Consider the following 54693-nt stretch of genomic DNA (forward strand, 5'->3'; position numbering starts at 1 on the left):
TTGAGCTGGTGCGCGGCATCCGCCAGAAAGCGCTTCTGGGTTGCGATCGAATCCTTCAGCCGCGTCAACAGATCGTTGATCGATGAGACCAGCGGCGCCACTTCCAGTGGCACAGCCCCGTCGTCCAGCGGGCTCAGGTCGTCCGGCTTGCGGGCACGGATGCGCTCTTCCAGCTGCGACAGCGGTTTGATGCCGCGCACCAGCGCCAGCCACACCAGCAGCACGGCCAGTGGAAGGATGACGAACTGCGGCAGCATCACGCCCTTGATGATCTCGGTTGCCAGCACCGAACGCTTCTCGCGCGTTTCGGCCACCTGCACGAGAGACGGCTGCGCACCGGGAATGTCGACCTTGACCCAGGTGTAGGCCACCCGCACGTCCAGACCGCGCATCTCGTCATTGCGCAGGCGCACGTCGCCCACCAACGGCGCCTCCTCTTCCGGCGGGTGTGGAAAGTCGCGCTCGCCCGACAGGAACTCGTTTTGCGGGCCCAGCACCTGGTAGTAGACGAGGTCGGAGTCATCGGCGCGCAGCAGTTCGCGCGCGGGCTGCGGCAGGTTGAACACGGCACGCTGGTTCTGCACCGTGACCAGCTGCGCCAGCGCCTGCACGTTGTATTCCAATGCGCGGTCGAACGGCTTGCCCGCGATGCTCTGCGCGACGAGCCAGGTGATGGCAAGGCTGACCGGCCAGAGCAGCAGGAGCGGCGTGAGCATCCAGTCGAGGATCTCGCCGAAGAGGGACCGCTGCTCGCGCTGGAAGATCTTCATGACGAAACGGCGCAATGCCCTCGCGGCTGCGCCGCATCGATGACCACGCTACGCGCATGACCCGTCATGCCGTCATTGAAACGCCGCAAAGTCATTTCGTCATGCCGCGATTTTCTCCAGGCAGTAGCCCAGCCCGCGCACGGTCGCGATGCGGATCGGCCCTTTTTCGATCTTCTTGCGCAGGCGGTGGACGTAGACCTCGATCGCGTTGGTGCTGACTTCCTCGCCCCATTCGCAGAGCCGCTCGACCAGCTGGTCCTTGCTCACCAAGCGGCCCGCGCGCTGCAGCAGTACCTCGAGCAGGCCAAGCTCCCGGGCAGACAGTTCGACCATCTTGCCGTCGATGGTCGCCACGCGCCCGGCCTGGTCGTACACCAGCGGGCCGTGCTTGATGGTGCTGCTGGTGGCACCCATGCCGCGGCGGGTCAGCGCACGCACGCGCGCCTCAAGCTCCGACAGCGCGAAAGGCTTCGCCATGTAATCGTCGGCGCCGAGATCCAGGCCCTTCACGCGCTCGTCGATCGCGTCGGCGGCGGTGAGGATCAACACCGGCATCGAGGAGCCCCGGGCACGCAGCTTGCGCAGCACTTCCAGGCCATGCATCCTGGGCAGGCCGAGGTCGAGGATCAGCAGGTCGAATTCGTTGTTCGTCATCTGCGCCGCGACGGCCTCGCTGCCGCTGGCGACGTGGTCGGCGGCGGCGCCCGATGCGCGCAGGCTGCGCAGCAATCCGTCGGCCAGCACCTGGTCGTCTTCCGCGATGAGGATCCGCATGCGCTTGTCTCCTGGGGGGCGTCTCTGGGCGGGCGCTTGTTGGCTTGGATTCTAGGCTTGGCCGGCCGACCGGTGACGGACCGGTGACGGACTCGGATCATCTTGCCGGTGAGCCGAGGTGGTGCCAACCCGGCCGACGCTGGCTGCGGGTCGCGAAATTACGAGGAGCCGCCGGCGTAGGCTTCCAGCCCGATCTTGACCACCGTGGAGACATCGGCGCCGACTTCGGCGCGGAACTCCTGCTCCGCCTGCGCCACCGCGTCGCGGAAAGCCTGCAGCCACGCCAGGCCGGTGGCCGTGAACCTGACAATGCGGGCGCGGGCGTCGCGCGGGTCGGGTTCGCGCGTGACCAGACCCCAGGCTTCGCACTGGTCCACCAGGTCGCCCATCGCCTGCTTGCTCATGCCGGCGCGCACCGCCAGGTCGGTCAGGCGCGTGCCCTGCAACTCCAGGTGCCGCGTGATGTGCACGTGCGCGGCGCTCACCTGCGCGCGGGCCGCCAGGTTCGACAGCGCCAGAGGTACCTCGACGTCGTGCGCCATCAGGTGCAGCACGCGGTCGTCGAAGCGCCGCAGCGCGTGGCCGAGCAGGCGCCCGAGGTGGGTGAGGCGCCACCCGTCCTGTGCCATCGGAGGAGTCATCTTTAGATGGTAAGGCAAACTGACCAAAAAACCTGTTGTCCGCAGGCAGGCTGGCTCGTTACATTACTGGCCATGCATCCAGCCTGTTGTTGTTACCAGTGGATGCCCCCAACCAGTACCTCATGAATCGCACCAAGGAGAAACCGATGGACGCCCAAGTCAAAGGAACCAGGATCGCCGGCCCCGACACGGAAAAGGCCAAGGCCCTCGCCGCGGCGCTGGCGCAGATCGAAAAGCAGTTCGGCAAGGGCACGATCATGCGCCTTGGCGAAGGCGAGGTGATCGAAGACATCGAGGTGGTTTCCACCGGCTCGCCGACGCCCAGCGCCATGTCCAGACCCAGCGAGCCGGTGGAAACCACCTCGATGTCTTCGATCACCTCGCCCTCGCCGAGCTTCATGATCGAGCCCTTGCCGAACTGCTTTTCGATCTGGGCCAGTGCGGCTTGCAGGGCTTTGGCCTTTTCGGTGTTCAGTGCCTTGACGGGTGCGTCCACGAGAATCTCCTTGAAAATCAACAAGTTGTAGCCTGTCTTTAGAAACAGGCTGGATGAATGAACAGCATTCTGCAAGCGGAGTAGATCGAAGTAAACCCGTTTTTTAGTCAGTTTGCCTTACTATTAAACAATGACCCAGGATTGGCGCCAAACCCACCTCGGCCGCTTGCTGGGCCACGCCATGCGGCGCTTCGACGAGCGCGTGTTGGCGCTGATGGCGCGCAACGTGGACGTGCCACTCGCTCTGTCCAACTTGGCAGCGCGCGCGCAGGTGAGCGCCGCCCACATCCACATCACTCGCCACCTGGCGCTCGAAGGCTCGCGCCTCACCGATCTCGCCGCGCGCGCCGGCATGAGCAAACAGGCCATGGGTGACGTGGTCGACCAGTGCGAGGCTTGGGGCTTGGTGCAGCGCGAGGCCGACAGCCGCGACAAGCGCGCGCGGCTCGTGGCGTTCACGCCCACCGGGCTCGCGTGGTTGGCGGCTTTCGAGCAAGCGGTGGCACAGGCCGACCGCGAGTTCCGCGCCGAAGTGGGCGACGACGTGGCCACGGTCGTGGCGCTCGGGCTAGAGGCGTACGCGGCCACCGCAGTTCAGTAGCGCAATTCAGTAGCGCAGTTCAATAGAATTCCGGCAACAACCAGGAGACACAGCCATGCGGATACTGATTGCTGAAGACGATCAGGTCCTGGCCGACGGCCTGTTGCGCTCCTTGCGCAACTCGGGCTACGCGGTGGACGCCGTGGCCAGTGGCTCCGAGGCCGATGCGGCCCTGTGCTCGCACGAGTTTGACCTGCTCATACTCGACCTGGGCCTGCCCAAGCTGCACGGCCTGGAAGTGCTGCGCAAGCTGCGCGCCCGCGGCGCAAGCGTGCCGGTGCTCATCCTCACTGCGGCCGACAGCGTCGAGCAGCGCGTGAAGGGCCTGGACCTCGGCGCCGACGACTACATGGCCAAGCCTTTCTCGCTGCAAGAGCTTGAAGCCCGCGTGCGCGCGCTGACGCGGCGTGGGCTGGGCACGGCGTCGAGCATCATCAAGCACGGCCCGCTCACCTTCGACGCCACTGGCCGCGTGGCCTACATCAACGACCAGATGATCGAGCTGTCGGCACGCGAGCTGAGCCTGCTGGAAGCGCTGCTGCAGCGGGCTGGCCGGCTGGTCAGCAAAGACCACCTCGTGGAGCGCCTGTGCGAGTGGGGTGAAGAGGTCAGCAACAACGCCATCGAGGTCTACATCCATCGGTTGCGCAAGAAGATCGAGCAAGGGCCGGTGCGCATCGCCACCGTGCGCGGCCTTGGTTATTGCCTTGAGAAGATCCCGGGTTGATGTGCGCCCCTCAGTCGCTGCGCTGCGGCCTGCAAGGGGCGCCGTCCGGTTTGGGGCGGCTTGGCGCCGGACACTAGCCCCGTGGCCTTACCCAGAGAGCAGCGTTCACTGTTTGGCGAGATCCTCGATTGGATGCTCGCCCCGCTGCTGCTGCTGTGGCCGATGAGCGTGGTGCTCACCTGGCTGGTGGCGCAGGGCATCGCCAACAAGCCCTTTGACCGCCAACTCGGCGAGATGGCGCGCCTGCTTTCGCAGCAGGTCAGCGTGCAAGCCCAGGCTGACGGCAGCTCGCGCGCCGCCTTCGCCCTCAACCGAAACACCTCGGAGCTGCTGCGCACCGACGAGGCCGACACGCTGTACTACCAAGTGCTGGGCCTGCGTGGCGAGTTATTGAGCGGCGAGCGCAACCTGCCCTCGCCGGCGCCTGCAGAAGAAGACCGAAACGCGCAGGGCCAGCTGCGCTTTCGCGACGCTGAGGTCGGCGGCGAGCCGGTGCGCGTGGCCTACCTGTGGGTCATGTCGCCCGACGCGCCGGCCGGCACGCCCGCGCTGGTGCAGGTGGCTGAAACCCTGGGCAAGCGCTCGCGCTTGGCCACCGAGATCATCAAGGGCGTGATGCTGCCGCAGTTCGTCATCTTGCCGCTGGCGGTGCTGCTGGTATGGCTGGCGCTGGTGCGCGGCATCAAACCGCTGAATGAACTGCAACAGCGCATACGCCGTCGCGAGAGCCATGACCTGAGCCCGATCGACGAGCGTGAAGTGCCCGAAGAGGTCTCGCCGCTGGTGCGCGCCATCAACGACCTGCTGATGCGGCTCGACCGCAGCATCGGCAACCAGAAGCACTTTCTCGCCGACGCGGCGCACCAACTCAAGACGCCACTGGCCGGCCTGCGCACCCAAGCCGAGCTGGCGCAGCGCGAGATCGACGCCGGCCAGCGCGACCCCCAGGCGCTGAAAAAATCGCTGCAGCAGATCTCGCGCTCCAGCCAGCGCGCCACGCGCATGGTGAATCAACTCTTGTCGATGGCGCGCGCCGAAGACGCCTCGCAAACGCTGAGCCACCAGCCCATCAACCTCGCGCGCGTGGCCACCGAAGCCGTGCGCGACTTCGTGCCGCGTGCACTCGACAAGCGCATCGACCTCGGCTACGAAGGCCCCAACACCGGCGAGCGCCACCCGCAAGGGCTGATGGTGCAGGGCCAGCCGGTGCTGCTGCGCGAGCTGGTGCGCAACCTGGTCGACAACGCGCTGCACTACACGCCCGACGGCGGCACGGTCACGGTTCGCGTCGTCGACGACCCGTTCGGCCAGGTGGTGGTGCTGCAAGTGGAAGACTCGGGGCCGGGCATTCCAGCGGCCGAACGCGAGAAGGTGTTCCAGCCCTTCTACCGGTCACTGGGCACCAACGTCGACGGGTCAGGCCTGGGCCTGGCCATCGTGCGTGAGATCGCTCAGCAGCACCACGCCGAGATCGCGCTGGAAGACGCCAACCTGCGCCACCGCGTGGGCATGCTGTCCGACCATGGCGAAGCGGCCTTCGGGCCGGGGGTGCGTTTCACCGTGCGCTTTCCTGCGGCATCGATCCAGGCGGGTACGCCCCCACCCGAACCCGCATAGACTGACTCGGGTAAACCCGAAAGGCGCTCCCGCATGTCAGCCCAGCAGCAAGCCCTGTTTCCCCTGCCCGAGACGCGCCCGCTGGACCTGGCCTTGCAGGGCGGGGGCTCCCACGGCGCCTTCACCTGGGGCGTACTCGACCGGCTGCTGGAGGACGAGCACCTGGTCTTCAAGGGCATTTCGGGCACCAGTGCCGGGGCGTTGAACGCCGCCGTGATGGCGACCGGTTTTCAGCAAGGCAACCGTGCCGGCGCGCGCGCCGCGCTCACCGCGTTCTGGCACGACGTAAGCCGCTCAGGCTCGATCTTCTCGCCCTTCTCGGCCAGCCAGACGAGCGCCATCAGCAGCGGCTTGAAGCTCGACAAGATGCCGGGCTACCAGTGGGTCAGCTCCTTCTTCCGCTCGTTCAGCCCCTACGAGTTCAACCCACTCAACCTCAACCCCCTGCGCGACGTGCTGAAGCGCCATGTCGACGTGGCCGCGCTGCACGGCAACGGCCTCACCCTCTTCATCACCGCCACCAGCGTCACCACCGGCCAGGCGCGGGTGTTCACTGGCAAAGAGCTGTCAATAGACGCGCTGCTGGCGTCGGCATGTCTGCCCTTCCTCTTTCAAGCGGTGACGATCGATGACGAGCCCTACTGGGACGGCGGCTACACCGGCAACCCCGCGCTGTACCCACTGATCTACAACACCGAGGCGCTCGACATCCTGCTGGTGCGCATCAACCCGCTGGTGCGCGTAGGCACGCCCACCCGCAGCGAAGAAATCATCGACCGCCTGAGCGAAATCACCTTCAACGCGAGCCTGATGGCGGAGATGCGCGCCATCGCTTTCGTCTCGAAGCTGATGCGCGAAGGCAAGCTCGACCCCGGCAAGTACAAAGACCTGCGGCTGCACATGGTGGCCGACGATGCCAACATGAGCCCGCTGGGCGCCAGCTCCAAGTTCAACACCGACCGCGCGTTCCTGGAGAGCTTGTTCGGCCTGGGGCGCACTGCAGCAGACCAGTGGCTCTTCAAGCACCGCCAAGACATCGGCCTGCGTGGCACGGTCGATGTGGAGCGTGAGTTTCTGGCGCGCAAGCCTCGTCGCAAGGTGGAATGATTGCCGGATGTCTGCCGCCCGTTCTGCCCCGCTCCCTGCCCCACCCCGCCACAGCCTGATCGCCCTCACCTGGCCGCTCTTCGCCGAGCTGGTGCTCGGCTTGTTGGTGGGCCTCGTAGGCCTGTGGCTCGCGTCGCGCATGTCCGACACCGCATCGGGTGCGTTTGCACTGTCCAACCACGTGCAGGCCACGTTCTTCCTGCTGTTTCGCATCATCAGCATGGGCGTGAGCGTGGTGATCACGCAAAACCTGGGCGCCGGCAACCGCGCCGGTGCTGACGAGACCGCACGCGCCGCGCTGGGCGCGAGCACCTGGTTGGGGCTGAGTGCGGCCTTGGTGGTCATCGTGTTCGCGACGCCCATGCTGCAGCTGCTGAACGCGCCCGCCAAGGTGATGCCGCTGGCCGAACCTTACTTGCGCGTGCTGGCGGTGGCGCTCGCGCTCGACGCCTTCAACGCCAGCATGGGCGCGGTGATGCGCGCCCACATGCACACCCGCGACACGCTGCTCAACATGATCGCCATGCACGGCCTGCACCTGGCGATCTGCCTGCCGCTGATGCGCGGCTTCGGGCCGGTGCCGCCGCTCGGGCTGGCGGGCTTTGCGGTGGCCGCCGCCATCAGCCGCGCCTTTGGCATCGCCTTCCACCTGCTGCTGTGGCGCTGGCGCCTGCAGCTGGTGCCCATGGCACACGACTGGTGGCGCATGCGCTGGAAGCAACTCGGCCCGGTGATGCACATAGGCCTGCCGGGCGCCGCCGAAAACATCACCTATCGGCTGGCGTTGCTGGTGACGGTGGCGCTGGTTGCCCGCATGGGCGCCGACGCACTCGCCATCCACAGCTACACCATGCAGGTGATGTATTTCATCTTGGTGTTCGGCCTCGCGGTGGGCTTTGCCAGCGAGATCTTGGTGGGCCACCTGGTGGGAGCGCGCCAGCTGCACGAAGCACATCGCCTGGTGCGCAAGAGCCTGCGCTGGGGCCTGCTCGTCTCCACCGGCGTGTCGCTCACGGCCGCCCTCACCGCGCCGTGGACGCTGACGCTCTTCACACACGACCCGCACATCATCGAGCAAGCCACCACCTTGCTGTGGATCACGGTGCTGCTGGAGCCGGGCCGCACCTTCAACCTGGTGGTGATCAACGCCCTGCGCGCCACCGGTGATGCGCGCTTCCCGGTGGCCGCGGGCGCAGCCTCTATGGTCTTCGTGATGGCCGGTGGCGCCTGGTTGCTGGGGGTCGTGTTTGACCTTGGCCTGGTCGGCGTGTGGATCGCCTATGCCGCTGACGAGTGGTTGCGCGGGCTGATCATGTGCGCGCGCTGGTGGCGCCGCGGCTGGGTGCCGGCGGCGCGCGCCACGCATCGGCGGGTGAGGCGCCAGCGCCTGGCGTTGTCAGCGCCGCGCTGACACGCGCTCAGCGCCGGCGCAGCAGCTCGAACACGCTGGCGTCGTCCATCGTCGCCAAGCCGTTTTCGCAAGCGCGCGCAAAGAGCGCAGCCGCCTGCTCACCCAGCGGCGTGCCGAAACTGGCTTCTTTCGCCATGCCGAGCGCAAGCTGTGTGTCTTTCTTCAGCAGACTGGTGTGCGCGCGTGGCAGGTAATCGCCATGCATGGCGCGGCGCATGCGGTCGCTGCCGATCCAGCTTTGCCCGCTGCTCTGCTCCATGACAGCCAACGTGCGAGGCACGTTCAGGCCCAGACGCTCGGCCAGCGCCAGCGCTTCGGCTGCACCGGCGAGATTGATGCCGGCCAGCAGGTTGTTGACGAGCTTGGTGCGAGCGCCATCACCCGGCCGCTCGCTGATGTGGAACACCTTGGACGACAGCACTTCGACCAAGGCGCGTTGCTTGTCGAGCGTGGCATTCGGGCAGGCCAGCATCAGGCTCATGCTGCCGTCACGCGCCCGCTCGGGGCCGCCCGACATGGGCGCGTCTAGCCAGTCGATGCCGCGCCGCACCAGGCCGTCGACCAGGCGCTCGGTGTCGGCCGGCGCAATGGTGGGGCACAGCATGACGGTGGCGCCAGGTGCGAGCGCCTGCACTGCGCCGTGCGGGCCAAACAACACTGATTGCGTCTGCGCCGCATCGACCACCGCCACGATCACCACGTCACTGGAAGACGCCAAACCCGTGGCTGTGGCGCACGCCATGGCGCCGAGGCCAACCGCCTGCGCTTCGCGCTGCGCGTCGATGTCGTGCACCGCCACCAGGTAGCCTTGCGACAGCAGCCGCGCCGCCATCGCGCCACCCATGTTGCCCACGCCGATGATGCCGACGCGAGGGATGGGCCAAACGGCAGGAATGGAAGTCATGTGCCCTTGCTAGCGCTGCATGTAGCGCCGGCTCTTGGAAATCGACATCAGGATGCCCAGCCCCAAGCCCAGCGTGACCATGGCCGTGCCGCCGTAGCTGATGAAGGGCAGCGGCACACCCACCACCGGCAAGATGCCGCTCACCATGCCCATGTTGACGAAGGCATAGGTGAAGAAGCTGAGGGTGATGGCGCCTGCCAGCAGGCGCGAAAACAAGGTGGGCGCATCGGCCGCGATCATCAGCCCGCGAAAGATCAGGAAGATGAAGCCGAACACCAGCAGTGCACAACCCATCAAGCCGAACTCTTCGGAAAACGCCGCGAAGATGAAATCGGTGGTGCGCTCAGGGATGAACTCGAGGTGGGTCTGCGTGCCCTTCATGAAGCCTTTGCCCGACACGCCACCCGAGCCGATGGCGATCATGCCCTGGATGATGTGAAAGCCTTTTCCCAGCGGGTCGGTGGTCGGGTCGAGCAGGGTGCACACGCGGTTCTTCTGGTAGTCGCGCATCATCGGCCACACCACGTCGGGCTGGCAGATGCGGTCTTCGGTCAGCACCACGGCGGTGATGGCCACGGCGCCGACCACCAGCACCGGCACGATCAGCTTCCACGACAGGCCCGCGAAGAAGATCACGTACAGGCCGGCCGACAGCACCAAGATGGCCGTGCCCAGGTCGGGCTGCTTGACGATCAGGCCCACCGGCACACCCACCAGCAGCAACGCCACCGCGAAATCGAGCACACGCAGCTGGCCTTCGCGGCGCTGGAACCACCAGGCCAGCATCAGCGGCATGGCGATCTTCAAGATCTCGCTTGGCTGGATCACCACCCCCACGTTGAGCCAGCGCGTGGCGCCCTTCTTGGTCACGCCGAACAGGGCCACCGCGATCAGCAAAGCCACACCCACCGCATACAAGGGCACCGCCAGGCGCATGAGCTTTTGCGGTGGTATCTGCGCCACGACGAACAAGATGCCCACTGCCAGCAGCATGTTGCGGCCGTGGTCGACGAAGCGGGTGCCGTGGTCGAACCCGGCCGAGTACATGGTGACGAGGCCCAGGCCGGCGAGCAGCAGTATGGCCAGCACCAAGGGCACGTCGAAGCCGATGAACACCGGCTTCAGGCGCTGCCAATACGAGGGCTTCTCGAAAACAATGCTCATGGCAAGCGCGCCACCACATTCGCCGGGGCCGAGGCCGCCGCCGCGCCATTGATCGACACCCCCGGCAGCGGCACCGAGTTCACCGGCCGCGGCGTGCCGATCGGTGCGGTCGACTGGCCGAGGCGGGTGGCGGCGATGTCTTCCAGGCTCGGGTACTGCCCCTGCAGCACGAAGTCGAACACGCGGCGCGCAATGGGTGCGGCAGCCCCAGCGCCGAAGCCCGCGTTCTCGACCACCAGCGCCAGCGCAATGCGTGGCTCTTCGAGCGGGGCAAAGGAGATGTAGAGCGCATGGTCACGGTGACGCTCGTCGATCTTGCTGGCGTCGTACTTCTCGTTCTGCTTGATCTGGATCACCTGCGCCGTGCCGGTCTTGCCTCCCGTCTGGTACGGCGCGTTGGCGAACGAGCGCGCCGAGGTGCCTTCTTGCGTCACGCCAAACATCGCCTGGTGGATCACGGCCACGTGCTCGGGCTTCCACGCCAGGGTTTCGAGCGCATCGCCCGAGAGCTTCTGCTGCGAGCGCGTTTCCACGTTTTCAACTGCCTTGACCAAGTGCGGCTTGAAGCGCTTGCCCCCCGCCGCCACAGCGGTGGTGGCCTGTGCCAGCTGCAGCATGGTGAAGGCGTTGTAGCCCTGACCTATGCCCAGTGAGATGGTCTCGCCGGGGTACCACTTCTGCGCCTCCTTGCGCTTGTACGAGGTGCGCTTCCACTCGGTGGACGGCAGGGTGCCGCGCAGCTCGCCCTGCATGTCGATGCCCGTCAGTTGCCCGAGGCCCAGCGGTGCCATGAAGTCGTGGATGGCGTCGACGCCGAGGTCGTTGGCCAGCACGTAGTAGTAGGTGTCGCACGACTGCACGATCGACTTGTACATGTCGACGTAGCCGTGACCGCCTTCCTTGTCGTCACGGAAGCGGTGGTTGCCGAACTGGAAATAGCCGGGGTCGTTGATGGCCTGCTGCGGCGTGCGCTTGCCCAGCGTGAGCGCGGCCAGCGCCATCAGCGGCTTGTAGGTCGAACCCGGCGGGTAGCTGCCGCGCAGTGCGCGGTTGAGCAGCGGTTTGTCTTCCGACTCGTTGAGCGCCTTCCAGTTCTCGACGTCGATGCCGTCGACGAAGAGGTTGGGGTCGAAGTTGGGTTTGCTGACGAAGGCCAGCACTTCGCCGTTGCGCGGGTCAATGGCGACGAGCGCACCACGGCGATCGCCGAACATTTCTTCCACCAGCGCCTGCAGCCGGATGTCGATCGACAGCACCAGGGTGTTGCCCGGCGTGGCAGGGTTGCTCTTGAGGCGGCGCACGGCGCGGCCGCCCGCGCTGGTCTCTACCTCTTCGAAGCCGGTGGCACCGTGCAACTGCTCTTCGTAGCTCTGCTCGATGCCGAGCTTGCCGATGTACTCGGTGCCGCGGTAGTTCGACTCGTCTTCCGAGTCGTCAATCTTGTCTTTTTCCGCTTGGTTGATGCGGCCGATGTAGCCAATGAGGTGGCTGCCCACCTCACCGAGCGGGTAGTTGCGAAAGAGCCGCGCCTTGATGTCGACACCGGGGAAGCGAAAGCGCTGCGCGGTGAAGCGCGCCACCTCTTCGTCGGAGAGCTTGGTGCGGATGGGCAGCGACTCGAAGCTCTTGCTTTCTTCCATCAAGCGCTTGAAGCGCTTGCGGTCGCGCGCACTCACGTCGACGATGGCCTCTAGCGCGGTGATGGTGGCGTCTAGGTCTTCCACCTTCGACGGCATGATCTCCAGCGTGTAGGCCGAGTAGTTGTTGGCCAGCACCACGCCGTTGCGGTCGACGATCAGCCCCCGGTTGGGCACGATGGGCACGACGGCGATGCGATTGTTCTCGGCCTGTGTCGACAACTCGTCGTGGCGCGACACCTGCAGCACCAGCAGGCGCGCGGTCAGCAGACCGAAGGCCAGCAGCACGAAAACCGCAGCCGCCACCAGCCGGGTGCGAAATTTACCCAGCTCCTGTTCGACGTTGCGCAGCTCAGTCATGTCGCTGACTCTGTCACAGCGGGCGGTTCTTGTCGGCGTCGGGGGGGCGGCGCTGCGGAGCCAATAGCAGCAGCGAGACCACCGGCCACAGCAGGCTTTCGACCACCGGCGCGAGCATCAGCTGCCAACCCGGCAGCATGCCGCCCACCAGCATGCGCACCACCATCGACACCGCGTGGGCCGCCACGAAGAGCGGCAAGATCTGCAATGCCTGCGACAACACGCCGAACCACAGCAGACGGCGGTGGATGGTGATCGCAAAGAAGCTGAGCAGCGTGTAGGCCAGGGCGTGCTGGCCCAGCACCGCGCTGTCGTGCACGTCCATCATCAAGCCGAAGACAAACGCTGCGCCGAGACCGACGCGGCGCGGCTGGTGCACGTTCCAAAACACCAGCACCAGTGCCAACAAGTCGGGCAGATAGGCCGTGCGGCCCAGCGGCACCAGGTTGAAGGCGAACGCGAGCATCAGCGTCGTCCACATGAAAAGCGGGTTGACCGGCAGCAGCAGCTGGTCGGAGCCGCGCGGCATCATGGGGCGACCTCCATGGAGCGGCGCATCGTCATTTGCGCGACCCTTTCTTGGCCGGCTTGACGGGCTCGGGCACCGGCTCGGGCCGTGGCGGCATTTGAATGCCCACGGGCTCCAGCACCAGCACGTGGCGCACGCTGTCAGGCTCGGCCACAGGCAAGAGCGCGATGCGCGCAAAGCCCGAGTCGATGCGCCGGTCCACGCTCACCACTTTGGCCACCGGCACCCCGGCAGGGTAGATGCCATCAACGCCCGAGGTCGACAACACGTCGCCCACTTGCACGTCGGCATTGCCAGCCATGAAGCGCAGTTCCAGGCCCGCACCGGCCGAGTTGCCGAAGGCCGCACTGCGCGCTTGCGTGCGGCTGTTGAGCACGGGGATGGCGGCTTCTTTGTCGGTGAGCAACGTGACCTCGGCGCTGTACGGATAGACGCGTGTCACCTGCCCCAAAACGCCCACTTCATTGATGACCGGCGACGAGACCACCAGCCCATCACGGTTGCCGCGGTCGATGATGACCTTGCGCGAGTACGGGTCGGGCGCGTCGTACAGCACCTCGGCGGTCTGCGAGCGCACCTTCAGCGCGCTGCGCAAGTCGAGCAGAGCGCGCAGGCGCGTATTTTCCTGCAGCAGCTGCTCGACTCGCGCGGAGCGCTCGGCTTGCTTGGCCAGCTCGCGCCGCGCCTTGCCCTCGGCGGCCTGGGCGTGCTGCACGCCCATCAGGTAGTCGGAGGCGACATCCCAGGCGTCGACCGGGGCCCGCAGCACCCGCTCGACCGGGTTGAGCACGGTGGCCACCACGGCGCGCAGCGGCTGCGTCACCTTGAAGCGGGTGTCGGCCACCATCAGGAACAGCGCCAACGCCGAGAAGAACATCATCCGCGTGAACGCCGACGGCCCCTGGCGAAAGAAGGGCGGCGGGCTGCGGTCGAGTGTCCCGAGAGGCATGAGGGCGCTGACTCAGAAATGGGGGCTGCGTTTGAAGCGAAAAAGCCGGCCACGTTGGCAACGTGCCGGCCTTGTGATGTTGTTCACGATCACTCTGAAGTGAAGATGGAGCCGAGGCGTTCCATCCGCTCCAGTGCCATACCGCAGCCGCGCACCACGCAGGTCAGCGGGTCTTCGGCCACCAGCACCGGCAGGCCGGTTTCTTCGGCCAGCAGGCGGTCGAGGTCGCGCAACAGGGCGCCACCACCGGTGAGCATCATGCCGCGCTCGGCGATGTCGGCGCCCAGCTCGGGCGGGGTCTGCTCCAGCGCGTTCTTCACGCTGGAGACGATCTGGTTGAGCGGGTCGGTGAGCGCTTCCAGGATCTCATTGCTGCTGATGGTGAAGCTGCGCGGCACACCTTCGCTCAGGTTGCGGCCTTTCACTTCCATCTCTTTGACTTCGGAGCCGGGGAAAGCCGAGCCGATGTTCTTCTTGATGGCTTCAGCGGTGGGCTCACCGATCAGCATGCCGTAGTTGCGGCGGATGTAGTTGATGATGGCTTCGTCGAACTTGTCGCCGCCCACGCGAACCGAACCTTTGTAGACCATGCCGCCCAGGCTGATCACGCCCACCTCGGTGGTGCCACCACCGATGTCGACCACCATCGAGCCGCTGGCCTCGGACACCGGCAGGCCGGCACCGATGGCCGCGGCCATGGGCTCTTCGATCAGGTAGACCTCGCTCGCGCCCGCGCCCAGCGCCGACTCGCGGATAGCGCGGCGCTCCACCTGGGTGGAGCCGCAGGGCACGCAGATGATGATGCGCGGGCTAGGGCGGAACATCTTAGAGTCGTGCACCATCTTGATGAACTGCTTGAGCATCTGCTCGGTGACCGTGAAGTCGGCGATCACGCCGTCTTTCATCGGGCGTATGGCTTCGATGTTGCCGGGCACCTTGCCCAGCATGGCCTTGGCTTCGGCGCCCACGGCCTGAATGGTCTTCTTGCCGTTGGGCCCGCCTTCGTGTCGGATGGCGACGACCGAGGGCTCATCAAGCACGATGCCTTTGCCACGCACGTAAATCAGCGTGTTGGCAGTGCCGAGGTCAATGGCCAGGTCGGTGGAGAAATAGCGGCGCAGGGATGCGAACATGTTTTTCTTTGGCAGATCGGCGGGCGTGCGCGCCAACGGTGGCACAGAACACGCGGGGCGATGTGAGTGGAAGTGTGAGTGGCCGGGCTTTCAAGCCCACGCCATCGACCGTGGTCGAGCGCATGGGCGCAATATGGTTCCAAGAGGCCCGGAAATGCGGCAAACCCTTGGTATTCATTGGGTTTTAAGCGCATCAAAAGGCTTGTGGATAACCGGGGATAATACTGCATCACCCCTGGTTTTCGACCCCTCGGACACCCTTCCCAGACTGCATTTCCTATGGCCCTGACACCCCAAGACGTCAGCCGCATCGCCCACCTCGCCCGCCTCGAATTGCAGGCCCCGGAACAGGCGGCCATGCTGCAACAGCTGAACGGCTTTTTCTCCATCGTCGAGCGCATGAGTGCGGTCGACACCAGCGGCGTCGAGCCGCTCTACACCCCGCTGTCAGCGGTGCAAAACGTGGTGCTGCGCCTGCGCGACGACGTGGTCACCGAGACCAACCAGCGTGAGCTCAACCAGCGCAGCGCACCTTCGGTGGAAGATGGCTTGTTTCTGGTTCCCAAGGTCATCGAATGAAGGATTTGCAGCTATTGAGCGCGGCCGACATGGGCCGCGCACTCGATGAAAAGGCCACCTCCAGCGTCGAGTTGACGAAACATCTGCTCGCACGCGTTGCCGCTCACGAACATCTCGGCGCCTTTCTCTGTGTCGACGAGCTTGCAGCACTGCAGCAAGCCCAGGCAGCCGACCAGCGGCGCGCGGGCGGCGAGCGCGGCGCCTTGCTGGGCGTGCCGCTGGCGCACAAAGACATCTTCGTGACCCAGGCACTGCCCACCACCGCCGGCTCCAAGATGCTCGGCGGCTACCAGAGCCCCTTCGATGCCACCGTGGTGAGCAAGCTCAGCCAGGCCGGGCTGGTGACCCTGGGCAAGCTCAACTGCGACGAGTTCGCCATGGGTTCGAGCAATGAGAACTCGGCCTTCAAGCCGGTGAAGAACCCCTGGGACGCGAGCCGCGTGCCCGGTGGTTCGTCTGGCGGCTCAGCCGCCGCCGTGGCCGCACGCCTGGTGCCTGCAGCCACTGGCACCGACACCGGCGGCTCGATCCGCCAGCCGGCAAGCTTCACCGGCATCACCGGCATCAAGCCGACCTACGGGCGCTGCTCGCGCTACGGAATGATCGCCTTCGCCTCCAGCCTCGACCAGGCCGGGCCGCTCGCACGCAACGCCGAAGACTGCGCCTTGCTGCTCAACACCATGTGCGGCTTCGACGAGCGCGACGCCACCAGCGCGCAAGAGCCGGTACCTGATTTCGCCGCCGCCCTGGGCAAGCCGCGCGAAGGCGCCACAGCCGCGCAGCCGCTGAAGGGCTTGCGCATCGGTCTGCCCGGCGAGTTCTTCCCCGCCGCCCTGGCGACCGACGTCAACGGCGCCGTGCGTGCCGCATTGGCCGAGTTCGAGAAGCTGGGCGCGACGCTGGTCGACGTGAGCCTGCCGCGCACCGAGTTGTCGATCCCCGTGTACTACATCATTGCGCCGGCCGAAGCGTCGTCGAACCTGTCACGCTTCGACGGCGTGCGGTTCGGACACAGAGCGGCCACCTACAGCGACCTGCTCGACATGTACAAGAAGAGCCGCGCCGAAGGCTTCGGCCCCGAGGTGAAGCGCCGCATCATGATCGGCACCTACGTGCTCTCGCATGGTTACTACGACGCCTACTACCTGCAGGCGCAAAAGCTGCGCCGCATGATTGCCGACGACTTCCAGGCCTGCTTCACGCAGTGCGACATGATCGCCGGCCCGGTGGCGCCCACGGTGGCGTGGAAGCTGGGCGACAAGAGCGATGACCCGGTCGCCAACTACCTGGCCGACATCTTCACGCTGCCGGCCAGCCTGGCCGGCCTGCCCGGCATGAGCCTGCCCGCGGGCTTTGGTGAGGCTTCGATGCCGGTGGGCCTGCAGCTCATAGGCAACTACTTCCAGGAAGCACAGCTGCTGCACGCGGCTCACGCCTTCCAGCAAGCAACCGACTGGCACGCCCGTATGCCGGGAGGGTTTTGAACATGCCGAGCACGCCCAAACTGATCCGCGGATACGAAGTCGTCATCGGCCTCGAAACTCACGCGCAGCTCTCCACCCGCAGCAAGATCTTCAGCGGCTCGTCAACCCAGTTTGGCGCGGCCCCCAACACGCAGGCCTCGCCGGTCGATCTGGCCCTGCCCGGCACGCTGCCGGTGATGAACAAGGGCGCGGTCGAGCGCGCCATACGCTTCGGCCTGGCGGTGGGCGCCAAGGTGGCGCCGCTGTCGATCTTCGCGCGCAAGAACTACTTCTACCCCGACCTGCCCAAGGGCTATCAGATCAGCCAGTACGAGACCCCGGTGGTGCAAGGTGGTGTGGTCGAGTTCTTCGTGGGTGGGTCAGATGGCGAGAAGGTCAAGCACAAGGTCAACCTGACGCGAGCCCACCTCGAAGAAGACGCCGGCAAGTCACTGCACGAAGACTATGCGGGGCAAACCGGCATCGACCTCAACCGCGCCGGCACGCCACTGCTGGAGATCGTGACCGAGCCAGACATGCGCGGCAGCGCCGAAGCCGTGGAGTACGCCCGCGCTTTGCACGCGCTGGTGGTCTGGCTCGACATCTGCGACGGCAACATGCAAGAAGGCAGCTTCCGCTGTGATGCCAACGTGTCGGTGCGCAAGCCCGGTGCCGACTTCGGCACCCGCCGCGAGATCAAGAACCTGAACAGCTTCAAGTTCATGCAACAGGCGATCGACTACGAGATCCAGTGGCAGATCGACCTGATCGAAGACGGCGGCACTGTGCAGCAGGCCACCGTGCTCTTCAACCCCGACAACGGTGAAACGCGCGCCATGCGCAGCAAGGAAGACGCGGCCGACTACCGCTACTTCCCCGACCCCGACCTGCCACCGCTGGTGATTGCCCCCGAATGGATCGAGCGCGTGCGCGGTGAAATGCCCGAGCTGCCCCGCCTGATGGCCGAGCGCTTCCAGAACGACTACAGGCTGGCAGCGTATGACGCGTCGACGATGACGCAGAACAAGGCGTTCGCCGCGTACTTCGAGACCGCAGCGAAGGCCTGCGGTCAACCCAAGCTGGTGGCCAACTGGCTGATGGGCGAGGTGTCGATGCGCCTGAACGCGGGTCAGATCGCGATCGATCAGTTCCCCGTTTCAGCACAACAGCTGGCGGGGTTGATTTCACGAATCGCCGACGGGACCCTTTCAAACAAGGGTGCGAAAGACGTACTTGATCGCCTTTGCATGTTCCCCGCAGACGACATCGACACCGTCATCGAGACCCAAGGCCTCAGGCAGATGAGCGACACCGGTGAGCTGGAGCGCATCCTCGACGAGGTGCTGGCGGCCAATGCCAAGTCGGTGGAAGAGTTCCGCGCTGGGAAGGAAAAGGCCTTCAACGCCCTCATCGGTCAAGCCATGAAGGCCACCAAGGGCAAGGCCAACCCGGCCGCGGTGAATGAGCTCTTGAAGAAGAAGCTCGGCTGATCCACGCGTTCCGTGCGCTACTTGCTCGCCGGCTTGCGCGGCACGGGTGGCGAAGAAGCCGCCGGCAGCACACCCATCGAGCCCGCGGCCGCACCGCTCCACAGCTTTTTCAGGCGCTCGAGCTCCACGTCATAGAGTGAGTCGATGCGCCTGATCTCGTCTTTCTGGTTCTGCGCCAGCGAACGCTGGGCCGCGGCGGCGGCATCGTTGGCGTCAAGCGCCTGCTTCAGCTTGGCTGGCAGCTTCTTACCCTTGTAGAACTCGGTCTCGCTTTTCAGCGGCTTGCGCTCGCGCTCCAGCTCATCGAGTCGATCTTCCGAAAACTTCACACCCTTGCGCACGTCGTCGAGCGCGGCCTCGCGTGCCTTGCTGTGCGCGGCCTCATTGGGGAAGCGGCTCAAGAGATTGCGATCGCGGCGCACCGCGTCTTGCATTGCCACGCGGTCGACCTCGGCCTGGCGCTTCTTGGCCTCAGCCTCGGCCATTTCGTCGACCGTCATGGTCGGGGGCACCACCTGCTTGATCGAGCCATCGGCATTGAGCAAGCGCTGCTCGCGGGCCAGGCATTCGGCAATGGGGCGGTCGGACGTGAGGCGGCGGCCGTTGGCGTCGACGCAGCTGTAGATGGCAGCAGAGCTGGTCGCAGCCATGCCAAGCAACGCGGAACCCAGGGCCAGCCTGGCAACTCGGGAAGGGCTCAACAGATCAGACTCCATAGCGCTCACGGTAGGCGGCCACACCAGCCAGATGCTGGCCCAGGGCCGGATCATGGTTCGACTTCAGATACTGCAGCAGGTCGGTCAATGAGGCAATCGAGAGAACCGGCATACCGTACTCCGACTCAAACTCTTCAACGGATGAACGCACCGTAAGGTTGTCATCCGGGCCCTTTCTTTCCATGCGATCCATGGCAATTAGCACGGAAACGGGCTGCGCGCCGGCTGCACGGATCATGTCGACCGATTCGCGCTTGGAAGCGCCGTCGGTGATGACGTCGTCGATGATGACCACTCGGCCCTTAAGGGGGGCCCCCACCATCAAGCCGCCCTCGCCGTGACTCTTGGCTTCTTTGCGATTGTGGCAAAAAGGCACGCTGCGCCCCATGCGCGCCAATTCAACCGCTGTCGCAGCAGCCAGCGTGATGCCCTTGTACGCGGGGCCAAAGATCATGTCGAACTCAGAGCCAGATGCGAGCAAACGACGCGCATAGAATTCCGCGAGCCGGCCCAGTTTGGCGCCGTCATCGAACAGGCCTGAGTTGAAAAAGTAGGGCGACAGCCGCCCGGCCTTGGTCTTGAATTCCCCAAACCGCAGCACCCCGGCGTCGACTGAGAACTTCACAAAGTCCTGCGCCAGGGAGTCTTGTTCCAGAGACTTGTTTCGCGCGCTGGGGCTCATCGGGGGTGTCTCGTGTTTCGTCTGGTGTCTTTGAATCTGAACGGCATTCGATCTGCCGCCACCAAGGGCCTGTTGCCCTGGGCCGAAGCCCTGGGCGCCGATTGTATGGGGGTGCAAGAGATCAAGGCGCAGGCCGCCGACATCGCCGAGCGCTTCGACACGGTGCACGACATGACGGGCTACTTCCACTTCGCCGAGAAGAAAGGCTACTCGGGCGTGGGGGTGTACACCCGCAAGACGCCTAGCGAGGTGATCGTGGGCATAGGCTCACCCGAGTTCGATGCCGAAGGGCGCTACGTGGAGGCCCGCTTCGACACACCCACCCGCCGCCTCAGCATCATCAGCTGCTATTTCCCGAGTGGGTCGAGCGGCGAAGAGAGGCAGCTCGCCAAGTTCCGCTTCCTGGCACTGATGACACCTTGGCTGCAAAAGCTCAAGACCGAGCGCGAGTTCATTCTGGTGGGTGACGTCAACATCGCGCACAAGGAGATCGACCTCAAGAATTGGAAGGGAAACAAGAAGAACAGCGGCTTCACCCCCGAAGAGCGCGCCTGGATGACCCACGCGCTAGACGAGATCGGCCTGGTCGACGTGTTTCGCACGCTCAACCAAAAGGCAGACCAATACACCTGGTGGAGCAACCGCGGCCAGGCCTATGCCAAGAACGTGGGCTGGCGCATTGACTACCACCTGGCCACACCCGGCATCGCGGCGCTGGCGCGCAAGGAACAGATCTTCATGGAACAACGCTTCTCCGACCATGCGCCCTTGATCATCGACTACGACTTCACGCTGTAACCCATCCGCCCTACCATGCGGCCCTGACCACTCACCAGGAGCGCACCATGGGTTTCTTCAGCAACATCCTCACCAAGCTCGGCATGAAAGACGCCGCGGCCGCGCCCGTGACGCCCACCACAGCAGCGCCGCCCGCCGCTGCATCCGTGCCCCTGCCGAGCGCGCCCGCAGCCGAGGTGGTCAACCCGATCGCCATGGTCGACGTGGTGACCCTGTTGGAGCAGAAGGCCGCGGCCAACTCACAGAAGCTCAACTGGAAGACCTCCATCGTCGACCTGCTCAAGCTGCTCGACATCGACAGCAGCCTCACCGCGCGCAAGGCCCTGGCCGTTGAGCTGGGTTGCCCAGACGACAAGATGGGCGACTCCGCCCAGATGAACATGTGGCTGCACAAGAACGTGCTGGCCCACATCGCGGCCAATGGCGGCAACGTACCCAAAGAGCTGTTCAGCTGAAGAGAGCGGCCAATGGCCAAGCAGCACGGCTCTGGCACGTCATCGCCCGACCAGCCGGCGGCCAGCGGCGGGCGGCGGCGGCCTGGCCTCCATGCTCGACATGAGCGGCGATGGCAACACGCTCGACGACATCATGCGCATGGCCGGCAAGGCCCTGCGTTGATCGACTGAAAAGCACCGCAACGCATCGCCACTTTGGTGGATTCACCACCCACCCTGCGTTCCTAGAATGAAATTCGCCCGCACTGTGCGGTGCCCAATTTCCGAAGGATCGCAATGAAACACCCCCTGATCGCCCTGGCGGCACTGACCCTGGCCGCCGGCGCCCATGCCGGCGAGGTGTACACCGGCATAGGCACCCACGGCGTGATGCTCGGCTATGCACATGCCGTGTCGCCCGACTTCACCGTGCGCGGTGATTTCGGCACCTTCGGCAGCCGCGAGCGCAACGGCCGAGAAGAGGGCATCGACTACGAAGGCAAGGCCACCTACAACCGCGCTGGCTTCTTCGGCGACTGGTTCCCCGTCAGCGGCGGTGGCTTCCGATTGACCGGCGGCGTGACCTTCAACAACATGAAGCTCGACCTTGTAGCCAAGGGCAACGGCAGCCCGGTCACCATCGGCAACACCAGCTACCCGACCGACTCGACCGACCGCCTCAACGTGAAGATCGAGTTCCCCAAGACCACGCCTTACCTCGGCATCGGTTACGGCCACCAGCTGAGCAGCGGCTGGGGCTTCGTGTTCGACCTCGGCGCCTCCATCGGCAAGGCACGGGTGACCGAATCGCACTCAGGCAACAACTTCAGCATGGCTTCGCAGGCCGACGTCGACGCCGAGCTGGCCGAAATACGCGACGGCGCCGGCAAGGTCAAGGCGATTCCGCTGATCGCCATCGGGTTCAACTACCGCTTCTGAGCGGTCTGAGTTTCAGCCCGGTCTGAGCTAAAGCCCCCTTGGGAGACGGGGCCACCTCTATTGGCGAGAAGAGCCATCGGATTTGCATTTTGCGCCAATCGACGTGTGCCGGGCAAGAACGCAGCACCATGGGCATGCAGGCTTCCACCAGTCCCGCTACCGGGTAACACGTGCTACTTTCACAGAACGCCACACGCCCGGCGGATCGCCGTTGGCGCTTCTAGGCTTGTTGCAAATCCTGCCACCTCGCTTGGGACTGCCAACGCACGCTGCATGAAAGTCACCGCCGCACCCGCGACCCTTTCCATGGGGTACCTGGCCGCTTTGCTGCAGGCCTCGGGCACGTCGCGGCCAGACGCCATGGAGCTGTTCAAGCAAACCGGCCTGGCCCTTGCGCTGATGGACGAGCCCACCGCACGCATCACAGAGCAAGAGTTTTCCACGCTGTACCGCCGGCTTGCCATCCAGCTCGATGACGAGATGCTGCAGCTTTTCTCGCGCGCCTTTCGCCACGGCTCACTGAAGTTCACCTGCCTGGCGTTGTTAGACGCCAAGAACCTGATGGTGGCGATTCACCGCTGGTCACAGGTGTCGCGTCTGCTGGGCGCCGAATTTCATATTGACTTGCAAAGCGATGACAGCACGATGCGCGTGGCGCTCGTCCCCACCTCACCTGCATCGCCATGTCAACCCATGGCCTCCGACATGATGCTCAAAGTCATACACGGCGTGGCCTCGTGGATGGTCGGCCGGCGCATCCCGCTGCTGCGCGTCGATTTCCCTTTTGCCAGGCCGTCGTTCGCTGCCGACTACGAGGTGCTGTACCCCGGCCCCGTGTTCTTCAACCAGGCCCTGGCCACTTTGCACTTCGACGCCGAGCTGATGCAGCTGCCCATACGCCGCACCAAGCACGACCTGAATGAATTTTTGCTGCGCGCCCCTGAAGACTGGATCTTCGTAGGCCTGCACGAAGAGCGCCTGAGCCTGCGCATGCGCAGCTACCTGGCCGAGCGGCTGCCGCTGCCGGCCACCGCCGAGAGCGCGGCCGAGGCCCTGCACGTGTCCACCCGCACACTGCACCGCCGCCTGGCCGACGAAGGCACCAGCTTCCAGCGCGTGAAAGACGAGTTCCGGCGAGACATGGCCGTGCAGATGCTGACCAAGAGCCACGCCCCCATCAACACCATCAGCGCGCAGCTGGGGTTCGACAGCACGGCCTCGTTCCACCGCGCTTTTCGCGGCTGGACGGGTGACACGCCGGGGGCTTTTCGCGGGGCCAGCACCCCCACTCGCTGAGGCCCGTACGATTCAGCTCAACATTTCTCTGTGGAGCTTCTTCGTCATGTCACTCACGCCCCTAGACGCCATCGAAATTGAAACCGGCCCAGCGCCCACACGCACTGTCATCGTGCTGCACGGCCTGGGCGACAGCGGCCACGGCTTTGCGCCGGTCGCCGAAGAGCTCGACCTGAGCCCGCTAGGAAACGTGCGCTTCGTGCTGCCGCACGCGCCCGAGCGCGCCGTCACCATCAACGGCGGCTATGTGATGCGCGCCTGGTACGACATCCTCGGCACCGACCTCGCGCGGCGCGAAGACGAAGCCGGGCTGCGCCAATCGCAGGCCCAGATTGAAGCCCTGATTGCCCGTGAAAACACACGCGGCGTGCCGGCGTCACGCATCGTGCTGGCCGGCTTCTCACAAGGCTGCGCAATGAGCCTGCTCACCGGGCTGCGCTACCGCGAGCGGCTGGCCGGGGTGGTGGGCATGTCGGGCTACCTGCCGCTGGCCGCCAGTACGGCGGCAGAGCGCAGCGAGGCCAACCGCGACGTGCCCCTATTCCTGGCCCACGGCACGCAAGACCCGGTGGTGACCTATCCGCGCGGCGTGGCTTCACGCGACGCACTGACTGCGCTGGGTTACGCCGTCGAGTGGCACGAGTACCCCATGCCGCACTCGGTGTGTGCGCAAGAGATTGCAGATTTGAACCGGTGGTTGCTGCGCGTGCTGGCATAGGAGGCTCACCCTCGGCGCTCATCAATACGTTTGACGCGTTGCGCATGGCCCCGCCTTAGGCTGGGCCACCACAACCCCGGAGAGCCGCATGGCCAGCCTTGCAGACCGAGTCCCCCTTCCACCTAAGGATCAGATGAACGCCGGGCTCTCTTCGGCTACAGAGAAGTCGATGCTGGCGAAGTTCGGCGTGCCAGGCCAGTTGACCCGAGATTGCTCAGCCCCTTCAGGCGCATTCGAGACGCGTGTGAAGCACAGTGTTGACGTCGGGCCCTTCAAGGTCAGCGGGCTCGACTATGCCGTCGAGTCGCTGCGCCAGCTTTTTGCACAGATCAAGCTGGCCCACCCGGCGGTGTGATCCAGTTGCGCTACCACATGCTGCGACGGCAGCTACAAGGATTCGACGACACGCTACAACTGACGGTGATCAGAAAGCGAGCGATCGGGGCCCATGGGGTGCCCCTTTTTTTCGCGACCTCAGCCCTCGTCAGCTAGACGACTTAGCCGGCGGCTCGAAGCGCTGCTCGGGTTTGGGCGCCCGTGCGTAAAGGCCGGTCACCTTCGGCAAGTTTGCTTGCATGTCTTGAATGCGCATGGGCCCCGAGGGGTGGGTCGACAGGAACTGCGGCGGCGCGCCCTTGCTGGCGACCGCCATCTTGTTCCACAGGCTGATGCCAGCACGCGGGTCGTAGCCGGCGCGGGCGGCGAGCTCCATGCCCACCAGGTCGGCCTCTGATTCGTCTTCACGGCCGAACTTGAGTGTGAGCAACTGGCCGCCCATGCCGGCCACCGTGCGGGCCACGTCGCCCAGACCAAACAGGGCCGACACGATCTCGATGCCGCCGCGCGTGGCCATGGTCTTGCCCATCTGCTCGCGTGCGTGCTCGCGCAGCGCATGCGCCATCTCGTGGCCCATCACCATGGCCACTTCGTTGTCATCCAGCTGCAGCTGCTCCAAGATGCCGTAGTAGAAGGCGATCTTGCCGCCGGGCATGCAAAAGGCGTTGATCTGCTTGGCGCCGAGCAGGTTGATCTCCCACTTCCAGTCGCGGGCGCGCGGGTTCCATTCGTAGGTGTAGGGAATGATGCGCTGCGCAATGGCGCGCAAGCGCACCACCTGCGGGTGGTTGCTGGGCGCGAGCGCTTTCTTCTGGGCCGCTTCCTGCTTCATGGTCGAGTACTGCGCCTGCGCCGCCTCTTCGATCTGCTGGGCTGAGACGAACTTGGAAAACTGCGAGCTGCGCCCCACCTCCACCCCTTCGCGCGCCAGCGCCAGCGCCGGCACGGCCAACAGGCTGCCCACACCGACACCCAGCAGCGCTCCGGTGAACAGACGGCGCGCATGCAGGCCGCAGCCGCAACCTCGAGCGTGCAGCGTGGGCGCGGGGGTCAAGGTGGCGTCGAAGTTGAAACGTGTGCTCATGGCGACTCTGATCTGTTGGAAGGGGTAATGTTCCGGGGGCAATCGGCGCTCCCGTCAATCGTCGTGCAGCGGTGTGTCAGGGTCCACTTCCAGCGCACGCACCGGCTGGCGTAGCCACCACAGCATGACGAGCGCCGGCAGGGCCAGCACGGTCGACACGATGAAGAAGTATGGCCAGCCGATCGTCTCGGCCATCACGCCCGCCAGCGGCCCCACCCACACGCGGCCCACCGAGGCAAAAGCCGACAGCAAGGCGTACTGAGTGGCAGTGAAGCGCTGGTTGCACAGGCTCATCAGAAAAGCCACGAACGCGGCCGTGCCCATGCCACCCGACAGGTTCTCGAAAGCGATCACCATCAGCAGGCCACCGTCCACCGGTGTCTCGTGGGCGAGCTTCACGAAGCCCCAATCGAAAGCCGGGATCACCAGGCCTGGCATCAGCCCCTTGCCTTCGACGGCCAGCCACCAGAAGCCGAGGTTGCTGACCATCTGCAACACGCCGAACAACATCAGCGAGCGCCACAGGCCGAGCCTGAGCATCAACGCACCACCGATCAGCGCGCCACCGATGGTGAGCCACAGGCCGATGAGCTTGTTGACCACGCCCACCTCGGCGGTGCTGAAGAGCATCGTCTTCAGCAAGAAGGGCGTCATCAGCGAGCCGGCGAACGCATCGCCCAGCTTGTAGAGCACGATGAACGCAAGAAAGGCGCCGGCACCCGTCTGGCTGAAATAGCTGCGCAGGCCGCCCAGCAGTGTCTCGAAGCGCGCCAGCTTTGCCACCCACGCCGCCAGCGGCAGGGTGAAGGCCACGCCCAACAGCAAGGCCAGCAGAGACGTCCACTTGCCTTGCAGGTCGGGCGACAGCGCGCTGCCAGCCCACAGCGGCGCCAGCAGCGCCTGCGCGATGGGCGGGCCCAGGCGGTCGCTCAGCACCACGCCCAGAGCCACCGCCAGCAGCACGGCCACGAAGCCCAGCAGGTCGCGCCGCGCCACACTGGAAGGCTTCTCGATCTCGGGCAGGCGCGGCAGCAGCAGCGCCGAAAGCACGGCCGCGGCTACCATCAGGCCCGCCATGACGCGGTAAACCTCGGGCCATGTCCAGCCACCACCTTGCGTGGGGTCGACCCAAATCAGCGCCACGCCGCCCGACAGGATCATGGCCAGCCGGTAGCCCAGCACATACAAGGACGAGCCCAGGCCGCGCTCCTTGGCGTGCAGCAGGTCGGTGCGGTAGGCGTCGACCACCACGTCTTGTGAGGCCGAGACAAACGCCACCAGCACCGCAAGCAGCGCGAAGCTGCGCGTGGCAGCGGTGGGCGAGGTGCCCGCCATCAGCAGCAGCGCGCCGGCAAGCGCCAGCTGCGTCAACACCATCCAGCCACGGCGCCGGCCGAGCCAGGGCAGCTCAAAGCGGTCCATCAGCGGCGCCCACAAGAACTTGAAGGTGTAGGGCAGGCCGACCAGGCTCAGGAAGCCGATGGTCGCGATGTCAACGCCTTCCACGCTGAGCCAGGCCTGCATGGCCTGGCCCGTGAGGGCGAGCGGCAGGCCCGAGGCAAAGCCCAGCACGGTGACAACCGCCAAGCGATGCAAGGCCCACAAACGGGCATGCGCAGAGTGGGGCGGCGCTGAAACGGACATGCGCCCGATTCTAGGGACGCCCCGTGCGCGCTTTTGTGTGGCCTCTACCTTGCCGTCACTTTGCCCCAGGCTGCTGGTGGTAGATGCTTTCGGCCAGCGCCAGCAGTTGCTCGCGCGGCAAGCTGCCGGCGATGGCGTAGCCCACGCCCTCGTCGACGCAATAGAACAGGCTCAGCTCGCCCTGGCGCTCGTAGCGGAAGGCGAAATCGGTGCCGCTCTCGGGCTTGCGCAGATAGATGGTGATGCGCGCCGGCGCCTTGCCCTGAGCGGCAGGCTGCTGGGCTTGGTACATGAGCTGTGCGCTCGGCCCGGCGGCATCGGGCAGCAGGCGGCCACCCACCAGCTCAAAGCCATGTGCGCGCAAGTCAAACAAGCGCACCGGGAAGCCCAGCCGGCGCGTCAGCCAGCGTGCCAGATGCTCTTCCTGCACGCGGTTTTCTTCAGCCGACGGGCCTGCCACCGACACCTCGACCGGGTGGCGCTGCTCGGGCACATAGACCGCGTGCGCCACGGCGGCGCGCTGCACCCAGCCTGTTGACGACAGTGCGGCGGCTTGCGCCGAGCGCTCGGCCCGCAGCTGCCACACGCTGGCCGCGCCGGACAGCCCGCCGAGCGCGAACACCGCCACCATGGCGGCCCAGCGCCACGCCGTGGGGTAGGCGGGCGAGGCCCGCCACACCGCCTCAGCCAAGGTTTCAGGCACGGGCTCTTCAGCCATGGGCGCAAGGCGCGCGCGCAAGGCATCGCGGTCGGCCGCCCAGAGGCGCACGCGTGCCGCTTCTTCGGGGTGGTGGCCTAGCCAGGCGTCTACTTCAGCGGCCTGTGCCGGCGTCAGCTCGCCATCGAGCCAGGCGCTCAGGCGCTCGTCAGAAGGGTGGGTCGAAGGGGGGTTGTTCATGAGGTCACGCAATTTTCAGCTCACGCGGTGCAGCGTGTGCACCGTGGCCACCGGCTTGCCGTCGAGCAGCACGCGCAGCGCGGCGCGCGCCCGCGAGATGCGCGACATCACGGTGCCGATGGGAATGTGCAGCACTTCGGCGCATTCGGCGTACGACAGGTCTTCGACCGTCACCAACAGCAGCGGCTCGCGCTGTTCGGGGCTCAGGCGGTGCAGCGCGGCCAACAGGTCCATGCGCAGGCCGACATCAGCGCCCGGGTCGCTGCGCTGGTGGTCTTGCTCGACCTGCAACAGCTGCGGGTCGACGATGACCAGCCGCATGCTGCGCCGCTGCGTGTCGCGATAAGCGTTGTGCGCAATGCTAAGCAGCCACACCACCATGTCGCGCCGCTGGTCAAACTGGTGCCAGTGCGAGAGCGCGCGCTCCAGTGTGGTCTGCACCACGTCGTCAGCCGAGCTCGAATCCATCACCAGCGAATGCGCATAGCGGCGCACGCGCGGAATCGCGCTCAACAGCTGTTGGCGAAAGCACGGCGGGGCTTGCATGCTTGGTTTACGCCAGCTGAGGCGCGTCTATTCCCCGTTTCAGCCGTCTTGCCAGATGGCCGCTTCTGAAAAGCCCAGGGCGCGGAAATCTTCCACACGCCGCGAGGCATCGTCTGCGCAATAGAAATCGTCGAGCTGCGGTGGCGGCACGCTCGTGCCGGAAAGCATGGCGTGCACCTGGCCGCGGTGGTGAGTCTGGTGCTCGAACACATGGGCCAGCAGGCGGTGCAGGGGCTCGTGGTCGACCTTGACGACGCGTGGCACCTTCACCATGTGCTCGAGCAAGGTTTCGTTGGCGGCCACTTTTTGGCACAGCGCGATCAGCCTGCGGTCAGAGGCGCGCTGGGCTTCGGCCAACGCGCCGTACTGCCCATACGGCTCTTCGGGGTCGAAGAAACTCTGCGAATTCGGGTGCGGCGCATCGCCACTCAGGCTGCGTTGCATGGCGTCGAGGTAGTACGCGTCGACGGTAACGATGTGGTTCAGCGTCGCCCTGATCGATGGGAAGAAGCTCACGCGCGGGGCCACCAAGTCCTGGTGTGTGAGCTGGCCGCAGGCGCTCAGCAGCCGGTGGTTGGCCCAGGCGTTGTTGTGGGCGGCGGCAATGAGGTGGCGCGTGATCAGTTGCATGGGCCTTCTCTCCTTTCAGCGTTAGCGTTCCCCGAATGTCATGCGCTCGCCCACCCAGCGCAAGAGGTCGCGCCACATCTGGCGCATCTCGGCGTCGGTGGGCGTGCGGATGTCGCTCGGCAGCTCGATGGTCACCACCGGCAGCGCGAACACTCGGCGCAATGGCCAGGCGCCGCCTGGGCCAGGCCCAGCGCCGAAAGGGTCGCCCAGCCGGCGGCCAAGCGCATCAGCCCGTGAATAAGTCTCATGCGGCGCGAGTGTAGAGTGGCCGTTTGCGCCCTCCCTGCACCCCCTATATGGGAGTTGGCCCTTACCGCCGCTCTCCTTCACAATAAACGGATGAACGCGTTGCTGCGCCCGGTCACCCCCAGCTTTTCCTCACCCGAGTTCCGCGCCGCGCTGGGCAGCTTTGCCACGGGCGTGACCATCGTGACCGCGCTTGACGCCAGCGGCCGGCCGGTGGGCCTGACAGCCAACTCGTTCAACTCGGTGTCGCTGTCGCCGCCTCTGGTGCTGTGGAGCCTGTCCAAGCGCGCGGGCTCCATGCCGGCCTTCACCAACGGCTCGCACTACGCCATCAACATCCTCGCCGCCGACCAGCGCCTGCTGGCCGAGCGCTTCGCCTCCAAAGACGTCGACCGTTTTGCCGGCGTGGGTGTGCGCCGCGGTGCCGGCGGCGTGCCCGTGCTGGAAGGCAGCGCCGCGGTGTTCGAGTGCTTCAACCGCAGCCAGTACGAAGAAGGCGACCACATCATCTTCGTCGGCGAGGTTGAGCACTGCGAAAGGCGCGAAGGCGCGCTGCCGCTGATCTACCACGGTGGCCGCTACTTCACCGAGCTGCCGCTCTAGGCGACGCGAACTCCGCAACGCAAAAAGGCGCGACCAGGTCGCGCCTTTTTGCTGGTCGAAGCGCTCAAGGCTTGCGGTTGCTGTCCTTCAGCACTTCTTCAGCATCACCCAGTTTTTTCTGGGTCTTGCCTTCGGCTTGCTTGGCCAGGCCCTTGGCCTGCTGTTCGGTGCTACCGGTCAGCTTGCCCGCCTCGCGTTGCACTTTGCCTGCGGCGTCTTTGACACTGCCTTTGACTTGGTCCTTGTTCATGTCGATTCCTTGGTTGGTTGACAGACCCGAGCGGTGGGGTCATCCGCCGCTCGCCATGACAACAAGAATAGAACCGAAGGCTCGCGCCGCATGAAAGAGCTGGCCCCGAATCCAAGTGGGCATGCTCCTACAACGGTGCTTAAGCGGCCTGCTCCAGCGGCGGCGCCAGCCTGCCCAGGTAGTGCCGCACGCGGGCATCGCGGGCCAACTGCGCAAGTGAGCCGGCCTGCATGATGCGGCTCACGCGTGTTTCGTCTTTGTGCACGAAGAGGTAGCGGTCGCAGACCTCCGACAAGATGTCCAGGTGCACCGGCTCGTTGGGGTGCAGGCACAGAAACACCAGCCGGCCTTCGCTGCGCAGCTTGCGAAAGAAGTCGAGCATGAAGCCGATGTAGCCGTCTTGGGTGTTGAACTGCGGCTCGTCGAACAGGTGCACCTGCGCGCGGGGGCTGGCCGCATGCTCGAGCATGAAGGCCGGGTGGGTGCGGGTGAACGAGCGCACCTGGTACGACTGGTGGTAGTGCAGGGCCAGGCGGTCGCGCTCGCGGTAGCGCACGCGGTGGATGTCTTGCCCGGCCACGAGCACGCGCCCGCCAGTGGGCAGGTTGCTGCCGGTGATCAGCTCGAACATCGTGGTCTTGCCGGCGCCGTTGGCACCCATCACGCCGACGATGGCCGGGCCGTCGATCTGGAAGTCGGCCTCCAGCGAGAAGGTGGTTTCGCGCTGCGGCCAGCCGCGCTGGTAGCGCTTGGTGAGGCCCTGTACTTGCAGCAAAGGTGTCGTGGTGGTGGCGGTCATGGCATCAAATTCCCAGCAGGCGGCGTTGCAGGTCGGCGTCTTGGCGCAGTGCTTCAGCGGGGCCCTCGTGCACCACCTTGCCTTGGCGCATCACCACCACACGGTCGGCCACGCCCAGGGCGCAAGCCACGTTCTGCTCCACCAGCAGCACCGACACGCCTTCGCGCTTCAGGCGCAGCACGGTCGACATCACGTCTTGCACGACCTTGGGCGCCAGGCCCTGGCTGGGCTCGTCGAACAGCACCAGGCCGGGCGCGCCCATCAGTGCGCGCGAGATGGCCACCATCTGCATCTCACCGCCCGAGAGGTTTTCACATTCGCGCGCCATCAGGTACTCAAGCGCGCTGAAGATCTCGAAGCACTCTTTCTCGCTCCAGGCGCGAAAGCGCGTCTTCTTGCGGGCGATGGCCAGGTTGCGCGCCACCGTGAGCGTGGGGAAGATGCGCCGGTCATCGGGCACCCAGCCTATGCCCATGCCGGCGATCTCGTGCGTGGGGCGGCGCGTCACGTCCTGGCCATCGAAGTGAATGCGGCCACGCCGCGGCGGCGTGAGGCCGAGGATGGAGCGCAGCGTGGTGGTCTTGCCCGCCCCGTTGGGTCCCAGCAATGCCACGACCTCGCCGGGGGCGATGGTCAATGACACGCCGAACAGCGCCTGCGTTTCGCCATAGAAGGTCTCGATGCCGTCGATGGACAACACCGCCTGCGACGCACTCGGCTTCAGCACCGCACTCATGCCGTCACCTCGCCGAGGCTGGAGCGCTGTACCCAAGGGTTCTCGCGCAGCGCGTCGGGGTGGCCCTGCGCAATCACCTGGCCCCAGTGAATGACCGAGATGCGGTCGGCCAGCTTGAAGAGAAAGTTCATGTCGTGTTCGATGATGACGATGGTGAGCTGGCGCTTGAGCTCGGCAATCAGCTCGGCCAGGCGTGCCGTGCCTTCACTGCCCAGGCCGGCGGTGGGCTCGTCTAGGAACAAGAGACGCGGCTTGGCGGCCAGCGCAACGCCGATCTCCAGCGCGCGCCGCTCGCCGTACGACAGGCTGTCGGCCTGCACACGCTCTTTGCCCGCCAGGCCCACGCGCGCCAGGATGGCCGCAGCCTCGTCGTGCGCCGCGCTGTCGCGGCCCAGGTCGCGCCACATCGAGAACCCACGCTCGCGCACGCGGGGCAGCGCAATCAGCACGTTGTCGAGCGCGCTGTCGTCGTCAAACAGATTCATGATCTGGAACGAACGCGACACGCCCTTGCAGGCGATCTGCCGCGGCGACATGCCGGTGATGTCAACACCTGCAAACTTCACCGTGCCGCGGTCGGGCTTGTAGCGCCCCGTGAGCACGTTGAAGCAGGTGGTCTTGCCGGCACCGTTGGGGCCCATGATCCCAGACAGCTGGCCTTCCTCGAACGAGAGTGAGATGCTTTCCAGCACCACGTTGTCGCCGAAACGCTTGTGCAATTGGGTGGCTTCAAAGAGGGCCATGCTCATGCCTCCTTCGGGGTGGTGATGGCGACAACTGGCGCCGGTTGCTTTCGTCGCGCCCAGCGCGCTCGACCCTTTTGCCACGCACCGGCCACGCCATCGGGCTGGAACAGCACCACGACCATGAACACCAGGCCGTACCAGAGCAGCCAGGTCTCGGTGTAGGCCCCCAGCAAGTCTCTGGTGAGGATGAACACCAGCGCGCCGATCACCGGGCCCCAGAAGCTCACCAGGCCACCACCGATCAGCACCATCATCACCACGAAGCCCGAGTTGTGCAGGCTCATCACGTTGGGGTAGGCCGACTGCTGCGCCATGGCGAACAGCGCACCCGCGAGACCGGCCACGCTGGCCGACAGCGTGAAGGCCAGCCACTTGTAAAGCCACACGTTGTGACCCACGAAGGCGGCGCGCATTTCGTTTTGCTTGATGGCGCGCAGCACGCGGCCGAAGGGCGAATGGATCAACCGCCACAGCGCAATGAGCACCAACGCGAACAGCACCAAGGCAAAGTAGAAGAAGGCTTCGTTGCTGCGCAGGTCTATCTCTGCAAAGCCCAGCGACAGCACCGGCCGCTTGATGTTGAGCAGCCCGTCTTCACCACCGGTCACGTCATGCAGCTTCACCGCTGCAAACCAGAACACCTGGCCGAAGGCGATGGTGAGCAGCGCGTAATAGATGCCGCGCTTGTGCGAGATGAAGGCACCGACGAGCATGCCGAAGACTGCCGTGGCGAGCACTGCGCCGAGCAGGCCCATCAGCAGGCCCGCATCGGCGCGCTGCTGCAAGAGGCCAAAGGCATAGGCCCCCACGCCGAAGTAGGCGCCATGCCCGAACGACGGCAGGCCGCCGTAGCCAAGCAGCAAGTTGTGGCCCAGCGCAAACATCATCCAGATCATGATTTCGAGCGCAAGGTATTGGTAAAGACCCACCTGGCTCAACCACAACGGGGTACTCGCGAGCAAGGCGACGGTGAGCACCATCGGTGTGGTGATGAGGGGGGCAGTTCGGGTAGGTACGTACATGAGCGATGAAACAAATACTGGACAGGATGGAATGTATGTTCTATTCTTCGATCACGCAAGAACGTTTGTTCTAAGTTTGATGTTCATGAAAACCCGATGACTGCCGCTGTGAACTACGAAGACCTCAAACATGCCATCTCGCGTGTTTACCCCACGCTGCCCAAGCAGCTGCAGCTGATCGCGCGCTTTGCGCTAGACAAGCCCAATGAGCTGGCCCTGGGCACGGTGGCTGTCGTGGCCGAAGCAGCCGGCGTGCAGCCTTCGGCATTGATCCGCTTCTCCAACGCCTTGGAGTTCGGTGGCTTCTCCGAGATGCAGCAAGTGTTTCGCGAGCATCTCGTGGAGCGATCGGCCAGCTACCGCGAACGCATCGACCAGCTGCGCCGCAGCAGCAAGCCGCAGGGCGACAAGTCGGGCGTGCTGCACCAGTTCGTAGGCGAGGCCGTGGCCGAGCTTGGCCACCTGGAAGAAAACGTGGCCGAGACCGACATCACCAGCGCCGCCCAGCTGATTTGCGCCGCCAGCGCCGTGCATGTGCTGGCACAGCGGCGCGCCTTTCCGGTCGCCTCCTACCTGGCCTACGCGCTGAACCAGCTGGAGCTCAAGACCTGGCTGCTCGATGGCGCCGGTGGCATGCTCGCCAATGCGCTGAACAACGTGGAGCGCAGTGACGTGCTCATCGTCGCCAGCTTCCACAGCTATTCACAAGAGGTGATCGACGCCGCCATCGCTGCGCATGCGCGTGGCGTGCCGGTGATCGCCATCACCGACAGCGCGCTGTCGCCGCTCAAGCCCGCCTCGCGCGTTTGCTTCGAGCTGAGCCTGGGCTCGGAGAAGGCCTTCCGCTCGCTGGTGGCGCCACTCTGCCTGGCGCAGGCGCTGGTGGTCAGCACCGGGCACCACCTCACCGAGGGGGCCTCACGCAAGGCCGCGCTGAAGGCGGCGCCCAAGCCCACACGCAAACCGGCCGCGCGGCGACCGGCCAATGGCAAGGGAGCCCGTTGATGCCACACGCAGTACGTGACCTGGAACTGATCTGCATGGGCCGCGCTGCGGTCGATCTCTATGGTGAACAGATCGGCGGCCGGTTGGAAGACGTGCAGTCTTTCGCGAAGTATTTGGGCGGCTCGCCCGCCAACACCGCGGTGGGCGCCTCACGCCTGGGCTTGAAGGCCGCCATGCTGACCCGCGTGGGCGACGAGCACAACGGCCGCTTCGTGCGCGAATCGCTGGTGGCCGAAGGAGTCGACGTGTCGCAGGTGCGCACCGACCCGAAGCGCCTCACCGCGCTCGTCTTCCTCGGCATACGCGACCGCGACACCTTCCCGCTGGTGTTCTACCGCGAGCAATGCGCTGACATGGGCCTCTCGGCCGCCGACGTCGACCCGGCCTTCGTGGCCTCGGGCAAGACGCTGCTCATCTCGGGCACACATCTCTCCAACGCGCAGACCTTCGACGCCTGCCTAACCGCCATGCAAGCCGCGCGCGCCGCCGGCACCCGCGTGGCGCTCGACATCGACTACCGCCCCGTGCTGTGGGGGCTCACCGCGCCCGGCCTGGGCGAGCAGCGCTACGTGCCCTCCGACCAGGTCAGCGCGCACCTGCAGAAGGTGCTGCCGCTGTGCGACCTGATCGTCGGCACCGAAGAAGAGATCCACATCGCCGGCGGCTTCAGCGACAACCTGGCGGCGCTCAAGCGCATCCGCGAGGTCTCGAACGGCCTGATCGTGATGAAGCGCGGGCCCATGGGCTGCGTGGCCTTCGAAGGCCCCATTCCGGCGAGCGTGGAAGACGGCGTCACCGGCCCGGGCTTCCCGGTCGAGGTGTTCAACGTGCTCGGCGCAGGCGACGCCTTCATGGCCGGCCTGCTGCGCGGCTGGGTGCGCGATGAGCCGCTGGCGCAGACGCTGAGCTACGCCAACGCATGCGGCGCGATTGTGGTGTCGCGCCATGGCTGCGCGCCGGCCATGCCGAGCTGGGCCGAATTGAGCCATTTCCTGCGCAACGGCTCGCCCACGCGCCGCCTGCGTGAAGACCCGGTGCTCGAACACCTGCACCGCGCCTCCACCCGCGCGCGCCGCTGGGGCACGCTCGGGGTGCTGGCCTTCGACCACCGCGCCCAACTCGAAGAGCTGGCCGCACGCCATGGCGTGCCCGCGGCCGAGCGCAAGGGCCGCATTGCCGCCTTCAAGCAACTGGTGGCCGATGCCGCGCGCCAGGGTTACGACACCGCGCGCAACGACGTTGCCATCGACTGCGATTTCCCCACCCCGGGCGTGATCATCGACGGCCGTTACGGCGAAGACGTGTTGCCGCCCCTCACCGGCCAGGGCTGGTGGGTGGCGCGCCCGGTAGAGCTGCCGGGTTCACGCCCCCTGCGTTTCGAAGACGGGCCCAACGTCGGCCTGGCGCTGCGCACCTGGCCCGGCGAGCACGTGGTGAAGTGCCTGCTGGCCTACCACCCGGATGATGCCGACGCGCTGCGCGAGGAGCAGCTTCGCAGCCTGCTCGTGCTGGCCGACGCCTGCAACCAGACCGGCCACGAGCTGCTGGTGGAAGTGATCCCGCCGCGCGACATGCCCGCACAGGCCGACACCCTGGCGCGCGCCATGCAGCAGATCTATGCCAGTGGCGTGTGGCCCGACTGGTGGAAGCTGCCACCGCCTTTAGAGCCAGCCGCCTGGGCGCACATCAATGCGGTGGTGGCCGAAAACGACCTGCATTGCCGCGGCGTGCTGCTGCTCGGCCTGGAGGCCAGCGAAGACCACCTCTCGCAGGGCTTTCGCGCCGCCGCCGGCCAGCCGCTGTGCAAGGGCTTCGCGGTCGGCCGCTCGCTGTTTGCCGATGCAGCCGCGGGCTGGTTCGCCGGCACGCTGGACGACGCCGGCGTGATCGACCAGGTTGCCACCCGCTACAAGCGCCTCATCCATTTGTGGTGCGAGGCTCAAGACACCCCCCTTTCCAGGAGACAAGCATGACCACCACGTTACCCACCATCGGTTTCATCGGCCTCGGCATGATGGGCCACGGCATCGCCAAGAACCTGCTCAACAAGGGCTACGCGCTGCGCTTCAAGGCGCACCGCAACCGCAGCACCCTGCAAGACCTGGTCGACGCCGGCGCGAAGGAAGTCGACACCCGCGCAGCGCTGGCGCAGGCCGACATCGTGATCCTGTGCGTGACCGGCTCGCCGCAAGTCGAAGAGATCGTCTATGGCGCCGATGGCCTGCTGGCCGCTGCACGCGAGGGCCTGGTCGTGATCGACACCTCGACGGCCGAGCCGGCGTCGAGCACGCGCATCCGCAACGACTTTGCCGCCAAGGGTGTGAAGTTCATCGATGCGCCGTTGGCGCGCACACCGAAAGAAGCCGAAGAGGGCCGCCTCAACACCATGGTGGGCGCAGCCGACGCAGACTTCGAGGCCTTGCGCCCGGTGTTCGCCGCCTTCTGCGAAAACATCATTCACGTGGGCCCGCCCGGCCACGGCCATGTGCTCAAGCTGGTCAACAACATGCTGGCCATGACGCAAGCCGCGGCCATCGCCGAAGCCATGGCCACCGCCGCCAAAGCGGGGTTGTCGCTGCAGAAGGTGTTTGATGTGATCTCGGCCGGTGGCGTCAATTCCGGCATCTTCCAGATGATGGTGGGCCGTGCGCTGCAGGGTGACCTTGGCGGCCTCAAGTTCGCCATCGGCAATGCGCAAAAAGACCTGCGCTACTACACCCACCTGACCGAGATGCTGCCCACCAGCAGCTTCATCGCCGAGGCCGCGCACCAAAGCTTCGTGCAGGCAGCCAACCTCGGCTATGGCGAACGTTTTATCGCCTCACTACTCGAAGTGCAGGAGCAACTGAGCAACGTGAAGTTCGTCCCGCGCTGAATCGCAGCGTTCACTCTTTTTTCTCTTCCATTCATTCGAGCGAAGACCACTTCGCCACACCCACCATCCCGACCCTGGAGACACACCATGACCGACGACAAGAAAGCCACTTCTCCCATCGCTCTGCCCGCGGATGCGCAAGTTTCACGCCGTAGCCTGCTCAAGACCACTGGCATCACGCTCGCGGGCGCCACGCCCTTCTTTGGCCCTTGGGCGCACAACCGTGTGTGGGCGCAAGCCGCCACGGCCAAGCCGCTGACCATCGGCCTCACCATGGACGCCTCGGGCCAGTACGGCGCGAGCGGCGGTGCAGAGCGCCTGGGCGCGATGATGGCCATCAAGGAGTTCAACGACAAGGGCGGCGTGCTGGGCCGGCGCATCGAGGCGCTGCACATGGACACCGAGACCACGCCGGCCAGCGGCTCGCGCATCGCCGAACGCATGATCACCCGCAACGAAGTGGCCTTCTTGGTTGGCGCGCTGCACTCGGGCGTGGCCAACGCGATCTCGCAGGTGGCACAGAAGTACGGCTGCGTCTTCCTCAACACCAACTCCAGCTCGCCCACCGAGGCCGGCAAAGACTGCCACCGCGTCAAGTTTGTGTGGGACGGCAACGGCACCAACTTCGCCCATGCCATCGTCAAGAACGCGATCAAGGTCAACGGCAAGAACTGGGTGCTGCTGACCAACGACTACGTGTGGGGCCGCAACACCTCGAACGCCACCCGCGCCATCGTCGAAGCCAACGGCGGCAAGATCGTCGAAGAGCTGCTGGTGCCGCAGAACACGCGCGACTTCTCGTCTTACCTGCTCAAGCTGCAGCAACTGAAGCCCGACGCCGTGGCCACCGCCATCGGTGGTGACGACATCAAGGCGTTGCGCCAGCAGGTGGTGCAGCTCAACATGCAGAAAAGCATGGCCTGGATCAACAACCAGCAAGACTGGCCCGATGTGTACGGCCTCGGCCCGGAGAGCATCTTCGGCGTGTTCGGCACCACCTGGTACTACCGCCTAGACCTGCCGGGTGTGAAGGAGTTCGTCGCTGCCTACCAGAAGCATTTCCCCGGCATGGCCATCAAGGTGCCAGGCAACGTTTATCACAACAGCTACATGGCCACGCGCGAATTGCTGCGCTGTGTGGAAGAGGCCGGCACCACCAACAACATCGCCGTCATCAAGAAGCTCGAAGGCCGCAAGATGAGCGCCCGCGACCGCCTGCAGCAGTACGACGCCTGGATAGACCCGGTCACCCACCATTGCCAGCAGACCATCTACATGGCCACCTACAACGACCAGCCGGCTGAGAAGGACGACATCTTCAAGATTCTGTCGGCGGCTGACCCGAAGGACGTGGCCGACGAGAGCGCGGCCAAGATGTGCAAGCTGGAGTCGTACGACGCCACGCCGAGCTACCAGCAATAAGCCGCCACAAGCGCGCGCTGTCTCATCGCCATGCCGCTGCACGCCACTTCACGCCGCCGCCTGATCCAGGGCGCGGGCGCCGCCACACTGGGCTTTTTCGGCCCGTGGGCGGCGCACCATGCCTGGGCCCAGGCCAAGGCAAAAAAACCCTTGCGCATCGGCCTGGCCACTGACGACACCGGCCAGTACGCCACCAGCGGCCAAGATGAGCAGCGCGGCATACGCATGGCGATTGCCGAGTTCAACGAACGCGGCGGCGTGCTCGGCCGTCGCATCGAGATCGTGCATGCTGACACCGCAGGCGACCCAGTCATCGCCGCACCGGTGGCCGAGCACATGATCAAGCAGCAGGGGGTCGCCTTCCTGCTCGGCGGCATGCACTCTGGCGTGGCGAGCGCGATGTCAAAAGTGGCGCAGTCTCACGGCTGCATCTACTTCAACACCAACTCCAGCTCGCCCACAGAAGCCGGCAAAGACTGCCACCGCACCAAGTTTGTCTGGGACGGCAACGGCACCAATTTTTCGACCTCGGTGGTGAAGGGTGCCATGACCGGCTTCGGCCGCGACTGGGTGCTCATCACCAGCGACTACCTGTGGGGCCGCAACACCGCGGGCGGCATACGCCGCATCGTCGAAGCCAACGGCGGTCGCATCCTTGAAGAGCTGGTGGTGCCCCAGAACACGCAAGACTTCAGCGTCGCACTGGCCAAGATCCGCGCCCTCAAGCCCGGCGTGATCGCCACCGCAGTGGGCGGCGACGACCTGAAGGCGCTGCGCCGCCAGGTGCGCGAGAAGGCCATGGACCGCGGCTTCGGCTGGATCAACAACCAGCAAGACTGGCCCGACGTGTATGGCCTGGGCCGCGAGGCGCTGTTCGGCATCTTCGGCACCACCTGGTACTGGGGCCTGCCGCTGGCGGGTGTGAAGGATTTCGTGGAGCGCTACCAGCGCACGCAAGCCGACTACCGCATCAAGACACCGGGCAATGTGTTCTACAACGGCTACATGGCCACGCGCGAGCTGCTGCGTGCCATAGAGCGCACAGGCACCACCAACAACTTGAAGCTCATCAAGGAGCTTGAGAACCTGCGCGTCCCGGCCCTTGACCGCATGCAACACCACGACGCCTACATGAACCCGCACACCCACCAGTTGCAGCAGACCATCTACATGGCGGCCTACAACGACCGGCCACGCCAAAGCGACGACCTCTTCCGCATCCTCGGGCGGCTCGCCCCGCATGAGGTTGAAGACCGCGCCGCGCCGCAGCAGTGCGCGCTCGAGACCTACGCTGCCACGCCTTCTTTTGAACCCTGAGCCATGCTGAAAAGTACCGTTCGCGTTGAGCCTGTCGAAACGCTCAGTCCGAACGCAGCGCTTGTTCAGCGTTGACCCCGATCCACGAACCCACCCTCTGAAACGACAACGCAATGGACTGGCTGCTCGCCCTCTTGCCCCACCTCGCCAACGGCATTTCGCTGGGGCTGCTGTTTGCGCTGATCGCCTTGGGCTTCATGCTCATCGTCGGCGTGATGGAAACCATCAACCTCGCGCACGGCTCGCTGTTTGCGCTGGGCATGTATGCCGCGCTCTTCTTCCTGGCGCCCAAGCTCGGCTGGTTCCCAGACCTGCAGGCCGCCTACATGAGCCTGCCCCTGGGCACGCGCTACGCCCTGGCGCTCTTCTTCGCGCCCATCCTGGTGGGTCTCTTCGGGCTGCTGCTTGAGCTGTGCCTGCGCCGCACCTACGGCAAAGACCCGCTCTACGGCCTGCTGCTCACCTTCGGTGCGGCGCTGGTGATCGAAGAGCTGATCCGCCTCACGTGGGGCTCCAACGAGCAGCAGATGACGCTGCCCCCGGCAATCTCGGGCGCCTTCATGATGGGCGACCTGATTTACTCGCGCTACCGCGTGTTTGCCAGCGCCTTTGCCATCGTGGCCATCCTCGCGCTGTGGCTCTTCCTGGAGAAGACGCCTTACGGCGCCATCATCAAGGCCGGCGCACACGACAGCGAGATGGTGCGAGCCCTGGGCATACACCTCGGGCGCTTGCGTTCGGCAGTGTTTGCGCTCGGCGTGGCGCTGGCCGCCATCGCCGGAGTGGTGATGGCGCCCATCTGGGGCATACGCCCGCACGTCGGTGTAGACGCCGTGGTGCCGGCCTTCCTCATCATCGTGCTCGGCGGCGTGGGCTCGCTGTGGGGCGCAGTGATTGCCGGCCTGCTGGTCGGCCTGGTGGTCGGTCTCACCGGCGCGTATGCATCGGAGTGGTCGCTGATGTCCATGTACCTGTTGTTCATTGCGGTGGTGACCTTCCGCTCGCGCGGTTTGTTTGGCAAGAAAAGCGTACTCGACACATGACCCTCAACCCTCTCAAAGACAAGGTGGCGTTGGTCACCGGCGCCGGCGGCACCATGGGCCGCGCGGTGGTGGCCGCACTGATCGAAGACGGCTGCCGCGTGGCGCTGGTCGACGTGAACGCGCAATCGCTGGAGCCGCTGCTGACCCTGTATGGCAGCGCGGTGATCGCGGTGCCCTGCGACATCAGCGACCCACAGGCCGTGCAGGCCGCGCACGCACTGGTCGAGCAGCGGCTTGGGCCAGTCGACGTGCTGGTCAACAACGCCGGCATCCTGTCCAACAACAAGATCGAAGCCACCAGCGCCAGCGAGTGGCGCCGTGTGATGGGCGCCAACCTCGACGGCGCCATGTTCTGGGCGCAAGCGGTGGTACCGGGCATGAAGGCGCGCCGCTGGGGCCGCATCATCAACACCAGCTCGCTGGCTGCCAAGACCGGCGGGCTGACCGCCGGCACCGCCTACTCGGTGAGCAAGGGCGCGATGAGCGCGCTCACCTTCTCGCTGGCACGCGAGCTGGCCGCCTTCGGCGTCACCGCCAATGGCGTTGCGCCGGCTTACGTGAAAACGCCCATGATCACCGAGCAGCTCAACGAGGCACAGCGCCAGGAGTTGCTCAAGCAGATTCCGGTGGGCCGCTTCTGCGAGCCCGAAGAGTTTGCCCACACGGTGCGCTTTCTGGCGTCGCCGCTGTCGGGCTTCATCACCGGCGAGATTCTCGATCTCAACGGTGGGTTGCTGATGGACTGATGCGATGAGCACTTCTGCAAGCACGGTCGACATTCCGGTCGACTTCATCCAGTCACTCGCCGGCCTGTTCGACCTGCGCGGCCGCGTGGCCTATGTTCCCGGCGGCTACGGCGGCATAGGCGAAGCCGTCGCCTGGGGCCTGGCGCTGGCCGGTGCACGGGTGGCCGTCTCGGGCCGCAGTTACGACAAGGCGGAGGCCCTGGCCGCGCGCCTGCGCGACAACGGCCTCGACGCCATCGGCCTGGCGATGGATGCGCATTCAGTGGCCGACATCCGCGCCTCGGTCGACGCGGTGGCCGAGCGCTTCGGCGCGCTCGACCTGCTGGTCAACTGCGTGGGCATCCAGCGAGAAGAGAAGCTCGCCGAGGTGACCGAAGAAGCCTTTGACGAGGTGGTGCAGGTCAACCTCAAATCGGCGATGTTTCTGGCGCAGGCGACAGCCAAGCACCAGATCGCCGGCATTGCCGCCGGCCGTGCGCCGGGGCGCCAGGTGCACATGCTGTCGGTGCGGGCGCAGCTGGGCCTGCGCAAGCGCGGCTACTCGGCCTACTGCGCCACCAAGGGCGCGCTGGTGATGCTGGTCAAGCAGCACGCGATGGAGCTGGCCGAGCACGGCATCACCGTCAACGGCGTGGCACCCACCGTCGTGCGCAGCGAGATGGCGCGCCACTGGCTCGACAACCCCGAGACCTACAAGCAAGTGACCGAGCGCATCCCGCTGGGCCGCGTGGGCGACCCACCCGACGTGGTGGGCCCCACCATGTTCTTCTGCAGCCCGGCCGCGGCCTTCGTGACCGGGCAAGTGCTGTATCTGGACGGGGGCATCACGGCCAGCCAGTGAGGGCCTGTGCGGGCGCCGAGGGTGACGCGGCAAGCACTCAGCCGCCACCGCGCCGTCGATTGAGATGGTGATGCTTTCGGTGTCGAGCAACACGGCGGCGGTGGGCTTCGCTCCGCGCCCAGCGCCTGGCCTCGAGACTCAACGCGCGCCGGCAAATTCCGCCACCACCACCCGCATGGCCAGCTCGTGCGCGCGGTTGAGCTGGCTCACCGGCAGCGTGGAGTCGCTCAGGTAGCACGCCACCACCCAGGGCGCGCGGCCGGGCGGCCAGACGATGGCCACGTCATTGACCGCGCCGCGCTCGCCGGTGCCGGTCTTGTCGCCCACCCGCCAGCCGCTGGGCACGCCGGCACGCAGGCGCGCCACGCCCGTGCGCGACTCGACGCACCAGCGCGCCAGGCGCTCGCGCATCGGTGGCGCGAGGGTCGGCCCGGTGAACAGCGTCTGCAGCAAGCGCGCCATGACCAAGGGCGTGGTCGTGTCGCGCGGGTCACCAGGCAAATTGCTGTTGAGCGTGAGCTCGTTGCGGTCTAGCCGCGTCAGGCCATCGCCCTGGCGGCGCAGGTAGGCCGTGAGCGCGGCGGGGCCGCCGATGAGCTTTAACAAGAGGTTGGCCGCGGCGTTGTCGCTCACGACCACCGCGGCCTCGCACAAGGCCTCCAGCGACACCGACTTGTTCGGCAGCTGCGCCGCCACCATCGGCGCATGGGCCACCAGGTCGGCGGACGTGATCGGCACCTGCTGCTCCAGCTTGAACGCACCGCTCTGCACTTGCGACAGCACCATCGCGGCCAGCGGCAGCTTGAAGGTGGAGCACAGGGCAAAGCGCTGCTCGGCGTTGAAGCCGAGCTGGCGGCCTGAGCCGGTGTCTATGGCCATCAGGCCCATGCGGCTGTCGGCGCGGGCCTCGATCTCTGCAAAACGAGCGGCCGCCGATTGGCGCTTCTCCCCCGCGGCCGCGCAGCTGGTGGCCAATGAGGCCAGCGTCAGGCAATGAAGCAGCAGTTGGCGGCGATGCAGCAAGGTCATGGTCTCTGTTGTGTTGGCAGCCACTTGAGCAAGGCAGCGTAGAGCGTGGCCAGGTTCACGGGCTTGGTGATGAAGTCGTTCATGCCGGCCGCCAGGCAAGCCTGCCGGTCTTCATCGAAGGCATTGCCCGTCATGGCGAGTATGGGTGTGGCGGCCCACCCCGGCAGCGCGCGAATGGCGCGTGTGGCTTCCACGCCGTCCATGATGGGCATCTGCATGTCCATCAGCACCAGGTCGTAGGGGCGGGCCTGAGCGCTGTACAGCGCCTCGCGGCCATTCACGGCCACGTCGGCCGCCAGGCCGGCGGCATGCAGCATGGCTTGGGCCACGTCGCGGTTGACGGCGTTGTCTTCGGCCAGCAGGATGCGCGCGCCGCGGTGGCTCTGCAGCAGCCTGGTTTCGCCTTCAGCTGCGCCGCTCAGCGCCGCCACCATGCCTGCCTGCCCGCGTCGCAGGCGAGCGGTGAACCAGAAGGTGCTGCCCACGCCCGGGGTGCTCTCGGCGCCGGCTTCGCCACCCATGAGCTGCGCAATGCGGCTGGCGATGGTGAGGCCCAGGCCGGTGCCGCCGTACTCGCGTGTGGTGGACGCATCGGCTTGCTCGAAGGCCTTGAACAGCAGCGGCATCTTGTCGGGCGCGATGCCCACGCCGGTGTCTTGCACCTCGAAGCGCACGCTCAGCACGCCGCCGTCGTCTTCCTGCAGCCTGGCCCGCAGCTCGATGCGCCCTTCGTGGGTGAACTTGACGGCGTTGCCGGCGTAGTTGAGCACCGCCTGGCGCAGGCGCGTGGGGTCGCCGCGCAGCCACTGCGGCACATCACCGCAGTCGACCGTGAGCGTGAGCCCTTTGTCGCGCACCGACTCGCCGAGGATGGAGGCCACGCTCGCGAGCACCTCGCCAAGGTGGAAGTCGGTGTGCTCCAGCTGCATGCGGCCCGCTTCGATCTTGGACAGGTCGAGCACGTCGTCGATGATCGACAGCAGGTGCCGCCCGGCGCTGTCAATGCGGTCCATGCGCTCGACCTGCTCGGCTGTGGCGTCATCGCGGCGCAGCAGCTGGTTGAGGCCGATGATGGCGTTCATTGGCGTGCGAATCTCATGGCTCATGTTGGCCAGGAAGCTGCTCTTGGCGCGGTTGGCGGCCTCGGCGGTGTTCTTGGCAATCGACAGCGCAGCGGTGCGCTCTTCGACCAGCTTTTCCAGCTGGATGCGGTGCCGGTCCAGCGCTTCTTCGGCGTCCTTGCGGTCGGTGATGTCGGTACTGGAGCCGAACCATTTCAAGATCTTGCCGAGCTCGTCGCGCTGCGCCACCGCCATCGCCGAATGCCAGCGGTAAGCGCCATCGAAGCGGCGCAGCCTGAAATCGGTCTGGAAGGCCGCCCCGCTGTTCACGGCCAGCATCCAGCGCTCCAGGCACGCGGGCAGGTCGTCGGGATGAATGATCTCGCGCCAGCCGGCGCTGATCAGGTCGTCGAAGCTGCGCCCGAAGTACTTCAGTGCGCTGCGGCTCACGTAGTCAAGCCGGCCATCGGGGCGGGCGGTCCAGAGCTGGTTGGGGATGCCATCGGCCATGGCCTGCAGCCGCGCCTCACTCATCTGCAGCGTGCCCGCGATGGCGTCGCGCGCGGCCAGTTGGTCGCGCAGCTCGTGCTGCAGCCGCGTCACGCCGTGGGCCAACTCTTGCAGCTCGTTGGGCCGCCGCGTGGGGGGCTCGGGGGCGGGTTGGTCCAGGCGCTCCAGCGTCATGCGCTGCACGTGGTCAGACAGCGCCAGCACGGGCATCGTCACCTGGCGCCGCAGCAGCGTGAACACCAGCGCTGCCAGCACCAGCAGCTCCACGCCCAGCACCGCGATGTGCCGGCCCACGTCTTTCCAGACCTCGCTGCGCAATGCGGCCGGGTCTAGGCTCAGGCGCAGCTCCCCGACCACCATCTCGCCCTCGGGTGAGCGCAGTGCATAGCTCTGCGCCGACCCCGCGCGCTCGGGTTGGGTGCCTTGCTTGCTGTAGGTGACGCGCAGGTCGGGTGCCAACACCTCCACCACCTGCAAGGCCGGAAAGTGGTTCAGCTCTGACAGCACATGCCGCACCGTCTCTTCATCGAAATCCCACACCGCCTTGCCGAGCTGGCGCCCGAACAAGGCCACGATGGCCTGCACCTGCTCCTGCTGGCGTGCCGACTCCTGGCGGTGGGCGATCCATGCATTGAGCAGGCCCAGTGGTATGGACAGCGCCAGCGTGTAGCCCAGCACCAGCACCAGCAGCTGGCGCGACAGTGTTCGGCGCGGCCTGCCCACCATCACCCCGGCTAGCCGCCGGCGCAAGGCTTGGCGGCCTCGCGGTAAGCGGCGAGCGTGAAGTCGAAGCGCCCGAGCGTTGGCCGGTATACCTTCGAGAAGTTTCTGAAGTCGATGCTCTGCACACAGCCCGACAGGCGCAGGTGCGAGTCCACGTTGTCGCGCGTGGCCACCAGGGTGGGGAACTCCAGTGTGCTGCCCAGCCGCTCGGCGAAATCGAAACCATGCAGGTAGTCGTACACCAGCACGGCCACCTGGGCAAACGACAACAAGTCGCTCGCCGCCGTGGCGACGAACTGGCCTTCTTTCACCAGCTTGAGCCCCAGGGCCGACAGGTCGAGGCCGCCGGTGAAAGCGTTTTTGCCGAGCGTGCGCCCCTGCTCGGCCAGGGCCTGCGCCGCGCCAGCACCGAGCTGGTCGCTGGCGGCCCAGACCACGCTCGCCTGCGGGTAGCGCCTGAGCAGTTTGGCGGTGAGCTGGCGGCCTTCCTCTTGCGTCCACAAGGTGGGCACCACCTGCTTGAACACCGCCTGGGGGTGGCCCCGCACGGCACGCATCAGGCCCGCCTGGCGCAGCCCCGAGCCAAACCAGCTGGGGTTGCCGCCCACACCGACCACCTGGAGGCGCCCGTCAGAGGCGAAGGCCTGCTGTTGATTGGCCGCTTCCAGCAAGGCGTGGCCGAGTGCGTAACCCTTTTCTTCTTCGGCCCAGTTGAACAAGGCGGCCCAGCTCTTGTACTTGTAGCGCGGCGCCCCGCCCAGGTCCTGCAGCTCGGAGGGAAACAAGGGGCCGAGGATGAACACCGGTATGCCCAGCGCATTGGCGGCCTCCAGCAGCGCCTCGCTGTGGCCAATGACCGGCGAGACGATGACCGCCTGAGGCCGCGGCTCTGCAGACAAGATGCGCAGGGTGTCTTGCTGGCGGGCGTAGCGGTCTTGCACGCCCAGGCTGTGGGCAACGAACTCGAAGCCCAGCGTTTCTGCCACCCGCTCGATGATGCGAAACACCTGCGGCCAGTAGGTATTGCCCGCGCTGTTGGGTGACAGCAGCGCGATGCGCGGCCGGTCTTGGGGCGCGGCCGACACCCGCCGCGGCGCAGCGCCCGCCAGCAGCGCCAGCGTGGCCGTCAGCAAAGACCGGCGCAGGCGCTCAGGCGGTGTGTTGTAGGCGCCCACCCGACCCACCAGGTTCTCAGCTTCAGGGGGGGCCGGCGCGACGCTGCGCAAAGGCCACGAACCAGGGCACGCAGTCGGCGTTGGCCATGGCATCGAGCTTGAACACTTGCTCGGGGGCGGTGCCCATCAGCAGCTTCTTCACTGGCAGCTCCATCTTCTTGCCCGACAGTGTGCGCGGGATGGCGCTGACCTGGAAGATTTCATTCGGCACATGGCGCGCTGACAGTGCGGTCTTGATGACTTCGCGCATCCTTTTCGTCAAGACCTCGTCGAGCACCAGGCCCTCGCGCAGCACCACGAAGAGCGGCATGTAGCTCTCGCGGCCCAGGTATTCCAGGTCGACCACCAGGCTGTCGATCACCTCGGGCAAGGCCTCGACGGCGCGGTACAGCTCGGCCGTGCCCATGCGTATGCCATGGCGGTTGATGGTGGCGTCGCTGCGGCCGTAGATGATGGAGCCGCCATTCGGCGTGATGCGCAGCCAGTCGCCGTGGCGCCAGATGCCGGGGTACATGTCGAAGTAGCTGTCGTGGTAACGCTGGTTGTGGGGGTCATTCCAGAAGTAGAGCGGCATCGACGGCATGGGCTTCACGCAGACCAGCTCGCCCACCTCATCGACCAGTGGTTCACCCTTTTCATTCCAGGCTTCCACCGCCGCACCCAGGCAACGGCACTGCATCTCGCCTTCGACCACCGGCAGCGTGGGCAGGCCGGCGATGAAGGCACCGGCAAAGTCGGTGCCGCCCGAGAGCGAGGAGAGCCAGATCTTCTGGCCATCGACTTGCGGCATGCGCTCGTACACCCAGCGGTAGCAGTCGCTCGCCAGTGGCGAGCCGGTGGAGCCCAGGCCACGCAAGTGCGACAAGTCGGCCACTTCGGCAGGGCGCACATCGGCCTTGAGGCAGCTGGCATAAAAGGCCGCGCCGGCACCGAAGAAGGTGACACCCGCGCCGGACACAAAGCGCCACAGCGTCGACCAGTCTGCCGCGCCACTCTTGCCACCGGGGTTGCCGTCAAAGATGCAGATGGTGGTGCCGAACAGCAGGCCGTTGACCTGCGCGTTCCACATGATCCAGCCGGTGGCGCTGTACCAGTGGTAGCGGTCGCCCGTGTCGACGGTGGGGCCGAGGTTGTTGTGCAGGCGGCCCATCTTGAGCGCTTCGAGCACCACGCCGCCATGGCCGTGCACGATGGGCTTGGGCAGGCCGGTGGTGCCACTGGAGTACACCACCCAAAGCGGGTGGTCGAAAGGCACCCAGGTCGGCTCGAAAGGCAGGTCGTCGGCCGCCAGCGTGTTGAAGTCGTGCGCGGCGCGTTGGGGGGCAGCGAGACTTTGCACGTCGGCATGCTCGTCGAGGCAACGCCACAGCACCACGTCGCGCACGCTGGGCAGCTCGGCCAGCAGGCCACGCAGCACCGGCAGGCGGTCGTGCGCGGTGCCGCCGTACACATAGCCGTCGCAGGCGATCAGCACCTTGGGCTCGATCTGGCGGAAGCGGTCGAGCACTGCCACCGGGCCCATGTCGGGCGAGCACACCGACCACACGGCGCCGATGCTCGCGACAGCCAAAAACGCGATCGCCGTCTGTGGCGTGTTGGGCAAGAAGGCCGCCACCCGGTCACCCGGCGCCACGCCCAGCCGCTGCAGATGCGCCGCGAGCGACGCCACCTGGCGGCGCAGCTCGGGCCAGCTCAGCTCGGCCAACTCGCCACGCTCGCCCATGCGTTCGTTCTGGAACACGATGGCCGGGTGACCAGCCGCATGCGCTGCATCGGCGTGGCGAAACACCTGCTGCGCATAGTTGAGCTGCGCACCCGGGAACCAGACCGCGCCCGGCATCTTGTCTTCCACCAGCACCGCGCTGTGGGGCGTGGGCGAGCGCAGGTCGAAGTAGTCCCACATCGAGCCCCAGAACGCAGACAGGTCGCTCACCGACCAGCGCCACATCGCGTCGTAGCCGGCGGGCGTGCTGGGGTCGAACTTCAGGCCGCGCTCGCGTTCGAGCCAGTGGGTGTAGCGGGTGATCTGCGGTTGGGGAAGCATGCTCATGGTGAGGAGCGCTTGCTGTTGTCGATGTCGACGTAGTGCCACCACTGATTGCCGAAGGCGGGGCGGCGGTAGCCGAGCACCCAAGGGTAGGCCAGGTCCATGGCAATGCGATGCACGGTGATTTTCTGCGGCATGTAGGCGGTGAGCAGCTTGTTGGCCTCGGTCATGGCGGCGAGCCGGTCCGGGCCATCGGGCAGGGCCTGCATGCGTTCGTACAGCGCGTCGAAGGCGGGCAGCTTGAAGCGAGCAAGGTTCTGGTCGCCCGCGGACGGGCCGTACATCATCTCGAAGGCGTCTTGCACGTCGGGCGCCTCGGACGACTGGCCCACTTGCCACACCATCAGTTGCGCGGCCCGCGCTTTCTTGAGTTGCTCGGGCCATTTCGCCACCTTGAACGCGGTACGCAGGCCGATGGCATTCAGGTTCCTTTGCCAAACCTCGTCGAACTGGCGGGACAGGCCATCGGGCGTGGTGGCGTACTCAATGACCAGCGGCTTGCCGTCAGGTTGGTCGCGCCACCCGTCGCCATCGCGGTCGATGTAGCCATACAAGTCGAGCAGGGCTTTCGCACGCGCAGGGTCGTGGGTGCCGTTCTCGCTGCGGTAGTTGGGGTCATAGCCATAGGTGCTGGGCGCCACAATGGACTGTGCCGGGATCGCTTGGCCGCGTCGGATCAGGCTGATCTCGCGCTGCATGTCCATGGCCAGGCTGACAGCACGTCGCAGCGCCACCTTGTCGGCGCCGTAGCCGCCGACCAACGGGTCTTCCATGTTGAAGTACACCATCACGCGGTCGGGCACCAGGCTCTGATAGATCTGAATGCCGCGCTTGGCCAGGTTGGGGGCGAGCTTGCCATTGGGGGCCGCAACATTGGCGAACTCCAGCGGCACACCGTAGGCGAGGTCGAACTCGCTGTTGAGGAAGGCCAGCCAACGCGGCTGGCTTTGTTCGATCACGCTGATCTCCACGCGGTCGATCATCGGCAGGCGTCGCCCCTTGAACTGCCTGACCAGCGCTTGTCCCTCGACGTCGTCGGCGTTGGGCTCGGCGTCGTAGACCATCTCGCGGAAGTTGGGGTTTCGCTCCAACACCATCAAAGAGCTGCGCCGCCAACCGATGAGCCGAAAGGGGCCAGTGCCCACCGGGTGCTCCATCGCTTTGCCAGGGTAGGCCTCGATCACCTCGCGCGCCACCGCACCGGCAATCGCGCTTTGCGACAAGCGGTAGATGAAGCGCGGGCGCGGGCTCTGCAGCTTGAACTGAAGCGTGTAGCGGTCAAGCGCGCGCATGCCCTCGATCTGGCGGTCGTAGTCGAAGGGCTTGCCCTTCAGCGCGGCCTCACGCAGCGCCTCGACGCCCAGGATCTTCTCTTCGCTGAAGCCCGAATAGCGTGGGCTCTTGTTGGCAGGATCGAAGATGCGCTTGATTGAGTAAACATAGTCTTGCGCCACCAGCTCGCGCCGTCGCGGTCGTCCATCCGGCCCTTTGAACGCCGGGTCGTCGGCGAAGTAGGTGCCGGGCTTGAGGCGCACCGTCCATGTCTTGAAATCGGCAGAAACCTCGGGCATCGCTTCGGCGGTGTTGGGGCGAATTTTGAACGGCCGCGCCAGGAAGTCGTATCGATAAGGAGAATCGAAGATGTGGGCTGCGACGATGCTGGAGTAGAGGTCCTGAATCTGGCCCGGGTCGAAGCCCGTTTCGGCGACCAGGAAGCCGTACTTCAGCACCTTGGCGTCGGGCGCTGCCGGCGGGGCCGTCTGCGCTTGCAATGCACTCGACATGCCGGCGAGCAGCAAGGCGGCCGCCACCCATTGCGTCGGCCTCACCGCGATTCCTTGGTCGTCACGTCCGCGTACTGCCACCAGCCCAAGGAGAACGGCAGCCGCCGGTAGCCGATCAGGTCCGGGTAGGCCATGTCGGTGTAGATGCGGTGCACGCCCAGCCGGTAGGGCACATAGGCCACCAGCAGCTTGGTGGCTTCGTCGAACAGCTGCAACCGCTCGGGCCCGTCGGGCAGCAGCTTGAGCCGGTCGTAGACGCGATCGAAGGCGTCGTTGCGAAAGCGCGCAATGTTGGCCTTGCCGACCGAGGGCCCGTAGGCGCGCTCGAGTGCGCCTTGGCCGTCAGGCGTGGCGGCGAGCGAACCCACGCGCCACATCATGAATTTGCCTGAGCGCGTGGCCTTCAGGTTTTCGGGCCACTGCCCCACCTTGAGTTCGACGCGCACACCGATGCCATCCATGCTCTTCTTCCACAGCTCCATCTCGCGACGCTTGTCTTGCGAAGCCTCGGTGAGCACCTCCAAGCGCAGGGGCTGGCCGTCGGGGCGCTCGCGCCAGCCGTCACCATCGCGGTCGCGGTAGCCGTAGAGGTCGAGCAAGGCCTTGGCGCGCGGCACGTCGTAGGTGCTCATCTCGGTGCGCCGGTCGCCCAGGTAGCCGGTGGTCATCGGCGTCATGATCGACTGCGCCGGAATGGCCTGCCCGAAGCGCGCCAGGTCGATCTCGCGCGCCATGTTGTCGGCCAGCCCCATGGCGCGGCGCAGCGCCACCTGGGCGGGCGTGTAGCCGCCGACCACCGGGTCTTCCATGTTGAAGACGGTGAGCGTGATGTCGGAGCCGAGCTCGCGGTAAAGCTGAATATGCCGCTTGGCCAGGTTGGGCGCGAGCTTGCCGCCGGGCGCCGCCTGCTTGACGAACTCGGGTGGCAGGCGCTCGATGAAGCTTTGTTCTCCGTTGAGGAAGGCCAGCCAGCGTGGCTGCGCTTCTTCGATGATCGAAATCTCAACCCGGTCGATCATGGGCAGCTTGCGGCCCTTGAGCTGCTTGAGCAGGGCCTGGCCATGGGCGTCGTCGGCGTTGGGGTGGGCGTCGTAGAAATCGTCGCGGTAGCCGGGGTTGCGCTCCAGCACCATGCGCGAGCTGCGCCGCCAGTCGGCCAGGCGATAGGGCCCGGTGCCCACGGGGTGGGCCATGATGTTGTCGCCATAGGCCTCGACCACCTCACGCGCCACCGCGCCGTAAATGTCGGGCGAGGCCCACACAAAGAGGTGGCGTGGCCGTGGCTCGCGCAGCTTCACCTGCAGCGTGTAGCGGTCGAGTGCGCGCAGGCCTTCGATCTCGCGGTCGTACTCGAAGGGCTTGCCGCTCTTGAGCGCGGCCTCGTGCAGTTCTTGCAGGCCAACGATGCCTTCTTCTTCCACATTGGATTGCGAGGGGCTCTTGAGCTTGGGGTCGAACAACCGCTTCAGGCTGTACACATAGTCTTGCGCGACCAGCTCACGCTTCTTGCCCTTGAACACCGGGTCGTCGGCGAAGTAGATGCCCGGCTTGAGGCGGAAGGTGAAGGTTTTGAAATCAGCCGACACCTCGGGCATGGCGGCTGCCGTCGAGGGGCGCAGCTCGTAGGGCCGCGCGAGATAGTCGTAGGCGAGCGGCGCCTCGAAGATGTGGGCGGTGACGACACGCGAGTACAAGTCACTCAGCTGCGCCGGGTCGAAGCCGGTCTCGGCCTTGGGGAAGGCGTAGCGCAGCACCTTGGGCTCGGCGGGCTGTGCGCCAGCCGGCCCGGTCAACGCCACGGCGAGCAGCAGGCTGCACCAAGCTCTTTTCATTTCGCCGTCGCCTTGCGTTGGAGGTCGAGGTCGATGTCCACGTAGGTGTAGAAATCGCGCACGAAGGTGTTGCGGTCGTAGCCTATGACCCAGGCGTACATCATGTCGGTGGCGATGCGGTGCCCCGTAAACACGTAGGGCATGTAGGCAATCATCAGCTTGCTGGCCTCTTCCATCACGCGTTCGCGCTCGGGCCCGTCGGGCATAGAGCTCTGCTTGTTGAACAGCTCATTGAAGGCCGGCAGATTGAAACGCGAGTGGTTGGAGCCGCCCTTGTTGGGCCCGTAGCCCAGGCCGAGAAAGGTTTCGCCGTCGGGGTTGTCGGCGCCCCAGGCCACGCCCCACATCATCAGCTTGCCGGCATGCGATGCCTTCAGGTTCTCTGGCCACTTGGCCTTCTTGAACACCACGCGCAGGCCCACGGCGCTCATGTTCTTCTGCATCAGCTCGTCGAGCTGCCGGCTCTGCTGGTCGGGCTGCGAGGCGAGCTCCAACAACAGCGGCTCGCCATTGGGCTGCTCGCGCCAGCCGTCGCCGTCGCGATCCACATAGCCGTAGAGGTCTAGCAGTGCCTTGGCCCGCTGCGGGTCGTAGTCGCTCATCTCTGATTTGAACTTGGCGTTGTAGCCGGTGGCCATGGGGCCTATGGGGCCTTGCGCCGGCATGGCCTGGCCGCGACGCACGATGCGGATCTCTGCAGGGGTGTCATAGGCCAGCGAGATGGCGCGCCGCAGCGCCACCTTGTCGGGCGTGTAGCCGCCGACAAGCGGGTGCTCCATGTTGAAAAAGCTGACGACGATCGACTCGATCATGGGCGAGCGCACGACCACCAGCCCCTTTTTCGCGAGGTTGGGCGCGAGCTGGTTGTTGGGGATGACCAGCGGCGCGAAGTCATTCGGCAAACGGTCTAGAAAGTCGTATTGGCCGTTGAGGAAGGACAGCCAGCGCGGCTGCGCCTCTTCGATGATGGAGATCTCGACGCGGTCGACCATCGGCAGGCGGCGGCCTTGCAGCTGCTGGGCCACAGCTTGCAGGCGCGCATCGCCGGCCGGGGCCTCGGCGTCATACAGCACCTCGCGGTAGCCGGGGTTGCGCACGAGCACGATTCGTGAGCTGCGCCGCCATTCGGCCAGCATGAAGGGGCCAGTGCCCACCGGGTGGGCCATGAGGGTGTCGCCATAGGCCTCGACCACTTCTCGCGCCACCACGCCGAAGGCCGGGTCGGCCATCAGCAGGCCGAAGCGCGGCGCCGGCTCGGCCAGCTTGATTTGCAAGGTGTAGCGGTCGAGTGCGCGCAGGCCTGCCACTTCGCGCTCATAGGGGAAGGGTTGCTGGGCCGCCATCACCTCTTTGCGCAGCTCGTTCAGGCCGACCAGCTTGGCGTTTTCGATTTGGAACAGGTTGGGGCTGCGCCAGCGCGGGTCGTAGTGGCGCTTCAGGCTGTAGACGTAGTCTTGCGCCACCAGCTCACGCTTCTTGCCTTTGAAAGCCGGGTCGTCAGCGAAGTAGATGCCGGGCCGGATGTGAAAGGTGTAGGTCTTGAAGTCGGCCGACACCTCGGGCAGCACCGTGGTCGTCTTGGGCTTGAGCTTGAAGGGGCGGGCCAGGTAGTCGTAGGTGAGCAGCGCCTCAAAAATGCCGGAGTTGACATTGCGCGAGTACAGGTCGCTCACCTGGGCCGGGTCGAAACCGGTTTCGGCAATCGGGAAGGCATAGCGCAGGGTCTTCTGCGCCGGCTCTTGCGCCGGCTCTTGCGCCGGCTGTTGCGGCTGTTGTTGCGCCGGCTGCTGCGCAACAACAGGCTGGCT

53 protein-coding genes and 2 pseudogenes (1 of these 55 only partly in view) are annotated in these 54693 nt (G+C 65.9%); 25 read left to right on the forward strand and 30 right to left on the reverse strand.

Features of this window, described 5'->3' with window-relative positions:
• The 3 genes from AC30QB_RS06405 to AC30QB_RS06415 all read right to left on the reverse strand — a co-directional run.
• Nucleotides 1–770 (reverse strand): sensor histidine kinase N-terminal domain-containing protein (locus tag AC30QB_RS06405; protein ID WP_489545359.1); only part of this gene is annotated, 770 nt, incomplete at its 3' end.
• Between the two features lie 99 nt (nucleotides 771–869).
• Complete coding sequence (locus tag AC30QB_RS06410) at nucleotides 870–1544, reverse strand: response regulator (protein ID WP_489545360.1); 675 nt, start codon at nucleotides 1542–1544, stop codon at nucleotides 870–872.
• Between the two features lie 158 nt (nucleotides 1545–1702).
• The gene (locus tag AC30QB_RS06415) at nucleotides 1703–2173 is read right to left on the reverse strand and encodes a MarR family winged helix-turn-helix transcriptional regulator (protein ID WP_489545361.1); all 471 of its coding nucleotides are present in this window, start codon (nucleotides 2171–2173) and stop codon (nucleotides 1703–1705) included.
• Nucleotides 2174–2331: 158 nt separating this feature from the next.
• Here AC30QB_RS06415 and recA (AC30QB_RS06420) point away from each other — a divergent pair.
• Nucleotides 2332–2499 (forward strand): annotated as a pseudogene (recA, locus tag AC30QB_RS06420) (recombinase RecA); the annotation flags it as partial.
• Here the strand turns inward: recA (AC30QB_RS06420) and recA (AC30QB_RS06425) are convergent.
• Nucleotides 2499–2681, reverse strand: a pseudogene (recA, locus tag AC30QB_RS06425) (recombinase RecA); the annotation flags it as partial. The pseudogenes recA (AC30QB_RS06420) and recA (AC30QB_RS06425) sit on opposite strands and share 1 nt — an antisense overlap.
• A 130-nt stretch (nucleotides 2682–2811) precedes the next feature.
• On the opposite strand from recA (AC30QB_RS06425), the gene AC30QB_RS06430 reads away from it, so the two are divergent.
• The 5 genes from AC30QB_RS06430 (at nucleotide 2812) to AC30QB_RS06450 (ending at nucleotide 8144) form a co-directional block, all read left to right on the forward strand.
• Entirely contained in the window at nucleotides 2812–3282 is a 471-nt protein-coding gene (locus tag AC30QB_RS06430; protein ID WP_489545362.1) for a MarR family winged helix-turn-helix transcriptional regulator, read from the forward strand.
• A gap of 55 nt (nucleotides 3283–3337) precedes the next feature.
• Nucleotides 3338–4009: a response regulator gene (locus AC30QB_RS06435; RefSeq protein ID WP_489545363.1), complete on the forward strand. Its 672-nt coding sequence runs from the start codon at nucleotides 3338–3340 to the stop codon at nucleotides 4007–4009.
• A gap of 132 nt (nucleotides 4010–4141) precedes the next feature.
• Nucleotides 4142–5626, forward strand: coding sequence for a sensor histidine kinase (locus tag AC30QB_RS06440; RefSeq protein ID WP_489545423.1), 1485 nt, complete (start codon nucleotides 4142–4144; stop codon nucleotides 5624–5626).
• 33 nt (nucleotides 5627–5659) lie between these two features.
• The gene (locus tag AC30QB_RS06445; protein WP_489545364.1) at nucleotides 5660–6733 is read left to right on the forward strand and encodes a patatin-like phospholipase family protein; all 1074 of its coding nucleotides are present in this window, start codon (nucleotides 5660–5662) and stop codon (nucleotides 6731–6733) included.
• A gap of 7 nt (nucleotides 6734–6740) precedes the next feature.
• Nucleotides 6741–8144 (forward strand): MATE family efflux transporter, encoded by a 1404-nt coding sequence (locus tag AC30QB_RS06450; RefSeq protein WP_489545365.1) that lies wholly within the window; start codon nucleotides 6741–6743, stop codon nucleotides 8142–8144.
• Between the two features lie 7 nt (nucleotides 8145–8151).
• Here the strand turns inward: AC30QB_RS06450 and AC30QB_RS06455 are convergent, their stop codons facing one another.
• The 6 genes from AC30QB_RS06455 to AC30QB_RS06480 all read right to left on the reverse strand — a co-directional run bounded on the left by AC30QB_RS06455 (nucleotide 8152) and on the right by AC30QB_RS06480 (nucleotide 14820).
• A complete protein-coding gene (locus tag AC30QB_RS06455) occupies nucleotides 8152–9048 on the reverse strand; it encodes an NAD(P)-dependent oxidoreductase (RefSeq protein WP_489545366.1) in 897 nt (298 codons plus the stop codon).
• Nucleotides 9049–9057: 9 nt separating this feature from the next.
• Complete coding sequence (gene rodA / locus AC30QB_RS06460) at nucleotides 9058–10212, reverse strand: rod shape-determining protein RodA (protein ID WP_489545367.1); 1155 nt, start codon at nucleotides 10210–10212, stop codon at nucleotides 9058–9060.
• Nucleotides 10209–12209, reverse strand: a complete 2001-nt coding sequence (gene mrdA, locus AC30QB_RS06465) for a penicillin-binding protein 2 (protein WP_489545368.1) — start codon at nucleotides 12207–12209, stop codon at nucleotides 10209–10211. Before mrdA ends, rodA begins: the two co-directional genes overlap by 4 nt.
• Nucleotides 12210–12222: 13 nt before the next feature.
• Entirely contained in the window at nucleotides 12223–12741 is a 519-nt protein-coding gene (gene mreD / locus AC30QB_RS06470; RefSeq protein ID WP_489545369.1) for a rod shape-determining protein MreD, read from the reverse strand.
• 28 nt (nucleotides 12742–12769) lie between these two features.
• Entirely contained in the window at nucleotides 12770–13687 is a 918-nt protein-coding gene (gene mreC, locus AC30QB_RS06475) for a rod shape-determining protein MreC (RefSeq protein ID WP_489545370.1), read from the reverse strand.
• Nucleotides 13688–13776: 89 nt separating this feature from the next.
• Nucleotides 13777–14820 (reverse strand): rod shape-determining protein, encoded by a 1044-nt coding sequence (locus tag AC30QB_RS06480; protein WP_047486496.1) that lies wholly within the window; start codon nucleotides 14818–14820, stop codon nucleotides 13777–13779.
• 279 nt (nucleotides 14821–15099) lie between these two features.
• On the opposite strand from AC30QB_RS06480, the gene gatC reads away from it, so the two are divergent.
• From gatC to gatB, 3 genes are read left to right on the forward strand one after another with little or no spacing between them, the layout of a single operon-like run.
• Complete coding sequence (gene gatC, locus AC30QB_RS06485; protein WP_489545371.1) at nucleotides 15100–15399, forward strand: Asp-tRNA(Asn)/Glu-tRNA(Gln) amidotransferase subunit GatC; 300 nt, start codon at nucleotides 15100–15102, stop codon at nucleotides 15397–15399.
• 29 nt (nucleotides 15400–15428) lie between these two features.
• On the forward strand, nucleotides 15429–16883 hold the full coding sequence (gene gatA, locus AC30QB_RS06490) for an Asp-tRNA(Asn)/Glu-tRNA(Gln) amidotransferase subunit GatA (protein WP_489545424.1): 1455 nt from the start codon (nucleotides 15429–15431) through the stop codon (nucleotides 16881–16883).
• A 2-nt stretch (nucleotides 16884–16885) separates the two neighbouring features.
• Nucleotides 16886–18352 carry an Asp-tRNA(Asn)/Glu-tRNA(Gln) amidotransferase subunit GatB gene (gatB, locus tag AC30QB_RS06495; RefSeq protein ID WP_489545372.1) on the forward strand — a complete coding sequence of 489 codons (1467 nt, stop codon included), beginning with the start codon at nucleotides 16886–16888 and terminating at the stop codon, nucleotides 18350–18352.
• Between the two features lie 17 nt (nucleotides 18353–18369).
• On the opposite strand, the gene AC30QB_RS06500 is transcribed toward gatB, so the two are convergent.
• Together AC30QB_RS06500 and pyrE are read right to left on the reverse strand one after the other, a co-directional pair.
• The gene (locus tag AC30QB_RS06500) at nucleotides 18370–19002 is read right to left on the reverse strand and encodes a DUF4124 domain-containing protein (protein ID WP_489545373.1); all 633 of its coding nucleotides are present in this window, start codon (nucleotides 19000–19002) and stop codon (nucleotides 18370–18372) included.
• Nucleotides 19003–19057: 55 nt separating this feature from the next.
• Nucleotides 19058–19750 (reverse strand): orotate phosphoribosyltransferase, encoded by a 693-nt coding sequence (gene pyrE / locus AC30QB_RS06505; RefSeq protein ID WP_489545374.1) that lies wholly within the window; start codon nucleotides 19748–19750, stop codon nucleotides 19058–19060.
• 12 nt (nucleotides 19751–19762) lie between these two features.
• Here pyrE and AC30QB_RS06510 point away from each other — a divergent pair, with 12 nt between their 5' ends.
• The 7 genes from AC30QB_RS06510 (at nucleotide 19763) to AC30QB_RS06540 (ending at nucleotide 24290) form a co-directional block, all read left to right on the forward strand.
• Nucleotides 19763–20548 (forward strand): exodeoxyribonuclease III, encoded by a 786-nt coding sequence (locus tag AC30QB_RS06510; protein ID WP_489545375.1) that lies wholly within the window; start codon nucleotides 19763–19765, stop codon nucleotides 20546–20548.
• 47 nt (nucleotides 20549–20595) lie between these two features.
• On the forward strand, nucleotides 20596–21003 hold the full coding sequence (locus AC30QB_RS06515; RefSeq protein ID WP_489545376.1) for a DUF3597 domain-containing protein: 408 nt from the start codon (nucleotides 20596–20598) through the stop codon (nucleotides 21001–21003).
• Nucleotides 20969–21166 carry a hypothetical protein gene (locus tag AC30QB_RS06520; protein ID WP_489545377.1) on the forward strand — a complete coding sequence of 66 codons (198 nt, stop codon included), beginning with the start codon at nucleotides 20969–20971 and terminating at the stop codon, nucleotides 21164–21166. The genes AC30QB_RS06515 and AC30QB_RS06520 overlap by 35 nt, the downstream gene beginning before the upstream one ends.
• Nucleotides 21167–21279: 113 nt before the next feature.
• Nucleotides 21280–21921, forward strand: a complete 642-nt coding sequence (locus AC30QB_RS06525) for a hypothetical protein (protein ID WP_489545378.1) — start codon at nucleotides 21280–21282, stop codon at nucleotides 21919–21921.
• Between the two features lie 273 nt (nucleotides 21922–22194).
• Nucleotides 22195–23217 carry an AraC family transcriptional regulator gene (locus AC30QB_RS06530; RefSeq protein ID WP_489545379.1) on the forward strand — a complete coding sequence of 341 codons (1023 nt, stop codon included), beginning with the start codon at nucleotides 22195–22197 and terminating at the stop codon, nucleotides 23215–23217.
• 46 nt (nucleotides 23218–23263) lie between these two features.
• Nucleotides 23264–23935: an alpha/beta hydrolase gene (locus tag AC30QB_RS06535; protein WP_489545380.1), complete on the forward strand. Its 672-nt coding sequence runs from the start codon at nucleotides 23264–23266 to the stop codon at nucleotides 23933–23935.
• 88 nt (nucleotides 23936–24023) lie between these two features.
• Entirely contained in the window at nucleotides 24024–24290 is a 267-nt protein-coding gene (locus AC30QB_RS06540) for a hypothetical protein (protein WP_489545381.1), read from the forward strand.
• 129 nt (nucleotides 24291–24419) lie between these two features.
• Here the strand turns inward: AC30QB_RS06540 and AC30QB_RS06545 are convergent, their stop codons facing one another.
• Genes AC30QB_RS06545 through AC30QB_RS06570 form a run of 6 tightly spaced genes read right to left on the reverse strand, consistent with a single transcriptional unit; the run spans nucleotide 24420 to nucleotide 29235 of the window.
• A complete protein-coding gene (locus AC30QB_RS06545) occupies nucleotides 24420–25355 on the reverse strand; it encodes a M48 family metallopeptidase (RefSeq protein ID WP_489545382.1) in 936 nt (311 codons plus the stop codon).
• Nucleotides 25356–25409: 54 nt separating this feature from the next.
• Nucleotides 25410–26999 carry an AmpG family muropeptide MFS transporter gene (locus AC30QB_RS06550; protein ID WP_489545383.1) on the reverse strand — a complete coding sequence of 530 codons (1590 nt, stop codon included), beginning with the start codon at nucleotides 26997–26999 and terminating at the stop codon, nucleotides 25410–25412.
• Nucleotides 27000–27054: 55 nt separating this feature from the next.
• Nucleotides 27055–27897 (reverse strand): anti-sigma factor family protein, encoded by an 843-nt coding sequence (locus tag AC30QB_RS06555; RefSeq protein WP_489545384.1) that lies wholly within the window; start codon nucleotides 27895–27897, stop codon nucleotides 27055–27057.
• Between the two features lie 15 nt (nucleotides 27898–27912).
• Nucleotides 27913–28443, reverse strand: a complete 531-nt coding sequence (locus AC30QB_RS06560) for an RNA polymerase sigma factor (protein ID WP_489545385.1) — start codon at nucleotides 28441–28443, stop codon at nucleotides 27913–27915.
• Between the two features lie 39 nt (nucleotides 28444–28482).
• Nucleotides 28483–29073 (reverse strand): DinB family protein, encoded by a 591-nt coding sequence (locus AC30QB_RS06565; RefSeq protein WP_489545386.1) that lies wholly within the window; start codon nucleotides 29071–29073, stop codon nucleotides 28483–28485.
• A 21-nt stretch (nucleotides 29074–29094) separates the two neighbouring features.
• The gene (locus AC30QB_RS06570) at nucleotides 29095–29235 is read right to left on the reverse strand and encodes a hypothetical protein (protein ID WP_489545387.1); all 141 of its coding nucleotides are present in this window, start codon (nucleotides 29233–29235) and stop codon (nucleotides 29095–29097) included.
• 177 nt (nucleotides 29236–29412) lie between these two features.
• Between AC30QB_RS06570 and AC30QB_RS06575 the strand changes: the two genes are divergently transcribed.
• The gene (locus AC30QB_RS06575) at nucleotides 29413–29922 is read left to right on the forward strand and encodes a flavin reductase family protein (RefSeq protein WP_489545388.1); all 510 of its coding nucleotides are present in this window, start codon (nucleotides 29413–29415) and stop codon (nucleotides 29920–29922) included.
• 64 nt (nucleotides 29923–29986) lie between these two features.
• On the opposite strand, the gene AC30QB_RS06580 is transcribed toward AC30QB_RS06575, so the two are convergent.
• The 5 genes from AC30QB_RS06580 to AC30QB_RS06600 form a co-directional block, all read right to left on the reverse strand.
• On the reverse strand, nucleotides 29987–30172 hold the full coding sequence (locus AC30QB_RS06580; RefSeq protein ID WP_489545389.1) for a CsbD family protein: 186 nt from the start codon (nucleotides 30170–30172) through the stop codon (nucleotides 29987–29989).
• A 139-nt stretch (nucleotides 30173–30311) separates the two neighbouring features.
• Entirely contained in the window at nucleotides 30312–30971 is a 660-nt protein-coding gene (locus AC30QB_RS06585) for an ATP-binding cassette domain-containing protein (protein WP_489545390.1), read from the reverse strand.
• Nucleotides 30972–30975: 4 nt separating this feature from the next.
• Complete coding sequence (locus AC30QB_RS06590; RefSeq protein ID WP_489545391.1) at nucleotides 30976–31707, reverse strand: ABC transporter ATP-binding protein; 732 nt, start codon at nucleotides 31705–31707, stop codon at nucleotides 30976–30978.
• Nucleotides 31704–32450 carry an ABC transporter ATP-binding protein gene (locus AC30QB_RS06595; protein ID WP_489545392.1) on the reverse strand — a complete coding sequence of 249 codons (747 nt, stop codon included), beginning with the start codon at nucleotides 32448–32450 and terminating at the stop codon, nucleotides 31704–31706. Before AC30QB_RS06595 ends, AC30QB_RS06590 begins: the two co-directional genes overlap by 4 nt.
• 2 nt (nucleotides 32451–32452) lie before the next feature.
• Nucleotides 32453–33433, reverse strand: coding sequence for a branched-chain amino acid ABC transporter permease (locus AC30QB_RS06600; protein ID WP_489545393.1), 981 nt, complete (start codon nucleotides 33431–33433; stop codon nucleotides 32453–32455).
• Between the two features lie 138 nt (nucleotides 33434–33571).
• Between AC30QB_RS06600 and AC30QB_RS06605 the strand changes: the two genes are divergently transcribed.
• The 8 genes from AC30QB_RS06605 (at nucleotide 33572) to AC30QB_RS06640 (ending at nucleotide 42724) form a co-directional block, all read left to right on the forward strand.
• Nucleotides 33572–34480 carry a MurR/RpiR family transcriptional regulator gene (locus tag AC30QB_RS06605; protein ID WP_489545394.1) on the forward strand — a complete coding sequence of 303 codons (909 nt, stop codon included), beginning with the start codon at nucleotides 33572–33574 and terminating at the stop codon, nucleotides 34478–34480.
• Nucleotides 34480–36453: a bifunctional 5-dehydro-2-deoxygluconokinase/5-dehydro-2-deoxyphosphogluconate aldolase gene (locus tag AC30QB_RS06610; RefSeq protein ID WP_489545395.1), complete on the forward strand. Its 1974-nt coding sequence runs from the start codon at nucleotides 34480–34482 to the stop codon at nucleotides 36451–36453. The genes AC30QB_RS06605 and AC30QB_RS06610 overlap by 1 nt, the downstream gene beginning before the upstream one ends.
• On the forward strand, nucleotides 36450–37355 hold the full coding sequence (locus AC30QB_RS06615; protein ID WP_489545396.1) for an NAD(P)-dependent oxidoreductase: 906 nt from the start codon (nucleotides 36450–36452) through the stop codon (nucleotides 37353–37355). Before AC30QB_RS06610 ends, AC30QB_RS06615 begins: the two co-directional genes overlap by 4 nt.
• An 87-nt stretch (nucleotides 37356–37442) precedes the next feature.
• Nucleotides 37443–38777 carry an ABC transporter substrate-binding protein gene (locus AC30QB_RS06620; RefSeq protein WP_489545397.1) on the forward strand — a complete coding sequence of 445 codons (1335 nt, stop codon included), beginning with the start codon at nucleotides 37443–37445 and terminating at the stop codon, nucleotides 38775–38777.
• Nucleotides 38778–38807: 30 nt separating this feature from the next.
• Nucleotides 38808–40094 (forward strand): ABC transporter substrate-binding protein, encoded by a 1287-nt coding sequence (locus AC30QB_RS06625; protein ID WP_489545398.1) that lies wholly within the window; start codon nucleotides 38808–38810, stop codon nucleotides 40092–40094.
• 113 nt (nucleotides 40095–40207) lie between these two features.
• On the forward strand, nucleotides 40208–41137 hold the full coding sequence (locus tag AC30QB_RS06630) for a branched-chain amino acid ABC transporter permease (protein ID WP_489545399.1): 930 nt from the start codon (nucleotides 40208–40210) through the stop codon (nucleotides 41135–41137).
• Nucleotides 41134–41883, forward strand: a complete 750-nt coding sequence (locus AC30QB_RS06635; protein ID WP_489545400.1) for an SDR family NAD(P)-dependent oxidoreductase — start codon at nucleotides 41134–41136, stop codon at nucleotides 41881–41883. The genes AC30QB_RS06630 and AC30QB_RS06635 overlap by 4 nt, the downstream gene beginning before the upstream one ends.
• 4 nt (nucleotides 41884–41887) lie before the next feature.
• Nucleotides 41888–42724, forward strand: coding sequence for an SDR family NAD(P)-dependent oxidoreductase (locus AC30QB_RS06640; protein ID WP_489545401.1), 837 nt, complete (start codon nucleotides 41888–41890; stop codon nucleotides 42722–42724).
• 138 nt (nucleotides 42725–42862) lie between these two features.
• Here AC30QB_RS06640 and bla read toward each other — a convergent pair whose 3' ends face one another.
• The 7 genes in view from bla to AC30QB_RS06675 are tightly spaced (at most 13 nt apart) and all read right to left on the reverse strand, a layout consistent with a single transcriptional unit that may run on beyond the window.
• Entirely contained in the window at nucleotides 42863–43753 is an 891-nt protein-coding gene (bla, locus tag AC30QB_RS06645; protein WP_489545402.1) for a class A beta-lactamase, read from the reverse strand.
• Nucleotides 43750–46074 carry an ATP-binding protein gene (locus tag AC30QB_RS06650; RefSeq protein WP_489545403.1) on the reverse strand — a complete coding sequence of 775 codons (2325 nt, stop codon included), beginning with the start codon at nucleotides 46072–46074 and terminating at the stop codon, nucleotides 43750–43752. Before AC30QB_RS06650 ends, bla begins: the two co-directional genes overlap by 4 nt.
• Nucleotides 46059–47231 carry a substrate-binding domain-containing protein gene (locus AC30QB_RS06655; protein ID WP_489545404.1) on the reverse strand — a complete coding sequence of 391 codons (1173 nt, stop codon included), beginning with the start codon at nucleotides 47229–47231 and terminating at the stop codon, nucleotides 46059–46061. The genes AC30QB_RS06650 and AC30QB_RS06655 overlap by 16 nt, the downstream gene beginning before the upstream one ends.
• A gap of 13 nt (nucleotides 47232–47244) precedes the next feature.
• Entirely contained in the window at nucleotides 47245–49272 is a 2028-nt protein-coding gene (locus tag AC30QB_RS06660) for an acetoacetate--CoA ligase (protein ID WP_489545405.1), read from the reverse strand.
• Complete coding sequence (locus AC30QB_RS06665) at nucleotides 49269–51098, reverse strand: ABC transporter substrate-binding protein (protein ID WP_489545406.1); 1830 nt, start codon at nucleotides 51096–51098, stop codon at nucleotides 49269–49271. The genes AC30QB_RS06660 and AC30QB_RS06665 overlap by 4 nt, the downstream gene beginning before the upstream one ends.
• Complete coding sequence (locus tag AC30QB_RS06670; RefSeq protein WP_489545407.1) at nucleotides 51095–52885, reverse strand: ABC transporter substrate-binding protein; 1791 nt, start codon at nucleotides 52883–52885, stop codon at nucleotides 51095–51097. The genes AC30QB_RS06665 and AC30QB_RS06670 overlap by 4 nt, the downstream gene beginning before the upstream one ends.
• Nucleotides 52882–54693: the 3' portion of an ABC transporter substrate-binding protein gene (locus tag AC30QB_RS06675; RefSeq protein ID WP_489545408.1), read on the reverse strand. It continues 72 nt past the right edge of the window; 1812 of the gene's 1884 nt are visible here — the last part of the coding sequence; the start codon falls outside the window, past its right edge; it ends in the stop codon at nucleotides 52882–52884. The genes AC30QB_RS06670 and AC30QB_RS06675 overlap by 4 nt, the downstream gene beginning before the upstream one ends.

It is taken from the genome of Rhizobacter sp., assembly GCF_046595475.1.
Taxonomy (GTDB): domain Bacteria; phylum Pseudomonadota; class Gammaproteobacteria; order Burkholderiales; family Burkholderiaceae_C; genus Rhizobacter.

What these genes read in the sequence shown, in the direction of transcription:
- AC30QB_RS06410 (WP_489545360.1), bottom strand. Translation starts at nt 1,544, where the DNA reads ATGCGGATCCTCATCGCGGAAGACGACCAGGTGCTGGCCGACGGATTG.
- AC30QB_RS06415 (WP_489545361.1), bottom strand. Translation starts at nt 2,173, where the DNA reads ATGGCACAGGACGGGTGGCGCCTCACCCACCTCGGGCGCCTGCTCGGC.
- AC30QB_RS06430 (WP_489545362.1), top strand. Translation starts at nt 2,812, where the DNA reads ATGACCCAGGATTGGCGCCAAACCCACCTCGGCCGCTTGCTGGGCCAC.
- AC30QB_RS06435 (WP_489545363.1), top strand. Translation starts at nt 3,338, where the DNA reads ATGCGGATACTGATTGCTGAAGACGATCAGGTCCTGGCCGACGGCCTG.
- AC30QB_RS06440 (WP_489545423.1), top strand. Translation starts at nt 4,142, where the DNA reads ATGCTCGCCCCGCTGCTGCTGCTGTGGCCGATGAGCGTGGTGCTCACC.
- AC30QB_RS06445 (WP_489545364.1), top strand. Translation starts at nt 5,660, where the DNA reads ATGTCAGCCCAGCAGCAAGCCCTGTTTCCCCTGCCCGAGACGCGCCCG.
- AC30QB_RS06450 (WP_489545365.1), top strand. Translation starts at nt 6,741, where the DNA reads ATGTCTGCCGCCCGTTCTGCCCCGCTCCCTGCCCCACCCCGCCACAGC.
- AC30QB_RS06455 (WP_489545366.1), bottom strand. Translation starts at nt 9,048, where the DNA reads ATGACTTCCATTCCTGCCGTTTGGCCCATCCCTCGCGTCGGCATCATC.
- rodA (WP_489545367.1), bottom strand. Translation starts at nt 10,212, where the DNA reads ATGAGCATTGTTTTCGAGAAGCCCTCGTATTGGCAGCGCCTGAAGCCG.
- mrdA (WP_489545368.1), bottom strand. Translation starts at nt 12,209, where the DNA reads ATGACTGAGCTGCGCAACGTCGAACAGGAGCTGGGTAAATTTCGCACC.
- mreD (WP_489545369.1), bottom strand. Translation starts at nt 12,741, where the DNA reads ATGATGCCGCGCGGCTCCGACCAGCTGCTGCTGCCGGTCAACCCGCTT.
- mreC (WP_489545370.1), bottom strand. Translation starts at nt 13,687, where the DNA reads ATGCCTCTCGGGACACTCGACCGCAGCCCGCCGCCCTTCTTTCGCCAG.
- AC30QB_RS06480 (WP_047486496.1), bottom strand. Translation starts at nt 14,820, where the DNA reads ATGTTCGCATCCCTGCGCCGCTATTTCTCCACCGACCTGGCCATTGAC.
- gatC (WP_489545371.1), top strand. Translation starts at nt 15,100, where the DNA reads ATGGCCCTGACACCCCAAGACGTCAGCCGCATCGCCCACCTCGCCCGC.
- gatA (WP_489545424.1), top strand. Translation starts at nt 15,429, where the DNA reads ATGGGCCGCGCACTCGATGAAAAGGCCACCTCCAGCGTCGAGTTGACG.
- gatB (WP_489545372.1), top strand. Translation starts at nt 16,886, where the DNA reads ATGCCGAGCACGCCCAAACTGATCCGCGGATACGAAGTCGTCATCGGC.
- AC30QB_RS06500 (WP_489545373.1), bottom strand. Translation starts at nt 19,002, where the DNA reads ATGGCTGCGACCAGCTCTGCTGCCATCTACAGCTGCGTCGACGCCAAC.
- pyrE (WP_489545374.1), bottom strand. Translation starts at nt 19,750, where the DNA reads ATGAGCCCCAGCGCGCGAAACAAGTCTCTGGAACAAGACTCCCTGGCG.
- AC30QB_RS06515 (WP_489545376.1), top strand. Translation starts at nt 20,596, where the DNA reads ATGGGTTTCTTCAGCAACATCCTCACCAAGCTCGGCATGAAAGACGCC.
- AC30QB_RS06520 (WP_489545377.1), top strand. Translation starts at nt 20,969, where the DNA reads ATGGCGGCAACGTACCCAAAGAGCTGTTCAGCTGAAGAGAGCGGCCAA.
- AC30QB_RS06525 (WP_489545378.1), top strand. Translation starts at nt 21,280, where the DNA reads ATGAAACACCCCCTGATCGCCCTGGCGGCACTGACCCTGGCCGCCGGC.
- AC30QB_RS06530 (WP_489545379.1), top strand. Translation starts at nt 22,195, where the DNA reads ATGAAAGTCACCGCCGCACCCGCGACCCTTTCCATGGGGTACCTGGCC.
- AC30QB_RS06535 (WP_489545380.1), top strand. Translation starts at nt 23,264, where the DNA reads ATGTCACTCACGCCCCTAGACGCCATCGAAATTGAAACCGGCCCAGCG.
- AC30QB_RS06540 (WP_489545381.1), top strand. Translation starts at nt 24,024, where the DNA reads ATGGCCAGCCTTGCAGACCGAGTCCCCCTTCCACCTAAGGATCAGATG.
- AC30QB_RS06545 (WP_489545382.1), bottom strand. Translation starts at nt 25,355, where the DNA reads ATGAGCACACGTTTCAACTTCGACGCCACCTTGACCCCCGCGCCCACG.
- AC30QB_RS06550 (WP_489545383.1), bottom strand. Translation starts at nt 26,999, where the DNA reads ATGTCCGTTTCAGCGCCGCCCCACTCTGCGCATGCCCGTTTGTGGGCC.
- AC30QB_RS06555 (WP_489545384.1), bottom strand. Translation starts at nt 27,897, where the DNA reads ATGAACAACCCCCCTTCGACCCACCCTTCTGACGAGCGCCTGAGCGCC.
- AC30QB_RS06560 (WP_489545385.1), bottom strand. Translation starts at nt 28,443, where the DNA reads ATGCAAGCCCCGCCGTGCTTTCGCCAACAGCTGTTGAGCGCGATTCCG.
- AC30QB_RS06565 (WP_489545386.1), bottom strand. Translation starts at nt 29,073, where the DNA reads ATGCAACTGATCACGCGCCACCTCATTGCCGCCGCCCACAACAACGCC.
- AC30QB_RS06575 (WP_489545388.1), top strand. Translation starts at nt 29,413, where the DNA reads ATGAACGCGTTGCTGCGCCCGGTCACCCCCAGCTTTTCCTCACCCGAG.
- AC30QB_RS06580 (WP_489545389.1), bottom strand. Translation starts at nt 30,172, where the DNA reads ATGAACAAGGACCAAGTCAAAGGCAGTGTCAAAGACGCCGCAGGCAAA.
- AC30QB_RS06585 (WP_489545390.1), bottom strand. Translation starts at nt 30,971, where the DNA reads ATGACCGCCACCACCACGACACCTTTGCTGCAAGTACAGGGCCTCACC.
- AC30QB_RS06590 (WP_489545391.1), bottom strand. Translation starts at nt 31,707, where the DNA reads ATGAGTGCGGTGCTGAAGCCGAGTGCGTCGCAGGCGGTGTTGTCCATC.
- AC30QB_RS06595 (WP_489545392.1), bottom strand. Translation starts at nt 32,450, where the DNA reads ATGGCCCTCTTTGAAGCCACCCAATTGCACAAGCGTTTCGGCGACAAC.
- AC30QB_RS06600 (WP_489545393.1), bottom strand. Translation starts at nt 33,433, where the DNA reads ATGGTGCTCACCGTCGCCTTGCTCGCGAGTACCCCGTTGTGGTTGAGC.
- AC30QB_RS06605 (WP_489545394.1), top strand. Translation starts at nt 33,572, where the DNA reads ATGACTGCCGCTGTGAACTACGAAGACCTCAAACATGCCATCTCGCGT.
- AC30QB_RS06610 (WP_489545395.1), top strand. Translation starts at nt 34,480, where the DNA reads ATGCCACACGCAGTACGTGACCTGGAACTGATCTGCATGGGCCGCGCT.
- AC30QB_RS06615 (WP_489545396.1), top strand. Translation starts at nt 36,450, where the DNA reads ATGACCACCACGTTACCCACCATCGGTTTCATCGGCCTCGGCATGATG.
- AC30QB_RS06620 (WP_489545397.1), top strand. Translation starts at nt 37,443, where the DNA reads ATGACCGACGACAAGAAAGCCACTTCTCCCATCGCTCTGCCCGCGGAT.
- AC30QB_RS06625 (WP_489545398.1), top strand. Translation starts at nt 38,808, where the DNA reads ATGCCGCTGCACGCCACTTCACGCCGCCGCCTGATCCAGGGCGCGGGC.
- AC30QB_RS06630 (WP_489545399.1), top strand. Translation starts at nt 40,208, where the DNA reads ATGGACTGGCTGCTCGCCCTCTTGCCCCACCTCGCCAACGGCATTTCG.
- AC30QB_RS06635 (WP_489545400.1), top strand. Translation starts at nt 41,134, where the DNA reads ATGACCCTCAACCCTCTCAAAGACAAGGTGGCGTTGGTCACCGGCGCC.
- AC30QB_RS06640 (WP_489545401.1), top strand. Translation starts at nt 41,888, where the DNA reads ATGAGCACTTCTGCAAGCACGGTCGACATTCCGGTCGACTTCATCCAG.
- bla (WP_489545402.1), bottom strand. Translation starts at nt 43,753, where the DNA reads ATGACCTTGCTGCATCGCCGCCAACTGCTGCTTCATTGCCTGACGCTG.
- AC30QB_RS06660 (WP_489545405.1), bottom strand. Translation starts at nt 49,272, where the DNA reads ATGAGCATGCTTCCCCAACCGCAGATCACCCGCTACACCCACTGGCTC.
- AC30QB_RS06670 (WP_489545407.1), bottom strand. Translation starts at nt 52,885, where the DNA reads ATGAAAAGAGCTTGGTGCAGCCTGCTGCTCGCCGTGGCGTTGACCGGG.